Raw genomic sequence first — 57,671 nt, 5'->3', positions numbered from 1 at the left:
CTACGGCAACCGCTACCTCCTCTCGCTCTTCATAGTGACGTTGGTCATCTACCTCGCGATCAACCTCTCGCTCTCGGCGTTCGCCCGCCGTCTCGCGCGCAAACGGGTCTCCCGCTAGCTCCGACCGACGCCTCGGCACATTGGCATTAAGCTTGGGACCCGTGTCAGACCCCACTACGCCGCCGCCTCTGTCGATCTCCGAATCCACTGTCGGCGCCGCTCTCGATGCGGCTCTCACCGCCATCGGCGAAGCCACGGATGTCGCAAGCCTCAAGCGGGTCAAGACCGAGCACCTCGGTGAAGCGTCACCGCTCGCGAAGCTCAACGCCACGTTGCGGGATGTCGCACCCGCCGACAAGGCCGCCTTCGGAAAGCTCGTCGGCCAGGCCCGCGGTCGCGCGAACCAGGCCTTCGCCGCGCGGGAGTCCGAGCTCTTCGCCGCCGAAGAGACCGCGCGCCTCGCGGCGGAGGCAGTGGATGTCACGGCCGTGGCGTCTCGCTGGACACCGGGCGCGCGTCATCCGCTCAACCTGCTTCAGGAGTACATCGCCGATGTCTTCGTCGGCATGGGCTGGGAGGTGGCCGAGGGGCCGGAGCTCGAGAACGAGTGGTTCAACTTCGACGCGCTCAACTTCGACGAGGACCACCCCGCGCGCGCCATGCAGGACACCTTCTTCGTCGATCCGGTCGATTCGCACCTCGTGCTGCGCACCCAGACCAGCCCGGTTCAGATCCGCTCGCTGCTCACGCGGGAACTCCCCGTCTACGTGATCTCGCCCGGCAAGGTGTTCCGCACCGACGAGCTCGACGCGACCCACACCCCGGTGTTCCACCAGGTGGAGGGCATCGCCATCGACAAGGGGCTCACGATGGCGCACCTGCGCGGAACGCTCGAGCACTTCGCCCGCATCATGTTCGGCGACGAGGCGAAGATCCGCCTGCGCCCCAACTACTTCCCGTTCACCGAGCCGAGCGCCGAGATGGATGTCTGGCAGCCGAACGCCAAGGGCGGCGCCCGCTGGGTGGAATGGGGCGGCTGCGGCATGGTGAACCGCAACGTGCTGCGCGCCGCGGGTATCGATCCCGACGAATACCAGGGCTTCGCCTTCGGCATGGGGATCGAGCGCACCCTGCAGTTCCGCAACGATCTCAACGACATGCGCGACATGGTCGAGGGCGACATCCGCTTCTCGCAGCAGTTCGGAATGGTGGTCTGATGCGCGTCCCGATCTCGTGGCTGCGGGAGTTCGTCGACGTCCCGCTCGACGTCACCCCGGAGCAAGTTCACGCCGCACTCGTGAGCGTCGGCTTCGAAGAAGAGACCATCCACGACTTCGGCCTCAGCGGGCCGATCGTCGTCGGCAAGGTGCTCGAGTTCACGCCAGAGCCGCAGTCCAACGGCAAGACGATCAACTGGTGTCAGGTGGATGTGGGAGAGGCCGAACCCCGAGGAATCGTCTGCGGCGCCCACAACTTCATCGTCGGTGACAAGGTCGTCGTCTCCCTGCCCGGGGCGATCCTGCCGGGCCCGTTCCCCATCGCGGCTCGCAAGACCTACGGGCACGTCTCCGACGGCATGATCGCCTCGGCGCGCGAGCTCGGTCTCGGTGAGGAGCACGATGGCATCCTGCGCCTCGCCTCGCTCGGCCTCGATCCGGAGGTGGGGGCGGATGCCACGGCACTGCTCGGCCTCGACGACTGGGCGGTCGAGATCAACGTCACCCCCGACCGTGGCTACGCCTTCTCCATCCGCGGCGTCGCCCGCGAGTACGCGCACGCCACCGGTGCCGCCTTCCGCGACCCCGCCCTCGCCGTGACTCCAGAGACGACCACCGGGTTCGACGTGACTATCGACGACCGCGCGCCGATCCGCGGCCGCATCGGCGCCTCCGTCTTCGTCACCCGCACGGTGCACGGCATCGACGCCGGTCGCCCCACGCCGCCGTGGATGATCGCCAGGCTGGCCCTCGCCGGCATCCGCTCGATCTCGCTGGTGGTCGACATCACCAACTACGTGATGCTCGAACTCGGCCAGCCGATCCACGGCTACGACCTCGACGCGCTCAGAGGCGGCCTCGTCGTGCGACGCGCACAGCCGGGCGAAAAGCTCGAGACCCTCGACGGCCAGGTGCGCACGCTGCATCCCCAAGACCTTCTCATCACCGACGACTCCGGGCCCATCGGGCTCGCCGGGGTCATGGGCGGAGCCAGCACCGAGATCGGCGCGACCACCGAGAACGTGCTCGTGGAGGCGGCGAACTTCGACCCCGTCTCGATCGCCCGCTCTGCGCGCCGTCACAAGCTCCCGAGCGAGGCCTCGCGTCGCTTCGAGCGCGGTGTCGACCCCGAGGTGGCGGATGCCGCGGCGGCCCGCGTCGTGGAACTGCTCGTGCAGCTTGCCGACGGAACCGCCGATCCCGTCGGATCCCGCCTGTTCGACGTCGCCCCGCGCGAGCCGATCGTGCTGCCGGACGGCTACATCGCCGGTCTGGTCGGCGCCGACTACTCGGATGTCGAGATCCTGCGTTCGCTCACGGACATCGGAGGATCGATCGAGCCGATCGACCACGCGCTGTCGGTGACCCCTCCGAGCTGGCGCCCCGATCTCACCGACAAGGCGACACTCGCCGAGGAAGTGGCTCGCATCGTGGGCTACGACCGTATTCCTGCGGTGCTCCCCACGGCTCCTCCGGGGCGCGGGCTCACGCGCGAGCAGCGTCTCCGACGATCCGCCGCGCAGTTGCTCGCCTCCGCGGGTGCCACCGAGGTGCTCTCCTATCCCTTCGTGTCGAAGCGCGCCAACGACACCTTCGGCGCATCCGTCGCTGGAGTGGTTCCCGCCATCCGTCTGGCGAACCCGCTGGATGGCGAGGCGCCGTTCCTTCGCACCTCCCTCCTTCCCGGGCTCATCGAGATCGCCCGCCGCAACCTCTCCCGCGGACTCGTCGACCTCGCGCTCTACGAGATCGGATCGGTGTTCCGACCGGAGGCCGGTGTGCGGTACGGAAGCGGTGACCTGCCCTCCGGAATCATCCGCCCGACGAGCGCGGAGCTCGCAGACCTGCTCGGCAGCATCCCGCCGCAGCCCCTTCGCGTCGCGGCACTGTTCACCGGCGCTGCCGTCTCTAAGCAGCCCGGCCAGCCCGCGATTCCGCATGGCATCGCGGATGCGCTCGACACGGCCCGCCAGGTCGGCCAGGCGCTCGGTGCAACGGTCTCGATCGCCAAGGGCTCGCACCACTCCCTGCACCCGGGGCGCACCGCGGAGCTGTTCTTCGGCGATCGCAGAGTCGGATTCGCCGGCGAGCTCTTGCCGGCCCTCGCCGACGAACTCGACCTTCCCCGGGTCACCGCGGTGCTCGAGCTCGAACTCGGCCTGCTCATCGAACTGGCCGCCGCCGAGGTCTCGCCAAGCACGATCGCCGCCTACCCTGCGGCGACCCAGGACCTCTCGCTCGTGATCGGTGCGGAGGTGCCGGCGGGCGAGGTCCTCTCGGCGATCGTCGAAGGCGCGGGGCCGTTGCTGGAGGTCGCCCACCTCGTGGACGACTACCGTGGGCAGGGCATCCCCGAGGGATCGAAGTCACTCACGTTCGCCCTGCGTTTCCGGGCCGCGGACCGCACTCTCACGGCGCCGGAGGCCACCGAGGCCAAGCTCGCCGGAGCCGCCCTCGCCGCCGAGAGATTCGGCGCGAGCATCCGCGAGTAGTGGGAGGCCGGTGGATGTCCGCTAGGCTCGAACGGTGGACATCCTTCGCCTCACCGGTTCGACCGAACGCCGCACGTCCGTGCGCCGCGGTCTCCGCCTGCGCTCGGACCGTCGCGGACAGCGACTGCAGGCGACGCTCTCCGTCTGATCGACTGCCGAATCCGGCATCATGATCCGACACCAGCGCCGCCGCACCAGGCCTCGTCGATCCACTCTCAATAAGGTGTAACCATGTCCTATTCCGTTGCCGTGGCCGGTGCCAGCGGCTATGCGGGCGGGGAGCTGCTTCGGCTGCTTTCCCAGCATCCCGAGTTCCAGGTGGTCACGGTCACCGCCTTCCAGAACGCGGGCCAGGCGCTGTCCGAAGTCCAGCCGCATCTGCGCTCATCCGGAAAGCTCACGCTCCAGGCGACCACGCCAGAGGTGTTGAGCGGCCACGACCTGGTCTTTCTCGCCCTGCCCCACGGCAAGTCGGGGGAGCTCACCGCCCACCTCGGTGACGACAGCCTCGTCATCGATTGCGGCGCCGATCACCGCCTCTCGGATGCCGCGGACTGGGCCGCGTTCTACGGCGGGGACCACTTCGGCGCCTGGGCGTACGGCGTGCCGGAACTCCCGGTGGGAGCCGGCAAGCAGCGCGCGGCCCTCGTCGGCGCCACCCGCATCGCGGCTCCCGGCTGCAATGCCAGCACGGTCTCGCTCGCTCTCGCGCCGGGTATCTCGGCCGGGGTGATCGAGGAGCGCGACCTCGTCGCGGTGCTCGCGGTCGGACCGTCCGGCGCGGGCAAGAGCCTCAAGCTCGAGAACCTGGCCAGCGAGATCCTCGGCTCGGCCAACCCTTACGCCGTCGGCGGCACCCATCGCCACATCCCCGAGATCCAGCAGTCGTTGCGTGCAGCCGGGGCCACCGCGCCCACCATCTCGTTCACCCCGGTGATCGTGCCGATGGCGCGCGGCATCCTCGCCACCTCGACCGCTCGCATCATTCCGGGCACCTCGGCCTCCGCCATCCGATCGGCCTGGGAGTCCGCCTACGCCGACGAACCTTTCGTGCACCTCCTGCCCGAGGGACGGATGCCCCGAACCGGTGACGTGCTCGGCTCCAACACCGCCCTCATCGGCCTCGCCGTCGATGAGGCCGCCGGTCGCGTCGTCACCGTCACCGCACTCGACAACCTCGTCAAAGGCACAGCGGGCGCCGCCATCCAATCAGCCAACATCGCCCTGGGGCTCGACGAGACCAGCGGCCTTCCGATCGACGGAGTTGCACCATGAGCGTCACCCACCCCAGAGGTTTTGTCGCGGCCGGAGTCGAATCGGGCCTTAAGGGCAAGGGCGGCAAGGATGTCGCGCTCGTCGTCAACCAGGGGCCGAGCCAGGCCGCCGCGGCGGTCTTCACGAGCAACCGCGCAAAGGCGAACCCGGTGATCTGGTCGCAGCAGGTGATCGCTGACGGCATCGTCAACGCCGTCGTGCTCAACTCGGGCGGAGCGAATTGCTACACCGGCGCGCGCGGATTCCAGGTGACCCACGCGACGGCGGAGCACGCGGCATCCCTTCTCGGCAGTTCCGCCACCGACGTCCTGGTCTGCTCCACCGGCCTCATCGGCGACCAGCTCGACCTCCAGAAGGTGAGCTTCGGTGTCACCGCCGCCCACGCGTTCCTGCGTGAAGACGGGGGACTGGATGCCGCGACCGCGATCATGACCACCGACACGCATCCCAAGCAGGCCGTCGCCCGGGGGGAGGGTTGGTCGATCGGCGGCATGGCGAAGGGTGCCGGTATGCTCGCGCCGGGACTCGCGACCATGCTGGTCGTGATCACTACCGATGCCGCGCTCGACTCCGGTCAGCTGGATGCGGCACTCCGCCACGCCACGCGGGTGACCTTCGATCGCCTCGACTCCGACGGCGCGATGTCGACCAACGACACCGTCGCATTGCTCGCCTCCGCCGCATCCGGCATCTCGCCGACGCTCGAGGAGTTCACCTCGGCTCTCACCGCACTCTGCGAAGACCTGGCCACCCAGCTGCAGCAGGATGCCGAGGGGGCGGCCCACGACATCACGATCGAGGTCGTGGGCTCCGCGTCCGAAGACGAGGCCGTCGAGGTGGGCCGGGCCGTCGCCCGCAACAACCTCTTCAAGGCCGCGGTCTTCGGCAACGATCCCAACTGGGGCCGGGTGCTCGCGGCCGTCGGCACCACGCAGGCCGCTTTCGACCCCTACGACATCGACGTGTCGATGAACGGCGTCCGGGTCGCCCACCGGGGCGAGCCCGACCAGCCGCGGGAGAGTGTCGACCTCACCGGCCGCGCCATGCGCCTGCTGATCGACCTGCACGCCGGGTCATCGACCGCCACGGTCTGGACCAACGACCTCACCCACGACTACGTTCACGAGAACAGCGCGTACTCCAGCTGATGGGCGCACACTCGAGGGAAGCATCCGCGAAGGCATCCGCCCTCATCGAATCCCTGCCGTGGTTGCAGCGGTTCCACGGCAAGACCATCGTGGTCAAGTTCGGCGGCAACGCCATGGTGAACGACGAGCTCAAGCATGCTTTCGCGGAAGACATGGTCTTCCTGCGTCAGGTGGGCGTTCGCCCGGTCGTCGTGCACGGCGGCGGACCCCAGATCTCCGCAGAACTCGCCGCCAGGGGCATCCCGAGCGAATTCCGTGGTGGGCTCCGAGTGACCTCCGCAGACGCCATCTCGGTAGTGCGTGAAGTGCTCACCACTCGCGTCGGGCCGGAGATCGCGGCACTCATCGACTCGCACGGCATCGAGGCGCAGGCCCTGTCGGGGGAGACCGACGGGTTGTTCTCCGGGACCCGGCGCGGCACGGTGGTCGACGGCGAGGACGTCGATCTCGGGCTCGTCGGTGACGTCACGGCCGTGGATCCGGCGGTCGTCCACGCCATCCTCGAGGCCGGCCAGATCCCGGTGATCTCCTCCATCGCTCCGGATGCAGAGAAGCCCGGGCAGTCGCTCAACGTCAATGCCGACTCGGCCGCCGCCTCCCTCGCCGTCGCCCTCCAGGCGGAGAAGCTCGTGATCCTCACGGACGTCGCCGGCCTCTATCGCGACTGGCCCGATCGCGACTCCCTCATCTCCACGATCGATACGACGGAGTTGCGTCAGCTCCTCCCGTCCCTCGAATCCGGGATGATCCCCAAGATGACGGCCTGCCTCGACGCGGTCGACGGCGGGGTTCCCAAGGCCGCGATCATCGATGGTCGCGTCTTGCATTCGATCCTGCTCGAGGCGTTCACCGCCGAGGGGATCGGCACCGAAGTGGTCTCCGGAAAGGACCTGTGATGGACACGCACGACTGGCGCGAACGCTTCGGCGACGCGATGATGGGCTCCCTTGCGCCCCCGCTCGCCATGCTCGAACGCGGGGAGGGTGCCCACGTGTGGGACGTCGACGGCAACCGCTACCTCGACTTCCTCGCGGGCATCGCCGTCAACGCGCTCGGTCACGCGCATCCGGTGCTCGTGGAAGCCGTGAGCCGCCAGGTCGCGACGCTCGCGCACGTCTCCAACTACTTCGCCTCCCCGCCCCAGCTCGAGCTCGCCGAACGCCTGCGTCGCATCACGGGCGCGGGCGATGCCGGCCGGGTGTTCTTCGCGAACTCGGGGGCCGAGGCGATCGAGGCGGCGATCAAGCTCGCCCGCCTCAACCGGGGAGACGGCCGGCGCACGCGCATCCTCTCCCTGATCAACTCCTTCCACGGGCGCACCATGGGCTCGCTCTCGCTCACCGGCAAGACCGCGTTGCGTGAGGTCTTCGAACCGCTGCTGCCCGGAGTCGAGCACATCGACACGACCATCGCGGCGCTCGAAGCGGCGATGGATGACACGGTCGCGGCGATCTTCATCGAGCCGATCAAGGGGGAGGCCGGTGTGCTCGACCTGCCGGAGGGCTTCCTCCGCCGGGCCCGTGAGCTCGCCACCGAGAACGGCTCGCTGCTGATCCTCGATGAGATCCAGACCGGAGTCGGCCGCACGGGCACCTGGTTCGCGTTCCAGCAGACCGACGTTGTGCCGGACGCCCTCGCCCTCGCGAAGGGCATCGCCGGCGGCGTGCCGATCGGGGCGCTCGTGACCTTCGGTGCGGCATCCGAGCTGTTCCAGCCGGGCCAGCACGGCAGCACGTTCGGGGGAAACCCGCTGGCGACAGCGGCGGGGAATGCCGTACTCGGCGAGATCGAGCGGGCCGGACTGATCGAGAACGCCTCGGCGATCGGCGCGAAATTGCACGCCATCATCGAAGACATCGGCTCTCCGCTCATTACCGAGATCCGCGGCCAGGGAGCGCTCATCGGCCTCGGTCTCTCCCAGCCTGTCGCCGGGGCACTCTCCGCTGCGGCCTTCGCCAACGGTCTCATCATCAATGCCCCCAACGACTCCAGCATCCGAATCGCCCCACCGCTCATCGTCGGCGATGCCGAATTGAATGAGTTCCGCGAGAAGTTCAGCCTCGCCCTTCAGACCCTCACATTGGACGCGAAATGACCCGACACTTCCTGCGCGACGACGACCTCAGCCAGGCCGAACAGACCGCGATCCTCGACCTCGCGGTCGAGCTCAAAAGGGATCGCTTCGGCACTCGCCCCCTCGCGGGTCCGCAGACGGTCGCCGTGATCTTCGACAAGTCGTCGACCCGAACGCGCGTCTCGTTCGCCGTCGGTATCGCCGAGCTCGGCGGCATCCCCCTCATCATCTCCACCGCCAACAGCCAGCTCGGGGGCAAGGAGACCGCCGCCGACACGGCGCGCGTGCTCGAACGCCAGGTCGCGGCCATCGTCTGGCGCACCTTCGCCCAGTCGGGGCTCGAGGAGATGGCTCTCGGCACCACGGTTCCGGTGATCAACGGGCTGTCGGATGATTTCCACCCCTGCCAGCTGCTGGCTGACCTGCTCACCATCCGCGAACACCGCGGGTCCCTTGCGGGCCTCACCGTCACCTTCCTCGGGGATGGCGCGAGCAACATGGCCCAGTCCTATCTGCTCGCGGGTGCGACGGCCGGCATGCACGTGCGAGTGGCGTCACCGGTGGACTACGCCCCCACCGATTCAGTGGTCGAGGCCGCCGATCTCGCCGCGGCGAAGACCGGCGGATCGGTCACCCTCTACACGGATCCGGTGGAAGCCGTCGCGGGTGCCGACGTTGTCGTGACCGACACCTGGGTGTCGATGGGAAAAGAGGAGGAGAAGGCCGAGCGTCTCACCACGCTCGGTTCCTACCGGGTCGACACCGAGCTGATGGCGCTGGCGAAGCCCGATGCGCTCTTCCTCCACTGCCTTCCCGCCGACCGGGGCTACGAGGTCACCGCCGAGGTCATCGACGGTGCGCAGAGCGTGGTCTGGGATGAGGCGGAGAACCGCCTGCACGCGCAGAAGGCCCTGATGGCCTGGCTGCTGCAGCAGTAGCCACCCCGCTGGTCGAGTGGCTCGCACCAGCGGCCGAATCGAGACCCGGCACCGAACAAACACTGCACCGATAAACTGCGTACGAAAACAAGGAGCACCACACATGGCAGAACGCGTTGTCCTCGCCTATTCCGGCGGCCTCGACACCTCGGTGGGTATCGGCTGGCTGAAGGATGCCACCGGCAAGGAGGTCGTGGCTCTCGCCGTCGACGTCGGCCAGGGCGGCGAAGACATGGAGGACATCCGTCAGCGCGCTCTCGATTGCGGCGCCGTCGAGGCGATAGTCGTCGACGCGAAGGACGAGTTCGCCGACGACTTCCTGATGCCCGCTCTCAAGGCCAACGCGCTCTACCAGAAGCGGTATCCCCTCGTCTCCGCGCTCAGCCGGCCGGTCATCGCCAAGCATCTGGCGATCGTCGCCAAGCAGCTCGGCGCCGACAGCGTCGCCCATGGCTGCACCGGCAAGGGCAATGACCAGGTGCGCTTCGAGGCGGCTGTCGCGGCACTCGCTCCGGAGCTCACGAGCATCGCCCCGGTCCGCGACCTCGCGCTCACCCGCGACAAGGCCATCATCTACGCCAACGAGCACAACCTGCCGATCCGCCAGAGCGCAGCGAGCCCGTACTCGATCGACAAGAACGTCTGGGGTCGTGCCGTCGAGACCGGCTTCCTCGAGGACCCGTGGAACGCGCCGATCGAGGAGCTCTACGAGTACACCCTGGATCCGACCGTGGCCAAGGAGGCCGACGAGGTCACGATCACCTTCGCCTCCGGCATCCCCGTCGCCCTCGACGGCGTGTCGTACAGTGCCCTGCAGATGATCGAGAAGCTCAACGAGCTCGCCGGCAAGCACGGCGTCGGCCGCATCGATGTCGTCGAGGACCGCCTCGTGGGCATCAAGAGCCGCGAGGTCTACGAAGCTCCGGCGGCGATGGCCCTCATCGAAGCGCATGAAGCGCTGGAGAGCCTGACGCTCGAGCGCGACCTCGGCCGCTACAAGCGTGGAGTCGAGGCGGAATGGTCGAACCTGGTCTACGACGGGCTCTGGTTCTCGAGCCTCAAGCGGTCTCTCGATGTGTTCATCGACGACACCCAGCGGTACGTGAGCGGAGACATCCGCCTCAAGCTGCAGGGCGGTCGGGCCACCGTGACCGGCCAGCGCAGCGAGCAGAGCCTCTACGACTTCAACCTCGCGACCTACGACACCGGCGACACCTTCGACCAGTCGCTCTCCAAGGGCTTCATCGAGATCTGGTCCCTGCCGAGCAAGATCTCGGCGCGCCGCGACCTGTCGGGCAAGTAGTCGTGACCACGGGCTCGGGCGGCGATATCGGATCCACGACAGAGGGGGCCCTCTGGGGCGCCCGCTTCGCTTCCGGCCCGTCGCCCGAGCTCGCCCGCCTCAGCAAGTCGACGCAGTTCGACTGGCAGCTCGGCGGCTACGACATCCTGGGATCCCGCGCCCACGCCAAAGCGCTGGCGGCGGCCGGCTACCTCACGGCCGACGAACTGGTCGTGATGGATGCCGCCCTCGAGACCCTGCGCGAGGCCTGGTCCGACGGGAGCTTTCTCGAGCGCGAGTCGGACGAAGACGTGCACGGAGCCCTCGAACGCGGACTGATCGACATCGCCGGCCCTGAGCTCGGCGGCAAGTTGCGCGCCGGGCGCAGCCGCAACGACCAGATCGCGACCCTGGTGCGGCTCTACCTGCTCGATCACGGACGGGCGATCGCCGAACTGCTCACCCACCTCATCAACGCGATCGCGTCCCAGGCGGAGGCGCATCCGGATGCCGCCATGCCCGGTCGCACGCACCTGCAGCATGCGCAGCCGGTGCTCCTCGCCCATCATCTCCTCGCTCATGCCTGGCCTCTGGTGCGCGATCTCGAACGCTTGCGGGACTGGTCGGTGAGGGCGTCCTTCTCGCCCTACGGCTCTGGTGCTCTCGCGGGGAGTTCCCTCGGACTCGACGGGCAGCTGGTCGCGACCGAGCTCGGACTCACCGGCCCGATGGAGAACTCGATCGATGCGACCGCGAGCCGCGACGTCGTGGCAGAGTTCGCCTTCATCCTCTCCCTTGTGGGCATCAATCTCTCTCGGTTCGCCGAGGAGATCATCCTCTGGAACACTCGCGAGTTCGGTTTCGTGACCCTTCACGACTCCTATTCGACCGGGTCGTCGATCATGCCGCAGAAGAAGAATCCCGATATCGCCGAACTCGCCCGGGGAAAATCGGGGCGCCTGATCGGCAACCTCACCGGACTCCTCGCCACTCTCAAGGGCCTGCCGCTCGCCTACAACCGCGACCTCCAGGAAGACAAGGAGCCGGTGTTCGACTCGGTCGAGAACCTCGAGGTGCTTCTTCCCGCCTTCTCGGGAATGGTCGCCACCCTCGTGTTCAACACCGATCGAATGGCGGAACTCGCGCCCCAGGGATACTCGCTCGCGACGGACGTGGCCGAGTGGCTCGTCACCCAGCGTGTTCCGTTCCGGGAGGCCCACGAGATCAGCGGCACGCTGGTGAGTTTCTGTGAGCGACACGGCCTCGAACTCGACGAGCCGACGGATGCCGACTACCTGGAGATCTCCCCGCACCTCACCGCCGGTGTGCGGAGCGTTCTCACGGTCGCCGGATCGATCGGCAGCCGCACCGGCTCCGGCGGCACAGCCCCAGAGCGTGTCGCGGAGCAGCTCGCGGCGCTCACCCGCCGCGTCCGAACCCTCAAGGAGGCCTGGCAATGACTCTCAGCAAAGACAACCGTCCGCAGAAGCCGGAACAGAATCGCACCCAGAAGATCGTGATGTGGAGCGTCTTCGGAGTGGCTGCCGTGCTCTTCGTGATCGCCGCGATCCTCTTCGTCACCAGCGGCGCGAGGCTCTTCTAACCGCCCGGCGATGTTCGACCGGCAGTTCTTCGAGGCGCCATCCATCGAGGTCGCGCCGCTGCTCCTCGGAGCGATCCTGAGCCACACCACGCTCGAGGGCACCGTCGCGGTGCGCCTCACCGAAGTGGAGGCCTACCTGGGAGAGCGCGATCCCGGGTCGCACGCGTATCGCGGCCCGGGCAAGCGCAACGCGGTGATGTATGGCGAACCGGGTCATCTCTACACCTACTTCACCTATGGCATGCACGTCTGTGCCAACGTCACGTGCTCGCCCGCGGGCACGGCGACCGCCGTGCTGATGCGCGGCGGTGACGTGATCAACGGAGTCGACCTGGCCCGAGCGCGGCGCACGACATCGAAGACGGATGCCGACCTGGCGCGCGGGCCGGCCCGACTGGTGGTGGCGCTGGGTATCACCCTCGGCGAAGGGGGAGCGGATCTCGCTTCGCCGCCGTTCGAGTTGAGCCTGCCCCAGCATCCGCTGCCGTTCGCGACCGGTCCGCGCACGGGGGTGTCCGGCGCGGGAGGGTCTGACGACTACCCCTGGCGCTTCTGGCTGCCGGGGGAGCGCAGCGTCTCGCCCTACAAGGCGCATGTGCCGAAGAAGCGCGTGTGACCCGCTAGAGCACGATGAGCAGGGCGCACGCGCCCGCCCAGACCAGGCTGACCAGTGTGCCGATGATGAAGCGCTCGCGGATCTCCGGACTGTCGAGCTCGGAGAACCGGCCGAGCCCCTTCACCGCGATCAGCACCGCCACGATCTCGAGGTGGCCGAGCACGATGGCGGCGATGAGCGCCAACCGTTCGAGGTAGCCGATGATCGTGCCACCCCGCAGCACCTCGGCGCGATGCATTTCCGGCGGGACCCCTTCGTTCACCACGATTCCGCCGTGTTCTCCCGCGACCGCCGGCGCGGATCCCCGGCTGGAGAAGCCGAGCACGGCGATGGTGACCGGGCTCCCGCCGATGATGCCGAGCAAGGCGAGGAGAATTCCCGCGACAACGGCAACGGCGTTGCTCGGTGCAGGCACTCCCGCGCGGAAGGCGAGCCCGACGAGCCCCGCGATCACCGGCACCGCGGCGAGAAGCGCAAGGGACGGCAACCGAAAGCGGATGGCGGCGAGACAGACGGCGAGCGCCGCGGCGATGACGGCGATGGCCAAGACCCACAACACGACCTGCACGATCACGACGTTCTCCCTTCGCCTGCACTGAGGTCTACGGCAGCGAGCCTACGTTCGAGGGGGGACCTCGCCGCGAACTCGACGCGGAGTGCCGCGCTGCGGGCTCGTTTGCTCGCGGCCTGGGGCGTGATCCCGAGCTGTTTGGCCGCTTCGGCTTGGCTGTTGCCGGCAACAAGCAGGTCGCAGATCTCCCAGCCCTCGGTGCTGCGCCGCCCCCGCAGGTTCAGGAGCAGGTCGACGAAGGCCTCGGCATCCGCGGCTTCGGTCGTCGCTGGGCTGCGAAGGGCGAAGCGGGTGTCCCGCTTCTTCGCGTCATTCACCGCCTCCCGGGCCGCGACGAACGCGGCCCCACCGGCTTCGCGCGCGTTTTCCGGCAGGGGGATGGTCACGTCGCCGATCCCGCATCCCACACTCCACTCGCCATCCCGGGTGAGCGCGAGAATCGCGGTGAGGGCGGTGTCGGATGTTTCGAGAAGCAGTTGGATCTCGTCGCCGGCCGTGCGATCCACCGGCAGAACGAGCCCGTCGCCGAGCAGTGCTTCGAGTGCGAGCATCGTCGCAGCGGCGATATCCGGTCGGTGCCGACTATCTACCTGATCCGCGGTGATCGCGAACATCCTCGCCTCCGCACATGCCCGGGGGGTTGATCCGAACAAATCAACCCTAAGCACTTGATATTGATAAATCAACCTCAGAAGGGTGATATGCCGCGGCGCGATTCTGTTCCTCGGCTAGCCTGAACCGATGAGCGCTGAGGGGGATGCGGGCTTCACGCCGGTCGAGCGCTTCATCGACACGCGGGCTCGCGACCTCCTCGCCCGGGCGCCGGACAGCCGGATCTGGCGCGGCATCGTCGAATTCCTCGTGTTCGGGCTCAAACAGGCCTGGGCCTGCATCTTCGGAGCGGCGCTGCTCGCGGTGCTCTTCGCCACCCGGCTCTGGTATCCCGATGGCGCGGTCCTCGCTCGCAACGACTTCGTGACGATCGCGGCCGTGGTCATCCAGGTGCTCATGATCGCCCTCCGGCTCGAAACCGTCCGAGAGCTGCGCGTCATCATCCTGTTCCATCTCGTCGGCACGGGCATGGAGCTGTTCAAGACCAGCGTCGGATCCTGGATCTACGAGGGGCCGGGCGTGCTGCATCTCTACTCCGTGCCGCTCTACAGCGGTTTCATGTACGCCGCCGTCGGCTCCTACATGGTTCGGGTGTTCCGCCTGTTCGACCTGCGGTTCGACCGCTACCCGCGCCGCTGGCTCACGGCAGTGCTCGCGGCTCTCATCTATGCCAACTTCTTCACCCATCACTACATCTGGGACTTCCGCTGGATCCTGCTGATCGCCGTCGGGCTGCTCTTCGGGCGCTGCGTCATGCACTTCCGGGTCTTCCGACTTCGATTGCGGATGCCGACGGTGCTCGCATTCGTGCTCGTGGCTCTCTTCATCTGGATCGCCGAGAACATCGCAACCTGGGCGAACGCATGGTCCTACCCGAACCAGTTGCACGGCTGGCAACCGGTCTCGATCACCAAACTCGTGTCCTGGGTGCTGCTGATGATCATCTCCGTCGTGCTGGTGGCGTGGGTGTACCCGCCCCGTGCGCTCGAGGCGAGCGAGGCGCAAGCCCGGCCCTGATCGGTGGCCCGCTGGTAATCTTGGGCCGTGCCAGCATCCGAAGTCCTGTCCTCCCAGCGCAATGACGAGTCATTCGATACGGTCTGGGACGAGGTGGTCTGGCGTGGGCTCGTCCATGTCTCGACAGACCAGGCCGAACTGAGGTCGCTGTTGTCGGGTGCGCCGATCACCTACTACTGCGGATTCGATCCCACGGCCGCCAGCCTGCACCTCGGCAACCTGGTGCAGCTGCTGTTGATGCGCCGATTCCAGCTCGCCGGGCACAGGCCACTCGGCCTGGTGGGAGGATCCACCGGACTCATCGGTGATCCGCGGCCGACGGCCGAACGCACCCTCAACTCCAAGGAGACGGTGGCCGAGTTCGTCGGCTACCTCCAGGCGCAGGTGTCGAAGTTCCTGAGTTTCGAGGGAGACAACCCGGCCCGGCTCGTCAACAATCTCGACTGGACAGCCCCTCTCAGCGCGATCGATTTCCTTCGGGATGTCGGCAAACACTTCCGGGTCGGCACCATGCTCAAGAAGGATGCCGTCAGCGCGCGCCTCAACAGCGACGTCGGCATCAGCTACACCGAGTTCAGCTACCAGATCCTGCAGGGAATGGACTTCCTCGAACTCTTCCGCAGTTACGACTGTGTGCTCCAGACCGGGGGGAGTGACCAGTGGGGCAATCTCACCAGCGGTACCGACCTGATCCGCAAGGCGGAAGGGGCCTCGGCCCATGCGATCGGCACACCCCTCATCACCAATTCCGATGGAACGAAGTTCGGCAAGAGCGAGGGGAATGCGGTCTGGCTCGATCCCGCGCTCACCAGTCCTTACGCGTTCTACCAGTTCTGGCTCAATACCGATGATGCCGATGTGATCGAACGGCTGAAGATCTTCACCTTCAACACCCGCGCGGAAATCGACAGGCTCGCTGGGCTGGTCGCAACGGAACCGTTCCGCAGGGAGGCCCAGCGTGCCCTCGCGCGAGAAGTGACGAGCCTCGTTCATGGCACGGAGGCGACGGAAGCTGCCATTGCGGCATCCGCGGCCCTCTTCGGCCAGGGCGAGTTGCATGAACTCGATCCCTCCACGCTCGAAGCGGCCCTTCGGGAGCTCCCGAACACCACCACGACCGCGAACACTCCCGTGGCGCAGCTGCTCGTCGACACAGGCCTCGCCAACAGCCTCGGGGAATCGCGCCGAGCGGTCGAGCAGGGCGGGGTCTACCTCAACAACATGAAGGTGGGGGATGCCTCGCTCACCCTCGAAGCGAACTCGCTCCCCGGTGGCATGGCGGTCCTGCGGCGAGGCAAGAAGACTCTCGCCGGCATCTTCATCGAATGAGCGCAGTGTTCAGTGGTCGCCGTGAAGAGCAGGCGCCGCGCCACAGTGTCGGGAAACCCCGTACTTTAGGGCGACACGCCCGGGTTGCGGCCGTAATTTGACCGACCCCCGATAGACACGTAATCTTCTTTCTTGTCACCCCAAAGGTTCGGAAAGCGGAAGAGCTTACCGGCTTCAAGAGGGACACAATCTAAGTCAAATAGCGGTCAACCTCTTGTAGGAGATCGTCTTCAGATCTTATGATGAAGAACCCACCTCGTGAGTATGTCCAGCCGGTTCGTCGCGCGCTTTTCAAGCCGCGAAGGTCGATTTGACAAGTACCGCGAAGGTGGTAAATTAGACAAGTTGCCCGGCGCGAGAGCGAGGGTGACAAACACAAGTTTTACAGCAGTCAAACAGCGTCTTCACGGCGCACTTGCTGCGAATGGTATGGCCCTGGGTAGAAGCCGCGAGGTGAAAACCAGGAGCATCCGATCCTTGAGAACTCAACAGCGTGCACAATGTCAAATGCCAAAAACCCGTATGCGGTGTAGTCGGTTTCTAGCCGTCGAACCGCATCGGATTCCTTTGGAAAAGATATAAAACAACAAAGCAAGTCAGTATTGATTTGTTCTGTCAGTTTCAAACTTGCAACCTGTCCGCCCATTCCGGTGGCTGGTTGCACTAGATGTGCCGTTCGACTTCGGTCGTTCGTGCAATCAAACATTTACGGAGAGTTTGATCCTGGCTCAGGATGAACGCTGGCGGCGTGCTTAACACATGCAAGTCGAACGATGAAAGGGAGCTTGCTCCCTGGATTAGTGGCGAACGGGTGAGTAACACGTGAGTAACCTGCCCTTGACTCTGGGATAAGCACTGGAAACGGTGTCTAATACCGGATACGAACTTCAGCCGCATGGCTAGGAGTTGGAAAGAATTTCGGTCAAGGATGGACTCGCGGCCTATCAGCTAGTTGGTGAGGTAATGGCCCACCAAGGCGACGACGGGTAGCCGGCCTGAGAGGGTGACCGGCCACACTGGGACTGAGACACGGCCCAGACTCCTACGGGAGGCAGCAGTGGGGAATATTGCACAATGGGCGCAAGCCTGATGCAGCAACGCCGCGTGAGGGACGACGGCCTTCGGGTTGTAAACCTCTTTTAGTAGGGAAGAAGCGAAAGTGACGGTACCTGCAGAAAAAGCACCGGCTAACTACGTGCCAGCAGCCGCGGTAATACGTAGGGTGCAAGCGTTATCCGGAATTATTGGGCGTAAAGAGCTCGTAGGCGGTTTGTCGCGTCTGCTGTGAAAACTGGGGGCTCAACCCCCAGCCTGCAGTGGGTACGGGCAGACTAGAGTGCGGTAGGGGAGATTGGAATTCCTGGTGTAGCGGTGGAATGCGCAGATATCAGGAGGAACACCAATGGCGAAGGCAGATCTCTGGGCCGTAACTGACGCTGAGGAGCGAAAGCATGGGGAGCGAACAGGATTAGATACCCTGGTAGTCCATGCCGTAAACGTTGGGAACTAGATGTAGGGTCCATTCCACGGATTCTGTGTCGCAGCTAACGCATTAAGTTCCCCGCCTGGGGAGTACGGCCGCAAGGCTAAAACTCAAAGGAATTGACGGGGGCCCGCACAAGCGGCGGAGCATGCGGATTAATTCGATGCAACGCGAAGAACCTTACCAAGGCTTGACATATACCGGAAACGGCTGGAAACAGTCGCCCCGCAAGGTCGGTATACAGGTGGTGCATGGTTGTCGTCAGCTCGTGTCGTGAGATGTTGGGTTAAGTCCCGCAACGAGCGCAACCCTCGTTCTATGTTGCCAGCACGTAATGGTGGGAACTCATAGGAGACTGCCGGGGTCAACTCGGAGGAAGGTGGGGATGACGTCAAATCATCATGCCCCTTATGTCTTGGGCTTCACGCATGCTACAATGGCCGGTACAAAGGGCTGCAATACCGCAAGGTGGAGCGAATCCCAAAAAGCCGGTCTCAGTTCGGATTGGGGTCTGCAACTCGACCCCATGAAGTCGGAGTCGCTAGTAATCGCAGATCAGCAACGCTGCGGTGAATACGTTCCCGGGCCTTGTACACACCGCCCGTCAAGTCATGAAAGTCGGTAACACCCGAAGCCAGTGGCCTAACCGCAAGGAAGGAGCTGTCGAAGGTGGGATCGGTAATTAGGACTAAGTCGTAACAAGGTAGCCGTACCGGAAGGTGCGGCTGGATCACCTCCTTTCTAAGGAGCACGTGCAGTCCAACTGAAGACGCCCTGTTTACAGGCATCCGCTCGTTGGAACTAACTGCCAAGTTATTTCGGAGGCATACGTTCTCCGGTGACGCTCATGGGTGGAACATTGACATTGTGACCAGGACGAAGATTCGTCAAGCCAGTACAACCCCTGTTTACAGGGGTTAGGAAAACTTCGAATCATCGGCCTGGTCTTTTGCACGCTGTTGGGTCCTGAGGGACCGGGCCGGCCTTCCCTTTACGGGGTGGGTCGGATACCGACCTCTGGACCCGCTGGAGATTGCCCTTCGGGGGAGTCACCACGGACCTCGGACTTCGATCCCTGGCGAACTACCGGCCCATGATTACTCATGACACGGCAAGCACAGGTAAGACGAAGTACCGCCCGTACTTTGAGAACTACACAGTGGACGCGAGCATCTTAGAGACTGCCCGTCAAAATGGTTGCCGGCTTCGGTGGGTTTCCGCCTTGACGGGTTGATCTCTTCAATAAAGATCTAGCAAGCAGCGTTGTTTATTCAACGCGATTGCTGTTCTTTGTGTAATTTTGTCATCAAGTTTCTAAGTGCAAACGGTGAATGCCTTGGCTTCTGGAGCCGAAGAAGGACGTATAAATCTGCGATAAGCCTCGGGGAGCTGATAATAGAGCTTTGATCCGAGGATCTCCGAATGGGGAAACCCCGCCAGGCGTAGCAATACGACCTGGTGACTTCCGCCTGAATATATAGGGCGGATAGAGGGAACGTGGGGAAGTGAAACATCTCAGTACCCACAGGAAGAGAAAGCAAAAGCGATTCCGTAAGTAGTGGCGAGCGAAACCGGAAGAGGCCAAACCGATCATGTGTGATAGCCGGCAGGCGTTGCATGGTCGGGGTTGCGGGACTTTTTAGCAGTTACTGCCGTACTGCAACAGTTACAACGCGATATAGACGAATGGCATTGAAAGGCCAGTCACAGAGGGTGCCAACCCCGTAGTCGAAATGTCGCAATGGCTGAAGAAGTATCCCAAGTATCACGGGGCCCGAGAAATCCCGTGTGAATCTGTCAGGACCACCTGATAAGCCTAAATACTCCCAGAAGACCGATAGCGGACAAGTACCGTGAGGGAAAGGTGAAAAGTACCCCGGGAGGGGAGTGAAATAGTACCTGAAACCGTTTGCATACAAACCGTTGGAGCCTCCTTAGTAGGGGTGACAGCGTGCCTTTTGAAGAATGAGCCTGCGAGTTAGTGCTCAGTGGCGAGGTTAACCCGAGTGGGGTAGCCGTAGCGAAAGCGAGTCTGAATAGGGCGAAATAGTCGCTGGGTCTAGACCCGAAGCGAAGTGATCTATCCATGGCCAGGTTGAAGCGACGGTAAGACGTCGTGGAGGACCGAACCCACTTCAGTTGAAAATGGAGGGGATGAGCTGTGGATAGGGGTGAAAGGCCAATCAAACTTCGTGATAGCTGGTTCTCTCCGAAATGCATTTAGGTGCAGCGTTGCGTGTTTCTTGCCGGAGGTAGAGCTACTGGATAGCTGATGGGCCCCAAAAGGTTACTGACGTTAGCCAAACTCCGAATGCCGGTAAGTGAGAGCGCAGCAGTGAGACGGTGGGGGATAAGCTTCATCGTCGAGAGGGAAACAACCCAGACTACCAACTAAGGTCCCAAAGCGTGTGCTAAGTGGGAAAGGATGTGGAGTTGCATAGACAACCAGGAGGTTGGCTTAGAAGCAGCCACCCTTGAAAGAGTGCGTAATAGCTCACTGGTCAAGTGATTCCGCGCCGACAATGTAACGGGGCTCAAGCACACCACCGAAGTTGTAGATTTCGTATAGTAGCCCGGCCCACTTGTGGGTCCAGGCGTACGGAGTGGTAGGAGAGCGTCGTGTGGCGAGCGAAGCGGCGGTGTAAACCAGCCGTGGACGCCACACGAGTGAGAATGCAGGCATGAGTAGCGAAAGACGGGTGAGAAACCCGTCCTCCGAAAGAACAAGGGTTCCAGGGCCAGGCTAATCCGCCCTGGGTAAGTCGGGACCTAAGGCGAGGCCGACAGGCGTAGTCGATGGACAACGGGTTGATATTCCCGTACTGACGAAGAACCGCCCAAGATAATCCAGTAATGCTAAGCATCTGAATCCCCTAGATGGATCCCTTCGGGGTGAAGCGTGGGGCCTAGCGTGCGACCCTATGCTGGTGCGTTTAGCGTATTAACAGGTGTGACGCAGGAAGGTAGCTGAGCCGGGCGATGGTTGTCCCGGTCTAAGGATGTAGGGCGGACGATAGGCAAATCCGTCGTTCACATAGCCTGAGACCCGATGGGTAGTCCTCACGGACGAAATCAGTGATCCTATGCTGCCAAGAAAAGCATCGACGCGAGGTTCAAGTCACCCGTACCCCAAACCGACTCAGGTGTTCAGGTAGAGAATACCAAGGAGATCGAGAGAATCGTGGTTAAGGAACTCGGCAAAATGCCCCCGTAACTTCGGGAGAAGGGGGGCCCGCGGTGTGAAAGGACTTGCTCCTGGAGCACCATACGGCCGCAGAGACCAGTGGGAAGCGACTGTTTACTAAAAACACAGGTCCGTGCCAAGTCGCAAGACGATGTATACGGACTGACGCCTGCCCGGTGCTGGAAGGTTAAGAGGAACGGTTAGCCGCAAGGCGAAGCTGAGAATTTAAGCCCCAGTAAACGGCGGTGGTAACTATAACCATCCTAAGGTAGCGAAATTCCTTGTCGGGTAAGTTCCGACCTGCACGAATGGCGTAACGACTTCCCAGCTGTCTCAACCGCGAACTCGGCGAAATTGCACTACGAGTAAAGATGCTCGTTACGCGCAGAAGGACGGAAAGACCCCGTGACCTTTACTACAGCTTGGTATTGGTGTTCGGAGTGGCTTGTGTAGGATAGGTGGGAGACTTTGAAGCTTGGACGCTAGTTCAGGTGGAGTCATTGTTGAAATACCACTCTGGTCACTTTGGATATCTAACTACGAACCGTAATCCGGTTCTGGGACAGTGCCTGGTGGGTAGTTTAACTGGGGCGGTTGCCTCCTAAAAAGTAACGGAGGCGCCCAAAGGTTCCCTCAATCTGGTTGGCAATCAGATGTCGAGTGTAAGTGCACAAGGGAGCTTGACTGTAAGACTGACAAGTCGAGCAGGGACGAAAGTCGGGACTAGTGATCCGGCAGTGGCTTGTGGAAGCGCTGTCGCTCAACGGATAAAAGGTACCTCGGGGATAACAGGCTGATCTTGCCCAAGAGTCCATATCGACGGCATGGTTTGGCACCTCGATGTCGGCTCGTCGCATCCTGGGGCTGGAGTAGGTCCCAAGGGTTGGGCTGTTCGCCCATTAAAGCGGTACGCGAGCTGGGTTTAGAACGTCGTGAGACAGTTCGGTCCCTATCCTCTGCGCGCGCAGGAAATTTGAGAAGATCTATCCCTAGTACGAGAGGACCGGGATGGACGAACCTCTGGTGTGTCAGTTGTTCCGCCAGGAGCACCGCTGATTAGCTACGTTCGGAATGGATAACCGCTGAAAGCATCTAAGCGGGAAGCCAGCTTCAAGATGAGATTTCCATGACTTAGGTCGAGAGGCTCGCAGCTAGACTACTGCGTTGATAGGCGGGATGTGGAAGTGGGGACTAAAGACCCATGGAGCTGACCCGTACTAATAAGCCGATAACTTGATAACACTTTTCTTCCCATCCTGGGCCCGTAAGGGTACCGGTGGGAATGAGATGCTCTGCGTCCACTGAGTGGTTCCCGATGTACGGTCGGGAATCAGCACAACACCAGTTGTGATGGTCTCTTTCGAGAGGCTTGATCCGCTGAGCTGTTGGCTAATTCGAAACCTATATCCATAGTGTTTCGGCGGCCATAGCGAGAGGGAAACGCCCGGTCACATTCCGAACCCGGAAGCTAAGACTCTCTGCGCCGATGGTACTGCAAGGGGGACCTTGTGGGAGAGTAGGACACCGCCGGACTTCTTTGTAAGATGGCCACCCAGCAATGGGTGGCCATTTTGCTTTAAGAGGCACGTTTTGAACACGTGCTCCGATTCCACAACTTCACCAGTGACGACAGATCCAGGGGTAATTCGTGTCCGAATTCCAAGATCGCTCCCAGAGGCCGGGCGACCGTCCCGCCGCCTCGCGAGGGTCCGACGGCCGTCCCCAGCGTGGCGCTCCGGCGTCGGGCAGGCCGCCACGTCCCGCCGGCCAGGGGGATCGACCGCAGCGCGGCCGTCCCGATGCAGACCTGTCGAAGAATCCGCGTGAGCGTCGGCCCGGCACCGGATACCAGGGACGTTCCGCCCAGGAGATCGAGGACCGCGATCCCTTCGGCACGAAGTCGGTGCGTTCGCGTCACGACGACCCGGTCATCCCGGACGACGTACAGCCCAAGGATCTCGATCGCGTTGCCAGGGCGCAGCTGAAGACCCTGAGCAAAGAGAATGCCGACGGCGTAGCCCAGCACCTGGCGATGGTGGCGCGGTTGATCGACACCGACCCCGTTCTGGCCCATGCGCATGCGGTATCCGCCGCACGCCGGGCCGGACGGATAGCGGTGGTGCGAGAGACTCTGGCGATCACGGCGTATTCCATCGGCGACTTCGCGCTTGCCCTGCGTGAACTGCGAACCTATCGCCGGATCTCCGGTCGTGACGACCAGCTGCCGCTCATGGTCGACAGCGAGCGCGGCCTTGGGCGACCGGATCGTGCGCTCGAGCTCGGTCGTTCCGTGCCGAGGGCCTCCCTCGCGGTCGAGGTGCAGGTGTTGCTCGCGATCGCGATGTCCGGGGCCCGCCTCGACCTGGGCCAGACGGATGCGGCCCTCGACGAACTGCAGATCCCGCAGCTCGATCCGAACACCGCTTTCTCGTGGAGCCCTGCTCTCTTCGACGCCTACGCAGCCGTGCTCGAGGATCTGGGCCGCGAAGCCGAGGCGGAGGAATGGTGGCAGCGGTCCGAGCGGGCGTCCGATGCCATCGAGGCCGGCGACCGTGAGCCGGAAGACGACGTGATCGAGATCGTGGAGGAAGGCCAAGACGGTGTTGTTCTCGAAGAAGACGAGCAGGAGACCGCGGTTGACTGAGGGCATGACCGGACGCACACCCCTTGACGGTGTCGACCTCGTGCTCGCCGACCTCGACGGAGTGGTCTACAAGGGCGATGCCGCCATCGCACACGCGGTCGAGAGTCTGAATGCTGCCAGCGGCAGCACCGACGGGCAGACCCGGCGCATCGGGTACCTGACGAACAATGCGTCCCGTACCGCCGCATCCGTCGCCGAACACCTGGCGAGCCTCGGGCTGACCGCGGTGGAGGACGACGTCGTGACCTCCCCGCAGGCCGCCGTCCGGCTGCTCGCCGAGCTCGTTCCCTCGGGCGCCACAGTGCTGGTCGTGGGTGGAGAAGGACTCACGTCGGTCGTCGAGCAGGCGGGCTTCGTGGTGACCCGGTCGGCGCTGGATCAGCCTGCTGCCGTCATCCAGGGGTTCGCTCCCGATGTGGGCTGGAAGGACCTGGCGGAGGCCTCGTTCGCACTCAACGACGACCCCGAACGACCGTGGGTGGCCACCAACACCGACTGGACGATTCCGGTCGCGCGCGGCATCGCCCCCGGCAACGGCACCCTCGTTGGTGCGGTTCACAATGCCGTCGGCCGCCTGCCTGTGGTTGCCGGAAAGCCGGAGATCGCCATCTTCGAGGAGGCGGTACGCCGCTTCGGAGGCGCGAAGGCCTTGTTCATCGGGGATCGCTTGGACACCGACATCCTCGGGGCCAATCGTGCCGGGATGGAGTCGGTGCTCGTGCTCACGGGCATCGACGGGCGAAAGCAGGCCCTCGCTGCCAATGCCAAGTCCCGCCCCACCTACATTCTCAGCGATCTCCGCGAGCTGGCGGAGGAGTACCCGCGAGCCGTGAGCACTACGGACCCGCGAACGGGCGACACTGTCGTCACCGTGGGGGGCGCCGCGGTGCGTCTCGCCAAGACCACTGTGACGATCGATCGCGCCGGCGAACGGCCGATCGATCTGCTACGCGCGGCGACGGCTCTCATCTGGGGATCCGGACTGCCGATCTACGGACTCGACGTCGCACCGGAGCTGTATTCGTGACGGTACCGTTGGACTATGACTCCTGAGTCGATCGACGATGCCTCGGCCGCAGCCCCCAACGCTTCTGCCGACGATGCGAGCGCGTTGCTGCCGCGCCTGCGCGTGATCGAGGACCAACCGCTCGAATCCCGGGCTGCCGCCTTCGTGCAGATCCACGACCGGTTGCAGGCAACTCTCGAGGGATCGGTTCGAGACGGGGGCGTCGACACGTCGAACTCGCATGGCTGAGGCGCGACTGGATGCCGCCCTGGCGGAACGGGGGATCGCACGGTCCCGTACCCATGCCGCTCGACTGATAGCCGACGGATGGGTCACCGTCGACGGCCGCACCGTGATCAAGCCCTCAGCCCGCGTGGGGGACGACCAGGTGCTCGCGCTGACGGCGATCGACCACTACGTCAGTCGCGCCGCCCACAAACTCCTCGCGGCGCTGGATGCCTTCGCGGTGCCAGTGACCGGCCGCGACGCCCTCGATGTCGGGGCATCCACCGGCGGATTCACCCAGGTGTTGCTCGAGCGCGGTGCTCACTCGGTCGTCGCCCTCGATGTGGGCCACGGTCAGCTGGATCCGTTCATCGGCAACAATCCGGCCGTCACGGTGATCGAAGGGTTCAACGCCCGCGAGCTCACCGTGCCGACGCTCGATGCCGCGGCCGGCCACGCCGTGCGAGTGAGCATCGTGGTGGCGGACCTGTCATTCATCTCCCTGACCACCGTGCTGCCGGCCCTGGTGGCCACCGTCGGCACCGACGCGGACTATCTCCTGCTGATCAAGCCCCAGTTCGAAGTGGGCCGCACCGGCGTGAAAGAGGGCATCGTGCACGATCCGGGGCTTCGTGCCGACGCGATCAGCGACGTGCTCTGGGCGGCCTGGGACCTGGGGCTTCCGACGGCGGGACTCATCTCCTCACCAATCCTCGGCGCCGCCGGAAACCATGAGTATCTGGTCTGGTTCAGCGCGCTCACGGGCAGCAATCCGACAGAATGGAGAGAGCGGGTCCTCGAACTCTCTCGACCCAACCCCACCTGAGTCGCTGATGTGCGGCGGGGACTATCCGCACAGTGAACATCCGCACAGTGAACATCCGCGCAGTGAACATCCCCGCAGTGAACGTCTCGATAGAGAGTGACCCCGACAGTGATCCCCAGCCGGTGATCGCCCGAGAAGCACAAGGAGAACCGGTGTCCGAACGCTTCATGCTCGTGGTCGCCCATACGGGGCGCCAGGACTCCCTCGATGCGGCCGTGACGGTCTCCCGGCAGCTTCTCGCCGCCGGAGTCACGCCCGTCATGAAAAAGGACGAGCACGACGATGTTCTCGACAACGCGCCGGAGCTGAGCGCGATTGCGGTGCTCGGCGACAGTGTGACTGTCGCGGACGTCGAGCTGGCCATCGTGCTGGGCGGTGACGGCACCATTCTGCGGGCGGCGGAGCTCACGCGGGGCTGCACCGCTCCACTGCTCGGGGTCAACCTCGGACACGTCGGCTTCCTGGCCGAGAGCGAGCGTGACAACCTCACGGACACGGTGCGCCGCGCTCTGAACCGCGACTATGAGGTCGAAGAGCGCATGACTCTTGCCGTGCGCGTCAAGGTCGACGCCGAGGTGATCTACGAGACCTGGGCGCTCAACGAGGCGACGGTCGAGAAGGCCAGCCGTGAGCGGATGCTCGAGGTCGTGATCGAGGTCGATGGCCGACCGCTCTCCTCCTTCGGCTGCGACGGAGTGGTGATGTCGACGCCCACAGGATCCACGGCCTATTCATTCTCGGCAGGGGGACCGATCGTCTGGCCGGAGCTCGAGGCGATGCTGCTCGTGCCGCTCAGCCCGCATGCGCTGTTCGCCCGCCCGCTCGTAGTCGGGCCGGAGTCGGTCTTCGCGGTGGAGGTTCTCGCGCGCACGCAGGGCACCGGGGTGCTCTGGTGCGACGGACGACGCACCCACGACCTGCCGCCCGGCGCCCGGGTGATCGTGCGCCGCTCACCGGTGCCGGTGCGCCTCGCGCGATTGCACCGGGGGCCGTTCACCGACCGGCTGGTGAACAAATTCCACCTTCCGACCAGCGGATGGCGTGGTCCGGGCGACGGCGCGATCGCATGATCGAGGAGATCTTCATCCGCGACCTCGGAGTGATCGGCGAAGCTCGACTTCCCCTCGGTCCCGGGTTCACGGCCATCACCGGCGAGACCGGTGCGGGAAAGACCATGGTGGTCACCGCTCTCGGACTTCTCCTTGGGGATCGCTCGGACAGTTCGGTGCTCCGCCAAGGGAGCGGCTCGGCTGTCGTCGAAGGGCGCTGGCTGGTCGATCCGGAGGGCGCCGTCGCGGAACGTGTGCGGGATGCCGGTGGCGACCTCGACGAGGGGGAACTGATCCTCGCCCGGTCGGTCTCGCAGGAGGGACGCAGCCGCGCCACCGTCGGCGGCCGCACTACGCCGGTGAGCGTGCTCGCAGAGCTCGGCGAACAATTGGTCGTCGTGCACGGTCAATCCGACCAGGTGCGCTTGCGCTCGGCGACAGCGCAGCGTGAGGCACTCGATCGCTTCGCCGGAGCCGCGCTGTCGACAGTGCTCGACGACTACCAGGCCACCTATCGGCGCTGGCAGGCGAACCAGGGCGAACTCGACGTGATCGTGGCCGAGCAGGAGTCACGCCAGAGCGAAGCCGCCGAACTCCGCCGAGCGATGGCGGAGATCGAGTCCGTGGCGCCCCAGGCCGGTGAGGATGTCGAGCTCGCCGAACGGGCCGACCGGTTGACGAACCTCGAGGACCTGCGGCTCGCGGCTTCCGAGGCGCACGAGCTCGTGTCATCCGACGACCTGGTGGAGCCGCGGGACGCGCTCGGGCTGCTGGATTCGGCTCGTCGCCAGCTCGAACGGGTGTCGGGCCACGATTCGACCCTCGCCCCGATCGTGGAAGCACTGGCGAGCGCCAGCTATCTCGTCGCCGACGTGTCCGCGCAGCTGTCGAGCTACCTCGGTGGCCTCGACGGCGACAGCGCCCGCGAACTGGAGACCGTGCAGAACCGACGCTCGGAGCTGGGGGAGGTCAGCCGCAAGTACGGCCCCTCCCTCGACGACGCGATCCGCTATCTCGACAGCGGCAGCTCGAGGCTGCTCGAACTCGATCAGGACTCCGACCGTATCGACAGCCTTCGCGCGGAGGTCGAGTCCGATCGCGCACGGGTGATCGAGCTCGCCGGCGAACTCGGGAGGGTGCGGCGCGACTTCGCGGTCCGGCTCGGCGAGAGGGTGAGCGAGGAGCTCGTTGCGCTCGCGATGCCCAACGCGCGGTTGACGGTCGAGGTCACAGAGCGACAGGACTACGGGCTCAGCGGACGGGACGTCGTGGCGATCCTGCTCGCACCGCATCCTGGCGCGGAGCCGCGTCCTCTCGGCCGCGGGGCTTCCGGCGGAGAGCTCTCGCGGGTGATGTTGGCGATCGAGGTGGTGATCGCCGGAAATGATCCCGTGCCCACCTTCATCTTCGATGAGGTCGACGCCGGCGTCGGGGGTGCCTCTGCCATCGAGATCGGCCGCCGACTGGCCAGGCTCTCGCACTCCGCCCAGGTGATCGTGGTGACCCATCTCGCCCAGGTGGCCGCCTTCTCCACCAACCATCTGCGCGTCGTGAAAGACAGCGACGGAGCGGTGACCGCCTCGAGCGTGCAACAGCTCGAGGGGGAAGAGCGGATCGAGGAGATGGCGCGGCTGCTCTCCGGTCTGAGTGGATCGGAGAGCGGACTTCAGCATGCCCGCGAACTCATCGAGACCGCGCGCGGACTCGACAGCGAGTCGCGGTAGCCGCGGGTTCGCCTAACCGCCCAGTTCGACGCGGACGCCGCGCGGAGTGTCGGCAAGGATGCCGCTGCCCTCGAAGGCGGCCTCGAGTTGGGGTCGCGTGTGGCTGAAGTGGGTCCAGTCTTCGGTGTGGAGGCCCACCACGAGCCGTGCCCCCAGCGATTGGGCCGCGGTGGCGGCATCCGTCGAGTTGAGGGTGAGGTCGGCATCGATCTCGTCGACGCGGGCCGCTCCGGCGAACAGCAGCGCGATATCCACCGGGGCGAACCGATCCGCGATCTGGCGCACGAGCGGCAGGGACGCGTTGTCGCCGCTCACATACACCGTCGGCTCACCCTCGGCTTCGAGCATGAACCCGATGACCGGGCCGACCATCGGTTCCGACCCGGGCGGCCCGTGCAGGGCGGGCATCGCGGTGATCGTCACGACGCCGAAATCGTAGCTCTCCCAGTTGTCGAGGCCGATGACGCTGCCTCCGAAAAGGTCGTCGGCGGCCTGCCGTGTGCTCAGGGTCGGGATGCCCTGCGCGATGAGTTCGAGACCCTCCCAGTCGAGATTGTCCTTGTGGCCGTGGTGCGAGAGCAGCACGAGGTCCACCGGGCCGAGATCCGTCCGGGCGATGGCCGGACCGGCAGTCTTCTCCAGGGTGGTCTCGTCCGGATCTTCATAGACCTGGGGAGCGTCGAAGGTGGGATCGGTGACGATCCGCAGGCCGGCGTACTCGAGAAGTGCGGTGGGGCCGCCGATAACAGTGATGGCTGTCGTAGACACAGTGCGAGCCTACGCTGGAGACATGGCCGATCGACTCGCGGATGCTGTGAGCCCCTATCTGCGCTCCCACGTGGCGAATCCCGTTGACTGGTTCCCCTGGGGAGACGAGCCCTTTGCCGAGGCGCGGCGACGGGATGTGCCGGTGCTGGTTTCGATCGGGTACTCGACCTGCCACTGGTGTCATGTGATGTCGCGGGAGACCTTCAGCGATCCCGTGATCGCCTCCCGCCTTGCCGCGGACTTCGTGGCGGTGAAAGTGGATCGGGAGGAGCATCCCGATGTGGACGCGAGTTACCTCGCCGCGGCCGGAGCCTTCACCGGCAACCTGGGGTGGCCTCTCAACGTCTTCGTCACGCCAGAGGGCAAGGCCTTCTACGCGGGGACCTACTGGCCGCCGACGGCGGTGGGCGACATCCCGTCGTTCGGGCAGGTGCTCGATGCGGTGGCGGATGCCTGGACCGCCCGACGCCCCCAGGTGGAATCTACGGCGGCCGCAATCGCGGACGCGCTGCGACAGCCGGCTGATGGACACACCGCCGACTCGGGCGAGGCCGGCACGGGGCCTCTCGATTCGGCGGTCGCCGAACTGCTCGCCTACGAAGACTCCGAATTCGGGGGCTTCGGCGGCGCCCCCAAATTCCCGGTCGCGCCGGTGCTGCTCTTCCTGCTCGAGCGGGGTGCCGATGCCCCACCGGCCCTGGCGCTCGCCTCCCGCGCGCTCGCCGCGCTCTCCGGTCGGCACGCCGCCCCCGGCCAGCCGACCGCCGCGCTGAGGGACCGCCTGGAGGGCGGATTCTTCCGGTACGCCACGAAACGGGACTGGACCGATCCCCACTTCGAGCGGATGCTCTACGACAACGCCCAGCTGCTCACCGCGTTCACGAGGCTCGCCCAGCTCGATGCCGAGGCGCGGGACTGGGCCGTCGAGGTCGCGGAGGGCATCTCCGCGTTTCTCATCGGGGTCATGCAGCAGCCGGTCGGGGGATTCGCCTCGGCGCAGGACAGCGAAAGCACCATCGACGGCGTGCGGCGGGAAGGGGCGTACTTCGCCCTCGGGGCAGCGGCGCGTGCTGCGCAGGAACCTCCGCCGATCGATGCCAAGATCCTCACCGGCTGGAATGGGCTGGCAATCGGAGCGTTGGCGACCGCCGGTTTCGCGCTCGCACGTGAAGAGTGGATCGTGGCCGCCCGACGGGCAGCCGACGCGGTGATCGAAGGGCACCTGCGCGCCGACGGGACGCTGGTGAGAGCATCCATCGGCGGACGGATGTCGTCGGCTCACGCCACCCTCGAAGACTACGGAATGCTCGCCTCCGGGCTGCTCGACCTCGCGACGGCGACCGGAGACGTGCACTACGCCTCGGTGGCCCGATCGCTGATCGATCTGACTCTCGGCGCGGCGGGTTCCGGCGTCTTCGGCGTGCCGGGAGGTGCGGACCCCGTGCTGGTGGCGCAGGGCACTGCCATCGAGAACGACCCCTCGGAAGGTGCCTACCCCTCCGGGCTGAGCTCGATGGCGAGAGCCTCTGTCTCGCTGCATCTGCTCGGGGGCGACCCGCGGTATCGGGAAGCCGCCGACCGAGTGGTCCGGCACCTGTTGCCCCTTGCCGTGCCGCGCCCGGTGTCGTTCGGTGCGACCCTCGCGGTGGCATCCGCACTCTCCCGGCCGATCGCGCAGCTCGTCGTGGTGAGCGAGGACCCGAAGTCGGATCTGGCCGACCTGGCCCGGTCCCGCTTCGGCAGCGGTCTGCTCAGCATCGTGGTGACCCCGGCGCAGACCGCGAGCTTCGCGAAGGCCGGCTTCGAACTGTTCGAGGGACGGGATCGCGAAGCGGCCTACCTGTGCAGGGACTTCGTCTGCCGCCTTCCCGTCGTCGAACCTCGGGAACTGGCCGAGGCCCTCGATCTGTTGGGCTGAGCCTTCGGTGCGCCGACCCTCAGTCGGTCCGAACCGCGACGTTCTCCACGCGCTCGACGAGAGGTTCACGGTCGCGCGCGGGCCGTTCGATCACTACACAGAGCCACAGCCAGCCGAGTGCGAGGCAGAGCTGGCCGATCACCCCGACGGGGAAGTAGATGTGGTCCTGCAGGAAGAGCACCGCGCCCACGACCACGAGCACCGAACCAGGCAGGGCGACCAAGCGGAATCGCGCGATGGCCGTCGCCGCCGCGATCGCGCTGGCCGCGATGAATGACACGCTGCCGACCTCTCCGATGTGGTTGCCGAGACCGAATACCGTGCCCGTCGCCATGCCCATGCCGTCGAGCTTGAGTCCGCCCGCGCCGATCCCCGCGAGCACATCGAGCGCCGTGTAGAAGGCGGCATAGACAAAGCCGAGGGCGCCGACGATCCAGGCCAAGAGGGCGCCCGCACCCCGCGCCACCAGCCACGGAGCGAAGGCGAGAAGAGGGAAAATCGGCAGGATCGCGATGTGCAGGTTCCGCCAGTATTCCGCCGACGTCGCGGTGAGATGCATCGGGTGGGTGACCCCGATAGCGGCGAGTGCGAGGGGTGGCAGGGCGACGGTGACGTAGGCGAGAACGGAACGCGCGGACATGAAGTCATGCTACGGGACGGTCCTGTGCGGCCCCGCAGCGGATCAGCGCCAGCCGGGAAGCCAGTAATGGAGTCGCGCGAAGATCTCCGGTACCTGCAGGCCCGTCCAGACCGGGTAGAAGAACGCGCTGACCAGCACGACGAAGAACAGGAACACGGCAACGATGCCGATGCCGCGGGTTCGGCGATAGGTGGAGTCGTCCGGTCGGCCGAGGATCAGTCCGATCACGAACACCAGTCCGAGGATCATGTACGGCTCGAAGACGGTCGCGTAGAACTGGAAGATGGTGCGGGTGGAGTAGAGCAACCAGGGAAGGTAGCCGGCGACCATTCCCATCAGGATGAGGCCGACCCGCCACTCCCGGTGACGCACGAGCCGGTAGAGGAGGTAGAACAGGGCGGCCGTTGCCGCCCACCAGAGAATGGGGTTGGCGATGGAGGTGACGTATTCCGCGCAACTCGAGACGGTGCATCCGCCCTGCCCCGAGGTCTGCCCGACGTAGTAGAACGCGGTCGGACGCACGAGGAAGAGCCAGGTGAAGGGATTTGCCGAGTAGGGGTGGACGGTGTGTTCGTTGACATTGAAGTCGTAGACGCTCGCTTGGTAGTGCAGAAAGCTCTGCACCGAGTGGGGCACCCAGGCGAAAAGCCCCGTGGCGGCGTTCCCGGGCACTTCCGCCCAGTTGCGGAAATAGCCGTCCTTCGTGATGAACCATCCGGTCCAGCTGGCGAGATAGGTCGCCACCGCAAGCGGGATGGTGAGCAGGAAGGTGACCGGGCCCTGCTTGAAGATCGTGCCGCTGATGAAGAAAGGGATGCCCGCAGCACGCCGGGCCAGCGCATCGACCACCAGCGTGTAGACGGCGAAGGCGGCGAGGAAGTAGAGCCCACTCCACTTGACGGCGGTGGCCGCTCCGAAGAGGATGCCCGCGCTGAGCAGCCAGGGGCGCCACCAGATCGCTGGCCCCCAGTCGATGCCGCGGCCGGCCTCCGCCCGGCGTGCGAGCCACAGTGACAGGCGGGCAGAGCTCTGGGTGCGATCGAGCAGGATGGCCCCGAATCCCAGCAGCGTGAAGATCATGACGAAGTTGTCGAGGAGCGCGGTTCGCGACATCACGATCGCGTGCCCGTCGATCGCGAACAGGCCGCCGGCGATGGTGGCGAGCAGGGTGGAGTTGAGGAGCTTGCGGGCGACGATCACCAGGAGGAACACCGCGAGGATGCCAACGAGAGCGGTGCTGATGCGCCAGCCGACGGTGTTCTCCGCGCCGAAGACGCGCAGGCCGAGGGCGATCATCCACTTGCCGAGGGGTGGATGGGCGACATAGGATCCATAGGTTGTAAAGATGTTGACATCGCCGGCATTGAAGGCCTGGTCGGCATTATTGGGCCAGGACCCCTCATAGCCGAGGTGCAGGAGCGTCCAGGCATCCTTCACATAGAAGGTCTCGTCGAACACGAGCGACCGCGGATCACCCAGGCGCACGAGACGGAGCACGGCCGCAAGCAGGGTGACGGCGATCGGGCCGCCCCAATACCAGAGCCGCTGGGCTCCCGGCAGGACGAGAAGCCGACCCCACCATGCGTCGAGCCGGGTGCCGCTCGGTTCGGCCGGATGCGACGACGGCCCAGACGGACGCGGCGCGCCGACCACGGCATCGAAGTCGGCTCTGGTCACAGGTGCAATGGTAACGAGGGTTCGCTGCAAGGATGGGCAGGTGATCATCCTCGCAGCGACTCCGATCGGCAATCTCGGCGATGCCTCGCGGCGGCTGGTGGAGGCTCTGACCAATGCCGAGGTCATCGCCTCGGAAGACACGCGCGTCACCATCCACCTCATGCGCGCCCTCGGCATCGAGAACCGTCCGCGACTGATCGCCCTGCACGAACACAACGAGGTCGAGAAGGCCGCCGAGATCGCCGAACTCGCGCGCGACACCGATGTGCTCGTGCTCACCGATGCCGGCATGCCGGCGATCAGCGACCCCGGGTTCTCCATCGTGACGGCGGCCGCGGCTGCCGGCGTCACCGTCACCGCGCTGCCCGGCCCTTCGGCCGTGATCACCGCTCTTGCGCTGTCAGGGCTGCCCACCGATCGATTCACCTTCGAGGGCTTCCTGCCGCGCAAAGGGCGTCTCGCCTCCCTTCGGCAGCTCGCCAGGGAACCCCGCACCATGGTGTTCTTCGAGTCGCCCAACCGCCTGGCCGATGCCCTCGGGGACATCGCAACGGCCTTCGGGCCCGATCGTCGGGTCGCGGTCTGCCGCGAGCTGACCAAACTCTACGAGGAAGTGCGTCGGGGCACCGCCGCAGAACTCTCCGAGTGGGCCGCTTTGGGCGTCAGGGGCGAGATCTGCATCGTGGTCGAGGGTGGGGCTGCGCAGGAGGTCGATCTCGACGCCGGGATCGCGCAGGTGCAGTCGCTCGTCGCGGCCGGATCGAAGCTCAAGGACGCGGCATCCGAAGTGGCGGATGCCACCGGACTCGGCAAGCGGGATCTCTACGAGGGAGCGCTCAAGGCGCGCTGAGTCTCGCCAGCTGTTCGGAGCTCAGCGCCAGTTCCGCGGCGCCGGCGGAGTCGGTGATCGTCTCGGGGCGGCTGGCCCCCGGGATCGGGATGACGCAGTGGCCGAGCGAGAGTTCCCAGGCGAGCGCGACGCGCTGCGGGCTCACCCCGAGCTCGGCCGCGACCTCGCTGAATGCGCTGCCCTCGTCGAAGACATCGGAACCCCGTCCGATGCCACCGAGCGGACTCCAGGGCAGGAAGGCGATCTCATGGGCGACGCAGTAGTCGAGCTCGCCGAGGCTCGACCGGTAGGCCGGTGAGAACTGGTTCTGCACCGAGACGAGCCGGCCGCCGAGCACATGGTCGGCCAGGGCGATCTGAGTCACTGTGGCGTTGGAAATGCCCGCAAGGCGGATGACACCCTCATCGAGGAGTTCACGAAGCGCTCCGATGGATTCCTCATACGGCACCGAGGGGTCCGGCCGGTGGAACTGGTAGAGGCCGATCGCGTCGACGCCGAGGCGAGCGCAGGATTCCCGTGCGGCCGCCTTGAGGTGTGCCGGTGTGCCATTGCGATCCCACGGTCCGCCGTCGCGAAAGAGCAGGCCGCCCTTCGTGGCGACGAGCACCTCCTCGGTGCGGCCGCGCAAAGCCTCCGCGACCAGGAGTTCGTTGTGGCCCTGGCCGTCGGCATCCGTCGTGTACGCATCGGCGGTGTCGATGAGGGTGACGCCCGCGTCGAGGGCGGCATGGATGGTCTCGATCGCCCGGTCCCGATCGGGCCGGCCCGGAAGGGACAGCGGCATCGCGCCCAGCCCGATCGAGCTGACGGCGACATCGCCGATTCTGCGGTATTTCATGCGCCCAGCCTAGGTCGAGCGCCTGAATCCGAGCGCTCGCGCACAATTTTTGCGCTGAATGTAAAATTCCTGTTAACCCCCCTTGTCGGGGTGATCGAGCGGGGTTATCGTCGCGATTGCGCCCTTTTCCGGCGCGGTCATTCTTCATTGGGGAAGGTTTCAATACGTGGACAATCGCGCACGCCGGAGGGTGTTCTCTCGCAGGACATTCGGCATCGTGGCTACGGCCACCACCGTCATCGCACTTTCACTCACCGGCGTCTCGACAGCCTCCGCTGCCGATCGCGCGTCGTTCGCCGGGGCGGTACCCCGCTGGGCGACCGCGGCGAACGACGCCGGGGTGACCGCCGCCGACGAGACCGTCGAGGGGGAGATCTACCTGCCGCTGCGAGACCAGGCCGGGGCCGAGGCCCTCGCCACCGCAGCATCCACTCCCGGGGCCCGCGGATACCGCCAGTTCCTCTCACCGCAGACGTGGATCCAGCGCTTCGCACCGACGAAGGCGGATTCGGATGCCGTCGTCGCCTCCCTCACCGCGCAGGGACTGACGATCAGCGCAGTGCCGGCCAGCCGCCAGTACGTGGTCTTCCGCGGAACGGCCGCCCAGATCGGATCGTTGTTCGCCACGACCCTGCACGACTACAACTACTCCGGACACGTCCTCGCGGCACCGTCGAGTGCCCCCTCGTTGCCTTCGGCTCTCGCCGGCAAGGTCTCGGGACTCAGCATCGACCAGGCGAAGTTGCTCACCCACACCGACTCGATCAAGCAGGGTGACCTGCCGGCCGGGGCGAACGCCCTCAGCCGCCAGGCTCCGACCCCCTCGGCCATCGCCGCCCAGTGCTCCACCTATACCGGTGAGCACACCGTGACGGCCCCGGCCGCCTACGGGCAGACCACCTTCGACACCTTCAACTGCGGCTATGTCCCCTCGCAGTTGCGCTCCGCGTACGGGCTCGACTCGCTCGCGAAGTCGGGAGTGAACGGCGCGGGCCAGACCGTGGCGATCATCGATGCCTACGCCTCGCCGTCCATCGTGAACGACGTGAACACCTACTCGGCGGCACTCGGTGAGCCTGGCCTCACGGCGGCGAACTACTCGCAGATCGTGCCGACCCCCGCCCAGTTCGTGGACCAGGAGGCCTGCGGCTTCCCGAGCGGATGGCAGGGAGAGCAGACCCTCGACGTCGAAGCCGTGCACGGCATCGCGACCGGCGCGAAGATCCTCTACGTCGGAGGCTTCAACTGCGGTGGCGGACTGGACGTCGCGCTCTCGAAGATCCTCGACAACAAGCTCGCCAACATCGTGAGCAACAGCTACGGCAACCTCGGCGAGGCGATCCCGGATGACGCGCTGAAGGGCGCGCAGAACCTGCACATCCAGGCGGCGGGCGAGGGGATCGGGCTCTACTTCTCCAGTGGAGACAGCGGTGACGAGGTGGCCAACCTCGGCTACGCGTCCCCCGACTTCCCCGCATCCTCCCCGTATGTCACGTCCGTGGGAGGCACCAGCCTCGGCATCACCAAGGCCGGCAAGATCGCCTATGAGACCGGATGGGGCACCGCGGGAGACAAGATCGACCCGACCGGCACCAGCTACCTCTCACCCCTTCCCGGAGCCTTCTTCGGGGGAGCGGGCGGAGGCACCAGCGCCGTGTTCGCGGCCCCGGCCTACCAGCGGGGAGTCGTTCCGGCGTCGCTCTCGCACGGTTTCCGGGTCTCGCCGGACATCGCGGCCCTCGCCGATCCGTACACCGGATTCTCTGTCGGAATCCGTCCGATCATCGATGACAGCACCCTTGCGGTGGGGGACTTCGAACGGGACACCTACGGCGGTACCTCGCTGGCCTCACCGTTGACCGCCGCCCAGATCGCGATCGTGCAGCAGGCGACCCACACGGCCATCGGGTTCGCGAACCCGACGCTGTACGGGCTCGACCGCATCCTGCCGTTCTCGTTCCGCGACGTGCAGCCGCAGAATCCGACCAAGGCCCTCGTCTACACGAGCGCGACCAGTGGCAACAGCTACCTGATCAGTCTCGACCAGGACACCTCGCTGAAGACCACCCGCCGGTACGACACGGTGACCGGCATCGGCGGTGTGACCTTCGGGCTGCTGTCGCTGCTGGCGGCCGGGCGGCACTGATCGCACCGTCATGAATGAACGGCCCCGGCGAGCGATCGCCGGGGCCGTTCGTCGGTGATCGACTGCGGGTATGCGGCCACCGCGTAACGGGGACCCCGTAGCATCCGCCGCCAATTAGGATGATCGAATGCCCGCCGCTGACTCTTTTTACATCGCGACCCCGATCTTCTATGTGAACGATGTGCCGCACATCGGTCACGCGTACACCGAGGTCGCCGCCGACGTTCTGGCCCGCTGGCATCGCCAGGCCGGCGACGACACCTGGCTGCTCACCGGAACGGACGAGCACGGCCAGAAGATCCTGCGAACGGCCGTGGCGAATGACACCACCCCGAAGCAGTGGGCCGATACCCTCGTCGCGGATGCCTGGTTGCCGCTGCTGAAGACCATCAACATCGCCAACGACGACTTCATCCGCACCACCGACGAGCGCCACGAGAAGGCCGTCACGATCTTCCTGCAGAAGCTCTACGACGACGGTTTCATCTACTCCGGCGAATACGAGGGCTATTACTGCGTGGGCTGCGAGGAGTACAAGCAGCTCGACGACCTCATGGAGACCGCGGACGGCGACTTCGCCGGCACGCTGGTGTGCAAGATCCACGGGCGTCCGGTGGAGATCCTCAAGGAGAAGAACTACTTCTTCCGTATGAGTGACTTCCAGCAGAAGCTGCTCGATCTTTACGAGTCGCAGCCCGATTTCATCCAGCCGGAGAGCGTGCGCAACGAGATCATCTCGTTCGTGAAGCAGGGGCTCGACGACCTCTCGATCTCGCGGTCGAGTTTCGACTGGGGCATCCAGATCCCGTGGGACCACAGCCACGTCGTCTACGTCTGGTTCGATGCGCTGCTCAACTACATCTCCGCGATCGGCTACGGCACCGACACCGAGAACTTCGAACGGCGCTGGCCGGCAGTGCAGCTGGTCGGAAAGGACATCGCCCGCTTCCACGCGGTCATCTGGCCCGCGATGCTGATGGCGGCGGGACTCCCCGTGCCCCGCCGGGTGTTCGGCCACGGGTGGCTGCTCGTCGGCGGCGAGAAGATGTCCAAGTCCAAGCTCACCGGTATCGCGCCCTCCGAGATCACCGATACCTTCGGCGTCGACGCCTTCCGGTATTACTTCATGCGCGCCATCAGCTTCGGCCAGGACGGCTCATTCAGCTGGGAGGATCTCTCCGCGCGCTACCAGTCGGAGCTGGCCAACGGCTTCGGCAACCTCGCCTCGCGAGTGATCGCGATGGTCACGCGCTACCGCGCCGGAGTCATCCCGACCGGGGTCGTTCTCACCGAGGCAGACCAGGCCATCTTCGCCACCGGCCTCCGCGTGACGGCCGAGGCGGATGCCGCCATCGACAGACTGGCCATCCACGAGGCGCTCGCCTCCATCTGGACTCTCGTCGACGAGCTGAACGGCTACATCACCATTCAGGAACCGTGGGCGCTGTCGAAGGACCCGGCGAACGCCGAGCGGCTGGATGCCGTGCTCTTCACGATCGTGCGCGGCCTCGGCACCCTGGCGGTGTTGCTCTCCCCGGTGATCCCGGACGCCGCGGCCACGCTCTGGACGGCGCTCGGCGGCACCGGAGACGTGGCCGACCAGGACGTGCGATCCGCCTCCGAGTGGGAGGGCGGACCCTCGGTCTCCCCGCTTCCCGCGTCCCTCTTTCCCCGCATCGAACAGCCGGACACCGCCGTCACGACCTGACCCCAAGGAGCACAGCATGCCGAAAGCCGTGAAGTTCAGCAGGTACGGCGGTTCCGAGGTGCTCGAGGTCGTCGAGGTGGATGCCCGGCCGCCGGGCCGGCGCGAGGTGCAGGTCGCGGTCGTTGCCGCCGCGATCAACCCGGGGGAGATCCAGATCCGGGAGGGCCGGATGCATGAGGCCTTCCCCGCCCACTTCCCCGAGGGACAGGGCAGCGACTTCGCCGGCGTGGTCACGGCGGTGGGCGAGGGGGTCGACTTCCCCCGGGTCGGTGACGAGGTCATCGGCTTCTCGGACGGGCGCGACGCGCAGGCCGAAGTCGTGACGATCGACGCGAGCCGGGTCATCCCGAAGCCTCACGCGGTCGGCTGGAACGAGGCCGCGAGCCTCTTCGTCGCCGGCACCACGGCGCGGGCCTGCATCGTCGCAGTGGATGTGCGATCCGGCGACACGGTGGTCGTGGCCGGGGCAGCGGGAGGGGTCGGAATCATCGCGACCCAACTCGCCGTGCTCGCCGGAGCCGCGGTCGTGGCTACCGCGAGTGAGGAGAACCATGCGTTCCTCCGCAGTCTCGGTGCCATCCCGGTGGCCTACGGCAAGGGGCTGGCCGACCGCATCCGGAAGATCGTGCCGGACGGGGTCGACGCCTTCATCGATGCGCATGGCGACGGAAATGTGCAGGTCGCGGTCGACCTCGGTGTCGCAAAGGACCGCATCAACACGATCATCGACTTCGCGGCGAAGAAGAAGTTCCGGGTGAAGACCGACGGCATGTCGACGGTCGAGCCGCGGGAGGTGCTGACCGAGCTTGCCCGCTTGGTCGCGAACGGCGAGTTGAAAGTCCCGGTCTATGCGAGCTATCCGCTCGAGCGGGTGCGCGCGGCGTACGAGCGTCTCGGAGCGAGACACGGCCTCGGCAAGATCGTTCTCGAGGTGCGGCCCGCCGACTCGGTGTGACCGGTCGCGCTCTTGTCGCCAGCTGGACGAGGGCACGCCGGGTAGAATTCGGGGATGTCCGCGCTCGAGGAATCCCACGGCCCGATCCGGCAGCGCGACAGCTCGTCGGAGCAGGGCAAGACCCGCGACCTGAGCTATCCGCCGCTGCCGTCGGCGCTCACGGTGGGGGTCTACGACAATCACACCCACCTCGAGATCGGTGATGGCGAGGAGGCGCTCGACTACCGCGAGCAACTCGACCGCGCGTCCAGCGTCGGCGTGCGCGGCGTCGTGCAGGTGGGCGGAGACCTCGAGACCTCGCGCTGGTCTGCCGAGATGGCAGCGCGCGAACCGCGGATGCTCGCCGCCGTGGCCATCCATCCCAACGAGGCTCCCCGGTATGAGGCCGCGGGGGAGCTCGATGCGGCTCTCGCCGAGATCGACGAACTCGCCGGCCGGCCGCGGGTGCGCGCCGTAGGGGAGACCGGACTCGACTTCTTCCGCACGGAGGAGAGCGGGCGCAGCGCGCAGTATCGCTCGTTCGAGGCGCACATCGCCATAGCCAAGAAGCACGAGCTGGCCATGCAGATCCACGACCGGGATGCCCATGCCGAGGTGATCGCGACCCTGCGGAGCAACGGAGCGCCCGAGAAGACGGTATTCCACTGCTTCTCGGGGGACGCCGACATGGCACGGCTCTGCGCCGACAACGGCTGGTATCTCTCCTTCGCCGGCACCGTGACGTTCAAGAACGCCGGCAATCTGCGCGATGCGCTCAGTGCCATCCCGCGCAGTCAGATCCTCATCGAGACTGACGCTCCCTTCCTCACCCCGGTGCCCTACCGCGGGCGCCCCAACGCTCCGTACCTGATCCCCACCACCCTGCGTTTCATGGCCGACCATCTCGGCACGGATGTCGCGCTGCTCGCCGCCCAGATCACCTCCAACACGGAGCTGGTCTACGGCACCTGGGATGCCGAACCGGTCACCCAGGATCTCGGCTCGCCCTACGACGAGGCCATCGACTCGTCCGACCTCGCGTGAGCCTGCTCGGGCCCGCGGAGATCCGCGACCTCGCCGAGCTGCTCGGCATCCAGCCGACGAAGAAGCTCGGCCAGAACTTCGTCATCGACGCCAACACCGTTCGCCGCATCGTCAAGGCGGCGGGAATCGTCTCCGGCCAGAGCGTGGTGGAGGTCGGCCCGGGGCTCGGCTCGCTCACCCTCGGACTGCTGGAGACCGGGGCATCCGTCGTGGCCGTCGAAATCGACACACGTCTGGCGACGCAACTCCCGATCACCGTGGAGCAGTTGCAGCCCGGCGCTCCACTGACGGTGATCACCCAAGATGCGATGACGATCACCGAGCTGCCCGGTCGCCCGACGAGCCTCGTCGCCAACCTGCCGTACAACATCTCCGTGCCGGTGCTCCTGCACTTTCTCGAACACTTTTCTCACCTGCAGACCGGGCTCGTGATGGTGCAGGCCGAGGTCGGCCAGCGGATCGCCGCGGACCCGGGCTCGAAGATCTACGGCAGCCCCAGCATCAAGGCCGCCTGGTACGGAAAGTGGCGCACCGCCGGCCAGGTGAGCCGCCAGGTGTTCTGGCCGGTGCCCAACGTGGACTCGATCCTCGTGCGATTCGACCGCGGTGAGCTGCCCGGCACGGAAGCGGAGCGGCTCGCGACCTTCGCCCTTGTGGATGCCGCGTTCCAGCAGCGACGCAAGATGCTGCGGCAGTCGCTCTCGGTCGTGCTGGGGGACAGCTCCGCGGCATCGGCCCGGCTTGAAGCCGCGGGGGTGGCGCCGACCGCACGCGGGGAAGAGCTGACGGTGGCCGACTTCCTCGCCGTGGCACGCGACGGTGTTGCCGCCGGAGCGTAAAGAGGGCTCCGAGGGTTCGGCTAGGTTGGAGTTATGACCTCCGCGGCCGCTCCGAAGGTGGTGCACGCACGGGCACCGGGCAAGATCAACGTGTTCCTCAAGGTCGGTGCCCTGCTCGATGACGGGTACCACGACGTCGCGACGGCCTATCAGGCCGTGTCGCTCTACGAAGACATCCGCGCCACCGTCGCCGACGACTTCTCGGTCTCGTTCACGGGGCCGATCGACACGTCCGGCCTCGCCACTGACGGGTCCAACCTGGCGATCAAGGCAGCGACACTGCTCGCGCACCGCGCCGGCTATCGAGGAGGCGTGCATCTCGAGATCGAGAAGCATGTGCCGATCGCCGGAGGCATGGGCGGCGGATCGGCGGATGCCGCGGCCACGCTCCTCGCCTGCGACAGCCTGTGGGGCACCGATCTCACCCGGGAAGACCTGCTCGAGCTCGCGGCCCAGCTCGGCTCCGACGTGCCGTTCGCGTTCACCGGAGGCACCGCGATCGGAACGGGTCGGGGCGACCAGCTGAGCCCGGCGCTGGCCAAGGGCAGCTTCCAGTGGGTGTTGGCGCTCGCCGACTTCGGCATGAGCACCCCGCTCGTCTACAGCGAACTCGATCGTCACCGCGATCGGCATGCGCAGGACATCTTCCCCGCCTCGACCCAACCGCAGGTGGACGCCAACGTGCTCCAGGCCTTGCGCGCCGGGGATCCGCACATGCTGGCGGAGGTGCTGCACAATGACCTTCAGGCGCCCGCCCTCCATCTCGAGCCCCGGCTGGGCGCGGTCATCGAGCTCGGCGAGGAGAATGGCGCGCTCGCCGGGATGATCTCCGGATCGGGCCCGACCGTCGCCTTCCTCGCCGCCAACCTCGATGCGGCACTCGAACTGCAGATCGCCCTCAGCGCCGCCCGCTTGACGGTGGTGCGGGCGACCGGGCCGGTGCACGGCGCCCGGCTCATCGGCTCCTGAACGGGTCTCGCTAGCGCTCGAAGCGCAGCACGTTCACGCCGGTGAACGCGTGTTCGTCGGCCAGGGAATAGCCCAGGTCCGCGAGCTTCGCGGTGACGCTCGGCCGCCAGTCCTGCTTGTCGCTGGTCACGAGCCAGACGGTGTTCACCCCGGTGAATCGATCGGTGACCTGATCGAGTGGGTACCGGGTCTCCCACAGTTGCCCGCTCTCGGCCGCGGGGGTCTTGAGCTTCACGTCGATCAGCCCGGAGAAGGCCTCGGGGTAGGAGTAGGCGATCACGCGGGTGGTCGCGGCCTTGTGCTGGCGCACTGGCCCGTAGATCACGGCCTGGGGAACATCGGCATCGGGTGATCGCTGGGAGGCGATGAAGCCGGCCACCTCACTCCAGGAGGAATTCTGCTTGGCTTCTGGCGTCCGCTGGTGAAGGTATTGCGGAGCGGCGAGCGCCGCGCTGAGAACGAGGACGGCGGCGACCAGGCGGCGTCTGCGGAGGGTCGAGATCGCAATCGAGATCAGAACGGCGGCGGCGGGAGCGGAGAAGGTGAGGTAGCGCGGTGAGTAGAGGGGCGACACCGTTACCGAGGCCAGCAGCAGTCCGACCGTTGGCACGATCAGCCAGGGCAGGAACACGGATGCCGCCGTCGGTCCCGGCCGGGCCGACTCGGCGCCGATCCCGCCACCGCGCCGATGCCGCCACAGCGAGAAACAGGAGACCAGGATCAGCGCCCAGCCGAGAACGGCCAGGAGTGGACTGCCGAGGAACCACTGCGTGACGAAGACGGCGTGGAAGGTTCCGGCATCGATCGGGGCGATCCAGTCGACCTGTGCCGACTGCCGGGAGGCCGCGGACGCGAGCGGCGCGACCACGAGAGCGGATGCCCCCGCAGAGACGGCCCAGCCGATGAGGGAGCGCTGTGCCGGCCGTCCCGCGGCCAGGCGCGTCCAGACGGCCGTGAACCCGTGTGCCGCCACGACGAAGACGAGATAGAGGAAGGTGGTGCTTGCGAGGACGGCGAGCAGCCCGTACGCGGCCCACCATGCGATCCGCGCAGCAATCGGAGCGGATCCGCGGCGCCAGGCCGAGACGAACACCAGGGTGAGTGCGACCGCGAGTGCGGCGGTGGCCGCGTAGGAGCGACCCTCGGTACCCGCCCAGGTGATGCGGGGCAGGAGTGCGAAGACCGCTCCCGAGATGACGGCGACCCGGGTCGAGGCGAAGCGCCGCACGAGAACGACGACCAGCGCGGCTGCGGCTCCGACGGCAAGCGCACTGGGCAGCCGAAGAGTGACAGGCGAATAGCCGACCAGGTCGAACCAGAGGTGCATCAGCACGTAGTAGAGGCCGTGAACGGCGTCGACGTGCGTGAGCATCCGCCACAGCTCGGGCCAGCCGCGCTGTGTCGCGGAAACGGTGGCCGCTTCGTCGAACCAGACCGAGGGTACCCAGGAGAAGGCGACCGACAGCAGAAAGGCGAACCCGCCGATCGCTGCCGGGGCGAGGGCGGGATGCCGGCGCAGGAGGCGTCCGGTGCGATGGGTCGCGGTGTCGCGCGCGAGAATCGTCATGGGGAGGCCTCCTCTGGAGTGGTCGGGGTGCAGGAGCACCGAGTGTGCAACATACGCCGAATGGCCCGCTGCGCGATGCGCAGCGGGCCATTCTTCAGGAGATCGTAATTACTTGGCGATGACCGTGATGGTCGCGATACCGACGAGCAGCTGCGACTTGACGGCGTCCGTGTTGAACGTCTTGTTCAGCAGGCCGGCGGCGTCAGCGGAGACGTGAACCGTGGTGCCGGTGAGGATGGCGTTGTTGCCGTCCATCTGGAGCGGCTTGAGGGTTCCACCGTAGAGGTCGAACAGGTCGACCTGGGTCGCGGCGGAGGTGCCGTTGACCGAGACGTCACCGTACAGGATGGACTTGCCCGGGTCGATGGTGAAGTTGGTCAGCTCGACCTTGGTGTCACCAGCGGTCAGCGAGAAGCCGGATCCCTCGTGCTTGATGGTGCCCTGGACGTACGGGCGAAGCTTCTTCGCCGGGTCGTAGTAGTCCACGTTTCCACCGGTGATGGGGAAGTGCAGGCTGCCGTCGGTGAGCGTCGCGGTTCCGACGGTTCCGGGGGTGAGGCCGAGGGTGGTGAGCGCCGAAGCGAAGCCCGCGTCGAGGAGCACCGCGGTGTCGACACCGGTGAGGCTCGGGATGGAAGCAAGCGGCTTCTGCACGGCGGGAGCCGAGGAGGCCTTCGGGCTGGAGGACGTGTCGCTGCTCGTGGTGCTCGAGCAGGCGGCGAGGCCTGCGACGAGAAGTCCGGCGGTGATGATTCCGACTGTTGCCTTCTGGAATTTACGCATGATGTGATCCTTAGGTTTTCGCTTGCCCTTGGTGACAAGCGGTTCTGGGTATTGGTTCGGCCCCCCTCGCCAAAGGGTTTGGAATTGACCCATGCTGTTATCTTTCCGTTACATTTCCCAGCAAACGTCCAGCGAAAAACCCCGGAATTCCGGGGTTTTTGCGAAATCCCACCGAGACACGGCTCCCGATCATCGGCGGTGGAACGCTCTTCCCGAGCTCGCATCCGCCGTCTCGAGGCACCGAGCTCGCGCCAGCTGCTACGAGCGGGATGCCCCGCGCAGCAGGCTGAGGGGGTGCCGCAGCCGCGCACGCCCCTGGGGGCCGGTGCGGTAGAGAGCCATCACGACGATCACGATGATGGCGGTGGCGATCGCCACCTGGGAGACCCCGTGGTTCGGGATCAGCAGCCGCACGGTGAGAGCGAGGGGCACGGCGAACCATTCCCAGCGGCCGCTCAGTGCGATGAACGGCACGAGCAAGAGGGCATACCAGGGATACCGCGGCGACACGATGAGCAGTGTGGTGCCGATCATGATGAGCTGTCCGAGCCACGGGGCATCCGGATCGGTCTTCCACCACACCAGCACCGCGGTGATCAGCAGCAGCACGGCCGCGACGGCGAGGGAGGCCGTCTTCGGCACGAAGAGGGTGAGCAGGGTGAAGCGGCTGCCGTTGTTGTAGCCCTCCTCGGAGAGGTAGCCCGGCAGGTAGCCGAGCACCGCTATGCCGGTGGAGAGGACGTAGGGGATGTAGAGCACCGCGAAGGTGACGATGGAGGCGACGATCACCTTCCACGGCTGCCGGCGCAGCAACGCGGGTGCGGCGATCACCGGGATGAGTTTGACGGCGATGGCGGCCCCGAGCGCGATTCCCCCGCGGAAGCGCAGGCCGCGGGCGACCAGCAGGGTGGCGACGAGTGCGAGGAGGGCGCCGAGGATGTCGATGTGCGAGTTCGTGATCGCCTCCGTCGCGACGATCGGGCTCCATCCCCAGAGCGCCGCCCACCGGGGGTCGAGGTTGCGTCGACGCAGCGCCACGATGAGCATCGCCGTGATTGCGATGCTCATGAGCAGGCCGGTGAGCTGCAACGGCCAGTATTCGGCCGAGGGTCCGGTGACGAAGCGCACGCCGGCGAAGAACATCTCGGCGGCGGCCGGATAGATGGTGGGCACTTTTGAGCGGTTGAGCGCGGTGCAGAGGGGGATCCCACTCGGCCTTGAGGACGTCTTGTAGGTGCGCGGTTCGACGCAGCGATGGGTGCCGTCCGCGTTCTCGAGCGGGGTCGGGAACAACCATTGCGGGCGCAGGCTGCCGAGTGCATCATCCACCGGCACGTAGCGGTAGGGGGAGATGCCGGCGTTCTGCACGATGCCATCCCAGGCGTACCGTGCCGAGTCGGTGCTCGTGTTCGGCGGGCCGGTCATCGCCGCCCCACCGATGAGCGCCGAGCCGATGAGCACGATCGCGATCGCCGGCCGGGTCGGCACGCGGCGAAGCGCGAGGATCGCCAGGGTGAAGAGCACCCAGAGGCCCACCGTGCAGAGCAGCAGCGCGGTGGGGTGGTCGCTGTCGAAGTATCCGAGAGCGGTCACCGAATACGCCGTCAGCCCCGCCAGTGCCGCGGCGGCGACGCAAGTCAGCACGGTAGAGACGGGGGCAGAGCGGAGAGGGGCGGCGATCTTCATCGCCACTCATCCTGCCCGAACCGGGCTCCGGATCCACGTGGCCCGGCCGGTGCCGTTTCAGAACCGTAAGGTTTGATCGGCGCGGCGGACGGCATCCGGATGCTCAAATAAAGGCATGCGCCGTCTTCTGCTCGAGCTCCGGCGGGTTCTCTCGACGCCGTCGAGGAACCCGCGCATGGCCGTCGTGCTCGGACGCCTGCTCGGAATCGCCTTCCTCGTCTGTTTCGGCACGGGGCTCTACAGCCACTTTCTGCAGGAGCCGCTGCCGTGGATGGTCTTTCCCACGCGGCCCCAGACGCTCTACCAGTTGAGCCAGGGCATCCACATCACCGCTGGGATCGCCTGCTTCCCGCTCATCCTCGCCAAGCTCTACGTCGTCTTCCCTGAGCTGTTCCAGACGCCGCCGATCAAGAACTTCGTCGGGTTCCTCGAGCGGGCGTCGATTGCGATCTTCGTGGCATCGTCCCTGGTGCAGATCGTGACCGGGTTGCTCAACACCTATCAGTGGTACCCGTTCCCGTTCCCCTTCAAACAGACCCACTTCGCCCTCTCGTTCGTGATCATCGGCTCGCTCGCCATCCATATCGCGGTGAAACTGCCGGTGATCTCCCGGTACTGGACGCGCTCCCGCAGCTTCGATGCCGACGGGAACCTGCTGCTCGACGACGAGGACCTTCCACTCACGACCGCGGATGTCGCTGCCGAACTCGCCGAGACGACCGCGGAACCCGTCGGTCCGATCTCGCGCCGCGTCGACGGTCTCACCGGCCGGCTCTTCGACTGGATCGACAGCGCACCTCCCCGAATCGAGACCCCGAAGCAGGCAAAGGTCTCCCGCCGCGGATTCGTCGCGACCGTCGGCGTGGCCACCGCTGCGGTCGTCGCGCTGACGGCTGGCCAGTCGTTCCGCGTTCTCGACGCGATCAACGTCTTCGGTCCGCGAAAGAACTTCGTCGGCCCGAACGACCTGCCCATCAACCGCACCGCCAAGGCGGCCAAGGTGACGGATGCCGACACCGGCGCCGACTGGGCGCTCTCGGTGAGTCGCGGCGCGGTAGTCAAGACCTACACCCGCGCGGATCTCGAGTCAATGACGCTGCACAGCGTCGACCTTCCGATCGCCTGCGTCGAGGGCTGGAGCCAAATGGCATCCTGGCGCGGAGTGCGCCTCCGCGATCTGCTCGATGCCGTCGGCGCGCATCCCGATGAAGACCTGCGGCTCACCAGCCTCGAGAAGTCGGGCGGATACCGGGTCACCGAGATGGGTCACGAATTTGCGCAGGACGAGCTCACCCTCGTAGCGCTCGAGCTCAACGGGGACCCCCTGAACATGGACCACGGCTTTCCTGCCCGCATGATCGCCCCCGGTCGCCCCGGGGTGCTGCAGACCAAGTGGCTGTCGAAACTCGAGGTGATCTGATGCGGGAAGATGTGGCGCCAACCGGTTCGATGAAGGCCTGGCGAACGGGGCTTGTGGTGCTCGGCGTGCTGCTGCTGCTGCTCGGCGCCTACGTGTTGATCGACACCGTGAAGCCGGTGAAGATCGCCGGTGTCGCCCTGTGGTTCGTTCTCGCTCTGATCGTGCACGACGGAATCATCGCGTTCGTGACCTTCGGGGTCGCGTTCCTGCTGCGCAAGGCCGGTCGGGCACTACCGATCGCCGCGCTCGCGATGGTTCAGGCCGGTCTCGTGGTCTGCTCGGTCTTCGCGATCATCGTGCTGCCGGCGGCGTATAAGAAGTCCATCGGCTCGAAGAACCCCACGGTGCTGCCGCTCGACTACGGACCATCGCTCGTGATCCTCTGGGCGGTCATCGTGGTGCTCACGGCTCTCGCCGTGATCGGCTATACCGCGTTGGCGAGACGGCAGAAGAACCGGCCGTCGGTCTCCCAGGCCTGATCGAGGCGCAGCCCGATCCGCAGGGCACGCTGCACCAGCGCGGTCACGCCGATCTCTGCCCACGGGAATGCATCACTCTGGTGGCCGCTGATGTCGACGACGGTGCCGTCGTACATGTGGTCGCGCGTCGGCTCGGCGTGCACCTCGACAACGATCACGCCGTCCGCGGAGATCAGCTCTGCACAGCGTTCGAGCAGGGCGGAGGGATCACCGCCGATGCCGATGTTGCCGTCCACGAGCAGAGCGGCACCCCACATCCCCTCCCGGGGGAGTCGCTCGAACACCGAGCGGTTGAGCACCATCAGACCGGATTCGCGGGCGATCTCCACCGCGGTCTCCGAGACGTCGATGCCGAGAGCGGTGAGTCCCTGGTGCATGGCGGCGCGCACCATGCGGCCCGGTCCGCAGCCGATATCGAGCACGGCACCGCGGATACCGTCGAGGAGGCCGAGGTCAGCGGCATCCGCTGCGTCGTTCCAGCGCGACACGTCCATGGCCCGCGAGGGGGTGAGCGAGTCGGAGTCGACGTCGCGGAGATAGAGCACCTGGTCGTCCAGGCGGAGGGCTCGAGCGTAAGGCTCGGCGCCGCCGGATCCGAAGGTCGCGAAGGCCGCGTCGCTCATCGCACCGCTCCCGTCTCTGTGGTGCTGTTCTCGAAGGAGGCCAGCGTGCGGGCGAATTCGGTGTGCGGGGCGAGGCCGGCCACGAGGCGGGCATCGTCGATGGTGTCGACGTCGACGAGCTCCGGCAGCATCCGCACCCGCAGTCCCGCCTGCGTGAGACGGTCGTGCTGCAGCTGGCCGGTGTCGTCGCGCGACATCGGGACGCCCCGGATGAGCGAGCCGTCCGGGTCGGCCATGGCGATGGTCCAGTAGCCGCCGTCGTTGGCGAACCCGAGGTAGGCGTCGGTATCGGCGGGCCATTCGCCGAACAGCGGCTCGAGCATCGAGGCATCCAGCTGGGGGGTGTCCATGCCGACGAGCACCGTTGGGCCCTCGCATTCGTCGAAAATCGCTCCGAGACGCATATCCAGATCCCCGCTCACTTGGTGTATCACGTCGTATGGTTCGGAGCCGAGGGGAAATAGGTTGCCATCGAAGAGCAGAATTCGTCGGGAGGCATCCAGGGCGCTCACCGCCCGAAAGGTGTCAGCCAGGCTCGCTGAGGCGAGGGTTGCGGCCTGTTCGAGGCTGAGAGGGGGGTGCAGACGTGTTTTCACCCGGCCCGGAATGCACTCCTTCGCGATGATGATCAGTGTTGTCAACGGTTGTTCGTCCTCAGCAGTCGGGACATGTCGGTGATGGCCACGACGGTGCCGCGGATGGTACCGGTGACTTTAGAGCGCCCGATGCGCGGGGAATAGGGGGTTGCTTTCTCGACGATCGTCCATCCCGCGCGCGAGGCCTTCAGCACCATCTCGAGCGGATAGCCGCTGCGACGGTCGATGAGATCGAGGGCGAGCAACGCCTCCCGGTTGGCCGCCCGCATCGGGCCGAGGTCGTGCAGCGGCACCCCGGTGGCCCGACGCATCAGCCAGGCGAGGGCGAGATTGGCGAAACGCGCGTGAATCGGCCAGGCTCCGCGGGTGGTCGGACGGCGGCGACCGAGGGCGAGATCGGCGGCGCCGCTGGTGACCAGGGCGACAAGGGGTTCGAGATCACGGGGATCCATCGAGGCATCCGAATCGCAGAAGGTGACGATCGGAGCCGTAGCGGCGAGCAGACCGGCGTGGGCCGCCGACCCGAATCCGCGGCGCGGTTCGTGAATGACAAGGGCTCCGGCCGCTTCGGCGATCTCGGCCGAACGGTCGGTCGACCCGTTGTCGACCACGATCGCGCGGTATCCCTCCGGCAGGTGGGAGAGCACCCACGGCAGGGCGCCCTCTTCGTTCAGGCAGGGCAGAACGATGTCGACGAGCGGAGTGGTCACACTGGCAAGCGTAAGAGGCGCGGCTGGGCTCACCGGTCGCAAAGCCTTACGAAATGCTGACCGATGTGCCTCCTGCCCCCGCCGGGCACGGGATTCCCGGGTTGCCGACTTATTCTGAATGGGTGAGCACGTCATCCACAGCAGACCCCGCCACGGTGGGGACGTCCGGCCTGCTCACGCCCCCGGACCAACTGCGCGATCGCCTCATCCTGGTGGTGGATGACGATGCCACAGTCTCCGAGGTCGTCTGCAGCTACCTGCGCTCGGCCGGTTTCCAGGTCGAGAGCGTCGCCGATGGGGGGACCGCCGTCGAGACGGCCGCACGCATCCGACCGGATCTCGTCGTGCTCGACCGTATGCTGCCCGGAATCGACGGGGTCGAGGTGTGCCGCCGCATCCGTGCGGAACGGGCGGTGCCGGTGATCATGCTCACCGCACTCCGCGAGGAGGAGGATCGCATCGACGGCCTCGAAGCCGGTGCCGATGACTACCTCGCCAAGCCGTTTTCGCCCCGCGAGCTCGTGCTGCGGGTGAAGTCCGTGCTGCGCCGCAGCCTCACCGAGTTCTCACCGGAGGCGCCCATCGACGCGGGGGACTTCCACCTGGATGTGTCCTCCCGCCAATTGACCCTGCGCGGGGAAGCGGTCTCGCTCACCATCCGCGAGTTCGACCTGATCGCCTTCCTGCTGCGACATCCCCGGCAGGTATTCGGTCGGGAGGAGTTGCTGCGTGCGGTCTGGGGCTGGGAGTTCGGAGACCTCTCCACAGTCACCGTGCACGTACGCCGGCTGCGGGAGAAGATCGAGCGGGATGCCGCGCATCCCACCGTTCTCAACACGGTGTGGGGCGTGGGCTACCGCTTCGACGTCGAACCGGCGGTGACCGAATGAGCATGAACGACCTGTTGGTCGTTTCTCTGCTCGCCCTCGGCTGCGCCGTGGTGGTGGGGGTGGTGTCCCTCGTGGTGCTGCGCTTCATGACCCGCTCCTCGCTGGTCTTGCAGCTCTGTGTCGTGGCGCTCGCCGCGGTGCTGTCGATCGCCGGAGGGGTGTGGCTCGCCGCATCCGTGATGCTGGTGACCCCGCACGACCTCACGGTGTTGCTCTCCGTGGCCGCGATCGCCGGTGTCGTCTCCCTCGCGCTCGCCGCGCTGCTCGGCCGCTCCCTGGTGCGCAACAGCCGCCAGCTGATCGCCGCGACCCGGCGCATCGGCACTGAAGAGGCGATGGGCGAGCAGGTTCGGCACTCGAGCAACGAGTTCGCGGCCCTCGCACTCGAACTGACAGCCACCAACAGCCGGCTTGCCGAGTCCCGCGCCCGCGAGGCGCTCGCCGAGAATTCGCGCCGGGAACTCGTGGCGTGGATCTCTCACGACCTCCGCACTCCTCTCGCCGGCATCCGCGCGATGGCCGAAGCTCTCGAAGACGGGATGGTCGACGAGCCGGAGCGGTATTACGTGAAGGTGCGCAGCCAGGTCGACCGGATGAGCGGAATGGTCGACGATCTCAATGAGCTGTCCCGCATCCACTCCGGGTCGCTGCGGCTGTCGATGCAGAAGGTGTCGCTCTACGACCTGATCAGCGATGTGGTGGCCGAACTCGGTCCCTTCGCCGAGTCCCGCTCGATCTCACTCATCGGCGATGGTGCTCGCGAGCTCACGATCCTCGCCGACCCCCGCGAGATCTCCCGGGTGGTCGGCAACCTGGTCATGAACTCGATCCAGCATTCGCCGGCCGGTAGCCCCATCACCGTGAGTGCGCGCCAGAGCGACGACGGACTCGCGGTGATCTCGGTCATCGATGCCGCTGGCGGTATCCCGGAGAAGGACCTCGGGCGTGTCTTCGAAGCCGGATGGCGCGCGAGCAACTCCCGCACCCCGGAGACCGCGACGACCCGGTCCGGCGGCGCGGGGCTCGGGCTCGCGATCGTGCAGGGGATCGTGCAGGCCCACCGCGGCCGCGTGGTCGTGCAGAATGTGCCCGGCGGATGCCGCTTCGACGTGTTCCTCCCGCCGAGCCCCGCTGACGGCTCGCCCTCGCTCGCCGGGGCGACCGCGTGAGCGTCGCCACCCGGCCAGCGACCGGACTCAGCCGCAGGGCAGCCACGGCCTTGGCGGCATTCGCCGGCGTCGTGTCGGCCGCTGTCGTGCTGGGCGTCGCCGAAGTCGTCTCGCTGTTCGTCGGCGCCGCGGGCAGCCCGCTCTTCGCGGTCGGATCCCTCGTGATCGACCTGGCGCCCGCCGGCGTCAAGGAGTTCATGATCGCGGTCTTCGGCACCGGCGACAAGGCAGCGCTCCTGGCGCTGATGGGCACCCTCATCGTCGTGATCTCGGCGGCGGCCGGAGTGCTCGAACTCCGCCGCCCGCCATTCGGGGTGATCCTGCTCGGCATCGGCGGAGTCGTCGCGGTCGTCGCCGTGGTGACCCGCGCGGGAGCCACCGGGTTCAACGGCATCGCCGCGGTGGTGGGCGGTGTCACCGGCGTGGTGGTGCTGCGCATCGCCATCGAAAGACTCGGCCTCTGGCAGCGGGCGACCGAGCGAAGCGCCACCGCAGCCCGCGTGCCGGGACGCACTCCGGCCGGCCCGCAGTTCGAGCGGCGGAGATTCCTCACGCTCGCAGTCGTCGCGGGTGCGGCATCGGTCGTCGCGGGCACCGGCGCCCGGCTCATGAACGCGACGTCGACGAAGGTCGCCGCCCTCCGCACCAAGCTCACCCTGCCGAAGGCCGCCGTGCCCGCGGAGCCGGTGCCGGCCGCGGCCATGATCGACGTGGAGGGCATCTCGCCGTTCGTCACGCCGACCGCCGACTTCTACCGCATCGACACGGCGCTGCAGGTGCCGTCGATCGACCCGGACAAGTGGATGCTCACCGTCACCGGCATGGTCGAGAACGAGGTGACCCTGAGCTTCGCCGAGCTGCTCAAGCTGCCTCTCGAGGAGCATCTCGCCACGCTCACCTGCGTGTCGAACGATGTGGGCGGCGACCTCATCGGCAACGCGCTCTGGCTGGGGTACCCGATCCGCGCCCTGCTGGCCCAGGCGAAGCCGAAGGCGGGAGCGGACATGGTGTTGTCCACCAGCATCGACGGATTCACCGCCGGTACGCCCCTGTCGGTGCTTCAGGACGACGGCACGAATGCCCTGCTCGCTGTGGGTATGAACGGCACGCCGCTGCCGCTCGAACACGGCTTCCCGGTGCGGATGGTCGTGCCCGGCCTCTACGGCTACGTCTCGGCCACTAAGTGGGTCGTCGAGCTCAAGGTGACGAAGTTCTCGGAGGACCAGGGCTACTGGACCCCGCGCGGCTGGGACGCGAAAGGCCCCATCAAGCTGGCCTCCCGTATCGACACACCGCTCGCCGGAGCCGCGATCTCGGCGGGTACCGTCGCCATCGCCGGGGTTGCCTGGGAGCAGCACGTCGGCGTGAAATCCGTCGAGGTTCAGGTCGACGATGGACCGTGGGTCGAGGCCACGCTCGCCGACTCGCTCTCCGCGGACACCTGGCGCCAGTGGGTCTACCGCTGGCCGGCCTCAGCGGGCTCGCACCGCATCCAGGTGCGGGCGACGGATGCCGCCGGCAAGACCCAGGGCCAGACCTACCAGTCGCCCGCCCCGAATGGTTCAGAGGGCTGGCACTCGATCACGGTCAGCGTCAGCTGACGGCCGCCCGCAGCGGCGCGTTCGCGAATTCGGCCATACCCTCGTCGAAGCTCACGCCGGGCCTCCAGCCCAGTTCCGACTTCAGGCGCTCGGATGACGCGGTGATGTGCCGCACGTCACCGAGGCGGTACTCACCGGTCGTCACCGGCTCCGGTCCGCCGGAATAGCGGCTGAGGGCGGAGGCGAGGTCCCCGATCGTGTGCACGATTCCGCTTCCGACATTGAACGCGCGAAACTGTTCACCCGGTGCGGCGAGCGATTCGATCGCGGCGAGGTTGGCGGATGCCACATCGCGCACATGCACGAAGTCCCGCCGCTGCGCGCCGTCCTCGAACACACGGGGTGCTTCACCGCGCTCGAGCGCCGAGCGGAAGAGCGAGGCGACCCCGGCATAGGGCGTGTTCTGCGGCATCCCCGGTCCGTAGGCGTTGTGGTACCTCAGAGCGACGGCGCGGCCGCCGGTGGACCGAGCCCAGGCCGCGGCCAGGTGTTCCTGCGCGAGCTTCGAGGCAGCGTAGACGTTGCGCGGGTCGAGAGGGGCATCCTCGGAGATGAGCTCGGGCAGCAGCGGGCCGCCGCGCTCATCCAGCGGATCGAAGTGCCCGGCATCGAGATCCTCGACCCTTCGGGCTGCTGGCCGGGTCGATCGCCCGGAGCTGTCACGGTAATTTCCCTCGCCGTAGACCACCATGGAGGATGCCACCACCAGGCGGTCCACCCCGGACTGCGCCATCGCGGCGAGCAGCACCGCCGTGCCGAGGTCGTTGCTGCCGATGTAGTCGGGCGCGTCGTCGAAGGACACTCCGAGGCCGACCTTCGCGGCCTGGTGGCAGACGACATCCACTCCGAAGAGAGCAACGGCCAGGGCATCGGTGTCGCGCACATCGGCCCGCACGAATTCGACCCTGGGGTCCGGGTGGTAGTCGCCTCCGTGCACGTCCGGGCGGAGGGAATCCAGAACTCGAACGCGCCACCCCTTCTCGAGAGCTGCCTCGACGATCGCGGAGCCGATGAATCCGGCGCCGCCCGTGATCAATACCGTGGTCATCGTGCCTCTCCCGCCTCGCGTACCGGCCGGGCCAGCACCGCCTCGACCTCGGCCGGATCGATGCTCTGCCGGGGACTGTAGCCCTCGGGAAGCGCGCGGATGATCGTCTCGATCGCCGCGACGATACGGGGCTGGGCCGCGGCGAGGCGCTTCAGAACGAGTTCGTGGCTCACGGCATCCGGATCCACCTCGCCGGGTCGAGGCGAAAGTCCCGCGTCGCTGTCGGTGACGTAAGACAGGTTGACCGTGTCGATGTTGAGTTCGGCGGCGAGCGGCACCTCCGGGTACATCGTCATGTTGACCGTGTGCGCTCCGGCCGCGGCGAACCAGAGAGACTCTGCGCGGGTCGAGAAGCGTGGGCCCTGGATCACGACGACGGTTCCGGAGGTGGCGATCGTCTCACCGGCCAGCGCTTGCACAGCGATCTCGTGAAGTTCGGGTGCGAAGGGATCCGCCGCTGCCAGGTGCTGCACGGAGCCCTGATCGTAGAAGGTGTCGGGTCGCCCGCTGGTGCGGTCGATGAACTGGTCGGTGAGCACGAGCGTTCCCGGCGGATAGTCGGCGGTCACGCCCCCGACGGCGGAGGACGAGAGGATGACGCGCACCCCGAGACTCGCGAGCGCCCAGATGTTCGCCCGGTAATTGATGAGGTGTGGGGCCACCGAATGGTGCACTCCATGCCGGGTGAGGAAGGCCGCGCGCCGCCCGCCGAGCTCGCCGAGGGTGACCTCGGTGGGGCCGTAGGGTGTCTCGATGCGGCGCTTCTCGCTCTCGGCCGGGTCGAACAGAGAGTAGAGGCCGGAACCTCCGATGACGGCGACGGTGACCTCGTGCGGGAGTGGGGGAGTCATCCCCCCATTCTTCCAGCGTTCCGGGTTTCGAGCTGTCGCGAGCTTTCTCGAACTGTCTCGCGGTGGGATGCGGTGGGTTGCGGTGGGTTGCGGCTGGCGGTGCCGCATCCGCGCCCCGTTGATTTCGCTTTGCGTGTGATTCGACTCGGGGGAAGATGCGACTTCACGCGTCGCAGAGTCGCAACGACCCCCGACTCGAATCGTGGGCGGTGGGACCGACCGCCGCGAGATTCGACCGTGAACCGGCGAGCTGAGCGACCCCCACATTGCGCCGAGAGCGAGACCGAACCCCGGGCGACGCTCTACCGGCTACAGTCATTCAGTGGCACATCTCCTGGGCGCCGAGTCCCTTCACCTCGAATATCCCACCCGTGTCATCTTCGACAAGGTCACGATCGGCCTCGATGAGGGCAATCGCATCGGCGTCGTCGGACGCAACGGAGACGGCAAGTCGACCCTCCTGCGCCTGCTGAGCGGACGCATCGAACCGGATGCCGGCCGCGTCACGCGCCGCAACGGCGTCACGCTCGGGATGCTGGACCAGGCCGACCTCCTGCCGGAGGACCTGGTGGTCAAAGACGCCATCGTCGGCGACAAGGACGAGTACGAGTGGGCCGGGGACGCCCGCATCCGCGACGTGATCGACGGCCTGCTGCTGGACGTGCCGTGGGAAGCCACGATCGGGGCCCTGAGCGGCGGTCAAAGAAGGCGCGTCGCTCTCGCCAAACTGCTCGTGGGTGACTGGGACGTCATCTTCCTCGACGAGCCCACCAACCACCTCGACGTCGAGGGCATCGCCTGGCTCGCCGGGCACCTCAACAAGCGCTGGTCGCCCAACCAGGGCGGGCTCATCGTCGTGACCCACGATCGGTGGTTCCTCGACGAGGTCTCCACCGACACGTGGGAGGTCCACGACCAGATCATCGAGCCGTTCGAGGGCGGATACGCGGCGTACATCCTGCAGCGTGTCGAGCGCGACGAGCTCGCCGCGACCATGGAGTCGAAGCGCCAGAACCTCGCGCGCAAGGAGCTCGCCTGGCTGCGCCGCGGCGCCCCGGCCCGCAGCACCAAGCCCAAGTTCCGGATGGATGCCGCGTACGAGTTGATCTCGAACGAACCTCCTCCCCGCGACACCGTCGCCCTCAGTCAGCTCGCCACCGCGCGCCTCGGCAAGGACGTCGTCGACCTGCTCGACGTCGGAGTCACCTACGGCGGAACGACGGATGCCGACGGCAAGACCACCGGCGGCGCCGAGATCCTTAAGGACATCGAGTGGCGGGTCGCTCCGGGTGAGCGCACCGGCATCCTCGGGGTGAACGGCGCGGGCAAGTCCACTCTGCTCAGCCTGATCGCCGGCACGCTGCTCCCCACGAGCGGCCGGGTCAAGCGCGGCAAGACGATCCGGGTCGCCATCCTGAGCCAGCAGCTCGGAGAGCTCGCCGACATCCTCGAAGACCGGGTGATGGATGTCATCGCCCGCCAGAAGAGCTCCTACGTCACCGGCGGCAAGGAACTCACCCCCGGCCAGCTGCTCGAGCGCATGGGGTTCATGTCCGCCCAGCTGAGCACCAAGGTGAAGGACCTGTCCGGTGGTCAGCGCCG

General features: G+C 66.3%; 48 protein-coding genes and 3 rRNA genes (2 of these 51 only partly in view). 37 read left to right on the top strand and 14 right to left on the bottom strand.

Annotation, left to right across the window (positions count from 1 at the left end):
* The 12 genes from VLI63_RS12545 to VLI63_RS12490 form a co-directional block, all read left to right on the top strand.
* Positions 1–118: the end of an amino acid ABC transporter permease gene (locus VLI63_RS12545; RefSeq protein WP_409157163.1), read on the top strand. 716 nt of this gene lie to the left of the window's left edge; 118 of the gene's 834 nt are visible here — the last part of the coding sequence; its start codon lies beyond the left edge, outside the window; it ends in the stop codon at positions 116–118.
* 43 nt (positions 119–161) lie between these two features.
* The gene (gene pheS / locus VLI63_RS12540) at positions 162–1,217 is read left to right on the top strand and encodes a phenylalanine--tRNA ligase subunit alpha (protein ID WP_409157162.1); all 1,056 of its coding nucleotides are present in this window, start codon (positions 162–164) and stop codon (positions 1,215–1,217) included.
* Entirely contained in the window at positions 1,217–3,709 is a 2,493-nt protein-coding gene (gene pheT / locus VLI63_RS12535; RefSeq protein ID WP_409157161.1) for a phenylalanine--tRNA ligase subunit beta, read from the top strand. The genes pheS and pheT overlap by 1 nt, the downstream gene beginning before the upstream one ends.
* A gap of 231 nt (positions 3,710–3,940) precedes the next feature.
* Positions 3,941–4,984 (top strand): N-acetyl-gamma-glutamyl-phosphate reductase, encoded by a 1,044-nt coding sequence (gene argC, locus VLI63_RS12530; RefSeq protein ID WP_409157160.1) that lies wholly within the window; start codon positions 3,941–3,943, stop codon positions 4,982–4,984.
* Positions 4,981–6,132, top strand: coding sequence for a bifunctional glutamate N-acetyltransferase/amino-acid acetyltransferase ArgJ (gene argJ / locus VLI63_RS12525; RefSeq protein WP_409157159.1), 1,152 nt, complete (start codon positions 4,981–4,983; stop codon positions 6,130–6,132). The genes argC and argJ overlap by 4 nt, the downstream gene beginning before the upstream one ends.
* Positions 6,132–7,028, top strand: coding sequence for an acetylglutamate kinase (argB, locus tag VLI63_RS12520; protein WP_409157158.1), 897 nt, complete (start codon positions 6,132–6,134; stop codon positions 7,026–7,028). The genes argJ and argB overlap by 1 nt, the downstream gene beginning before the upstream one ends.
* Positions 7,028–8,227, top strand: coding sequence for an acetylornithine transaminase (locus VLI63_RS12515; protein WP_409157157.1), 1,200 nt, complete (start codon positions 7,028–7,030; stop codon positions 8,225–8,227). Before argB ends, VLI63_RS12515 begins: the two co-directional genes overlap by 1 nt.
* Positions 8,224–9,144, top strand: a complete 921-nt coding sequence (gene argF, locus VLI63_RS12510) for an ornithine carbamoyltransferase (protein WP_409157156.1) — start codon at positions 8,224–8,226, stop codon at positions 9,142–9,144. Before VLI63_RS12515 ends, argF begins: the two co-directional genes overlap by 4 nt.
* Before the next feature lie 103 nt (positions 9,145–9,247).
* Positions 9,248–10,447, top strand: a complete 1,200-nt coding sequence (locus VLI63_RS12505) for an argininosuccinate synthase (RefSeq protein ID WP_409157155.1) — start codon at positions 9,248–9,250, stop codon at positions 10,445–10,447.
* A gap of 2 nt (positions 10,448–10,449) precedes the next feature.
* On the top strand, positions 10,450–11,886 hold the full coding sequence (gene argH / locus VLI63_RS12500) for an argininosuccinate lyase (protein WP_409157154.1): 1,437 nt from the start codon (positions 10,450–10,452) through the stop codon (positions 11,884–11,886).
* A complete protein-coding gene (locus VLI63_RS12495) occupies positions 11,883–12,029 on the top strand; it encodes a hypothetical protein (RefSeq protein ID WP_354576044.1) in 147 nt (48 codons plus the stop codon). Before argH ends, VLI63_RS12495 begins: the two co-directional genes overlap by 4 nt.
* A 10-nt stretch (positions 12,030–12,039) precedes the next feature.
* Positions 12,040–12,645, top strand: coding sequence for a DNA-3-methyladenine glycosylase (locus VLI63_RS12490; protein ID WP_409157153.1), 606 nt, complete (start codon positions 12,040–12,042; stop codon positions 12,643–12,645).
* A gap of 4 nt (positions 12,646–12,649) precedes the next feature.
* On the opposite strand, the gene VLI63_RS12485 is transcribed toward VLI63_RS12490, so the two are convergent.
* Positions 12,650–13,219 (bottom strand): hypothetical protein, encoded by a 570-nt coding sequence (locus VLI63_RS12485; protein WP_354576046.1) that lies wholly within the window; start codon positions 13,217–13,219, stop codon positions 12,650–12,652.
* The gene (locus tag VLI63_RS12480) at positions 13,216–13,830 is read right to left on the bottom strand and encodes a DNA-binding protein (protein ID WP_409157152.1); all 615 of its coding nucleotides are present in this window, start codon (positions 13,828–13,830) and stop codon (positions 13,216–13,218) included. The genes VLI63_RS12485 and VLI63_RS12480 overlap by 4 nt, the downstream gene beginning before the upstream one ends.
* Positions 13,831–13,957: 127 nt before the next feature.
* Between VLI63_RS12480 and VLI63_RS12475 the strand changes: the two genes are divergently transcribed.
* The 11 genes from VLI63_RS12475 (at position 13,958) to recN (ending at position 28,315) form a co-directional block, all read left to right on the top strand.
* The gene (locus tag VLI63_RS12475; RefSeq protein WP_409157151.1) at positions 13,958–14,845 is read left to right on the top strand and encodes a DUF817 domain-containing protein; all 888 of its coding nucleotides are present in this window, start codon (positions 13,958–13,960) and stop codon (positions 14,843–14,845) included.
* 27 nt (positions 14,846–14,872) lie between these two features.
* On the top strand, positions 14,873–16,174 hold the full coding sequence (gene tyrS / locus VLI63_RS12470) for a tyrosine--tRNA ligase (RefSeq protein WP_409157150.1): 1,302 nt from the start codon (positions 14,873–14,875) through the stop codon (positions 16,172–16,174).
* Positions 16,175–16,879: 705 nt separating this feature from the next.
* Positions 16,880–18,398: ribosomal RNA gene (locus VLI63_RS12465) — 16S ribosomal RNA — on the top strand.
* Positions 18,399–18,961: 563 nt separating this feature from the next.
* Positions 18,962–22,082, top strand: a 23S ribosomal RNA gene (locus tag VLI63_RS12460).
* Between the two features lie 175 nt (positions 22,083–22,257).
* Positions 22,258–22,374: ribosomal RNA gene (rrf, locus tag VLI63_RS12455) — 5S ribosomal RNA — on the top strand.
* Together the 16S, 23S and 5S rRNA genes form the textbook arrangement of a ribosomal RNA operon.
* Before the next feature lie 115 nt (positions 22,375–22,489).
* Complete coding sequence (locus VLI63_RS12450) at positions 22,490–23,485, top strand: hypothetical protein (RefSeq protein ID WP_409157149.1); 996 nt, start codon at positions 22,490–22,492, stop codon at positions 23,483–23,485.
* Between the two features lie 4 nt (positions 23,486–23,489).
* Complete coding sequence (locus tag VLI63_RS12445; RefSeq protein ID WP_409157148.1) at positions 23,490–24,512, top strand: HAD-IIA family hydrolase; 1,023 nt, start codon at positions 23,490–23,492, stop codon at positions 24,510–24,512.
* A gap of 15 nt (positions 24,513–24,527) precedes the next feature.
* Positions 24,528–24,740 (top strand): hypothetical protein, encoded by a 213-nt coding sequence (locus VLI63_RS12440; RefSeq protein WP_409157147.1) that lies wholly within the window; start codon positions 24,528–24,530, stop codon positions 24,738–24,740.
* On the top strand, positions 24,733–25,542 hold the full coding sequence (locus tag VLI63_RS12435; protein WP_409157146.1) for a TlyA family RNA methyltransferase: 810 nt from the start codon (positions 24,733–24,735) through the stop codon (positions 25,540–25,542). Before VLI63_RS12440 ends, VLI63_RS12435 begins: the two co-directional genes overlap by 8 nt.
* Positions 25,543–25,709: 167 nt before the next feature.
* Positions 25,710–26,612 (top strand): NAD kinase, encoded by a 903-nt coding sequence (locus VLI63_RS12430; RefSeq protein ID WP_409157249.1) that lies wholly within the window; start codon positions 25,710–25,712, stop codon positions 26,610–26,612.
* Complete coding sequence (recN, locus tag VLI63_RS12425; RefSeq protein ID WP_409157145.1) at positions 26,609–28,315, top strand: DNA repair protein RecN; 1,707 nt, start codon at positions 26,609–26,611, stop codon at positions 28,313–28,315. Before VLI63_RS12430 ends, recN begins: the two co-directional genes overlap by 4 nt.
* Before the next feature lie 12 nt (positions 28,316–28,327).
* On the opposite strand, the gene VLI63_RS12420 is transcribed toward recN, so the two are convergent.
* Positions 28,328–29,083 carry an MBL fold metallo-hydrolase gene (locus VLI63_RS12420; RefSeq protein WP_409157144.1) on the bottom strand — a complete coding sequence of 252 codons (756 nt, stop codon included), beginning with the start codon at positions 29,081–29,083 and terminating at the stop codon, positions 28,328–28,330.
* A 22-nt stretch (positions 29,084–29,105) separates the two neighbouring features.
* On the opposite strand from VLI63_RS12420, the gene VLI63_RS12415 reads away from it, so the two are divergent.
* The gene (locus VLI63_RS12415) at positions 29,106–31,001 is read left to right on the top strand and encodes a thioredoxin domain-containing protein (protein ID WP_409157143.1); all 1,896 of its coding nucleotides are present in this window, start codon (positions 29,106–29,108) and stop codon (positions 30,999–31,001) included.
* Positions 31,002–31,020: 19 nt separating this feature from the next.
* Here VLI63_RS12415 and VLI63_RS12410 read toward each other — a convergent pair whose 3' ends face one another.
* The gene (locus VLI63_RS12410; RefSeq protein ID WP_409157142.1) at positions 31,021–31,641 is read right to left on the bottom strand and encodes a hypothetical protein; all 621 of its coding nucleotides are present in this window, start codon (positions 31,639–31,641) and stop codon (positions 31,021–31,023) included.
* A gap of 42 nt (positions 31,642–31,683) precedes the next feature.
* Positions 31,684–33,318: a dolichyl-phosphate-mannose--protein mannosyltransferase gene (locus VLI63_RS12405; RefSeq protein ID WP_409157141.1), complete on the bottom strand. Its 1,635-nt coding sequence runs from the start codon at positions 33,316–33,318 to the stop codon at positions 31,684–31,686.
* 40 nt (positions 33,319–33,358) lie between these two features.
* Between VLI63_RS12405 and rsmI the strand changes: the two genes are divergently transcribed.
* On the top strand, positions 33,359–34,168 hold the full coding sequence (gene rsmI / locus VLI63_RS12400; RefSeq protein WP_409157140.1) for a 16S rRNA (cytidine(1402)-2'-O)-methyltransferase: 810 nt from the start codon (positions 33,359–33,361) through the stop codon (positions 34,166–34,168).
* Here the strand turns inward: rsmI and VLI63_RS12395 are convergent.
* On the bottom strand, positions 34,155–35,006 hold the full coding sequence (locus VLI63_RS12395; RefSeq protein WP_409157139.1) for an aldo/keto reductase: 852 nt from the start codon (positions 35,004–35,006) through the stop codon (positions 34,155–34,157). The genes rsmI and VLI63_RS12395 overlap by 14 nt on opposite strands.
* A 217-nt stretch (positions 35,007–35,223) precedes the next feature.
* On the opposite strand from VLI63_RS12395, the gene VLI63_RS12390 reads away from it, so the two are divergent.
* The 6 genes from VLI63_RS12390 to VLI63_RS12365 all read left to right on the top strand — a co-directional run bounded on the left by VLI63_RS12390 (position 35,224) and on the right by VLI63_RS12365 (position 42,646).
* Positions 35,224–37,152: a protease pro-enzyme activation domain-containing protein gene (locus tag VLI63_RS12390; RefSeq protein WP_409157138.1), complete on the top strand. Its 1,929-nt coding sequence runs from the start codon at positions 35,224–35,226 to the stop codon at positions 37,150–37,152.
* A 127-nt stretch (positions 37,153–37,279) separates the two neighbouring features.
* The gene (metG, locus tag VLI63_RS12385; protein ID WP_409157137.1) at positions 37,280–38,860 is read left to right on the top strand and encodes a methionine--tRNA ligase; all 1,581 of its coding nucleotides are present in this window, start codon (positions 37,280–37,282) and stop codon (positions 38,858–38,860) included.
* A gap of 16 nt (positions 38,861–38,876) precedes the next feature.
* On the top strand, positions 38,877–39,815 hold the full coding sequence (locus VLI63_RS12380) for a zinc-binding dehydrogenase (RefSeq protein ID WP_409157136.1): 939 nt from the start codon (positions 38,877–38,879) through the stop codon (positions 39,813–39,815).
* 54 nt (positions 39,816–39,869) lie between these two features.
* A complete protein-coding gene (locus tag VLI63_RS12375; RefSeq protein ID WP_409157135.1) occupies positions 39,870–40,838 on the top strand; it encodes a TatD family hydrolase in 969 nt (322 codons plus the stop codon).
* Entirely contained in the window at positions 40,835–41,677 is an 843-nt protein-coding gene (gene rsmA / locus VLI63_RS12370) for a 16S rRNA (adenine(1518)-N(6)/adenine(1519)-N(6))-dimethyltransferase RsmA (RefSeq protein WP_409157134.1), read from the top strand. Before VLI63_RS12375 ends, rsmA begins: the two co-directional genes overlap by 4 nt.
* A 33-nt stretch (positions 41,678–41,710) precedes the next feature.
* Positions 41,711–42,646, top strand: a complete 936-nt coding sequence (locus VLI63_RS12365) for a 4-(cytidine 5'-diphospho)-2-C-methyl-D-erythritol kinase (protein WP_409157133.1) — start codon at positions 41,711–41,713, stop codon at positions 42,644–42,646.
* 10 nt (positions 42,647–42,656) lie between these two features.
* On the opposite strand, the gene VLI63_RS12360 is transcribed toward VLI63_RS12365, so the two are convergent.
* The 3 genes from VLI63_RS12360 to VLI63_RS12350 all read right to left on the bottom strand — a co-directional run bounded on the left by VLI63_RS12360 (position 42,657) and on the right by VLI63_RS12350 (position 46,682).
* A complete protein-coding gene (locus VLI63_RS12360; protein ID WP_409157132.1) occupies positions 42,657–44,213 on the bottom strand; it encodes a hypothetical protein in 1,557 nt (518 codons plus the stop codon).
* 108 nt (positions 44,214–44,321) lie between these two features.
* The gene (locus VLI63_RS12355) at positions 44,322–44,996 is read right to left on the bottom strand and encodes a hypothetical protein (RefSeq protein ID WP_409157131.1); all 675 of its coding nucleotides are present in this window, start codon (positions 44,994–44,996) and stop codon (positions 44,322–44,324) included.
* Positions 44,997–45,254: 258 nt separating this feature from the next.
* Positions 45,255–46,682 (bottom strand): glycosyltransferase family 87 protein, encoded by a 1,428-nt coding sequence (locus VLI63_RS12350; RefSeq protein WP_409157130.1) that lies wholly within the window; start codon positions 46,680–46,682, stop codon positions 45,255–45,257.
* A 115-nt stretch (positions 46,683–46,797) separates the two neighbouring features.
* Between VLI63_RS12350 and VLI63_RS12345 the strand changes: the two genes are divergently transcribed.
* Both VLI63_RS12345 and VLI63_RS12340 read left to right on the top strand, forming a co-directional pair.
* Entirely contained in the window at positions 46,798–48,102 is a 1,305-nt protein-coding gene (locus tag VLI63_RS12345; RefSeq protein ID WP_409157129.1) for a molybdopterin-dependent oxidoreductase, read from the top strand.
* Positions 48,102–48,581, top strand: coding sequence for a hypothetical protein (locus VLI63_RS12340; protein WP_409157128.1), 480 nt, complete (start codon positions 48,102–48,104; stop codon positions 48,579–48,581). The genes VLI63_RS12345 and VLI63_RS12340 overlap by 1 nt, the downstream gene beginning before the upstream one ends.
* Here the strand turns inward: VLI63_RS12340 and VLI63_RS12335 are convergent.
* The 3 genes from VLI63_RS12335 to VLI63_RS12325 are packed head-to-tail and all read right to left on the bottom strand — an operon-like array spanning position 48,527 to position 50,510.
* On the bottom strand, positions 48,527–49,204 hold the full coding sequence (locus tag VLI63_RS12335) for a class I SAM-dependent methyltransferase (protein ID WP_409157127.1): 678 nt from the start codon (positions 49,202–49,204) through the stop codon (positions 48,527–48,529). The two genes, VLI63_RS12340 and VLI63_RS12335, sit on opposite strands and share 55 nt — an antisense overlap.
* A complete protein-coding gene (locus VLI63_RS12330) occupies positions 49,201–49,845 on the bottom strand; it encodes a DUF2064 domain-containing protein (protein WP_409157126.1) in 645 nt (214 codons plus the stop codon). Before VLI63_RS12330 ends, VLI63_RS12335 begins: the two co-directional genes overlap by 4 nt.
* Complete coding sequence (locus VLI63_RS12325; RefSeq protein ID WP_409157125.1) at positions 49,842–50,510, bottom strand: glycosyltransferase family 2 protein; 669 nt, start codon at positions 50,508–50,510, stop codon at positions 49,842–49,844. The genes VLI63_RS12330 and VLI63_RS12325 overlap by 4 nt, the downstream gene beginning before the upstream one ends.
* 122 nt (positions 50,511–50,632) lie before the next feature.
* On the opposite strand from VLI63_RS12325, the gene VLI63_RS12320 reads away from it, so the two are divergent.
* From VLI63_RS12320 to VLI63_RS12310, 3 genes are read left to right on the top strand one after another with little or no spacing between them, the layout of a single operon-like run.
* Positions 50,633–51,400 carry a response regulator gene (locus VLI63_RS12320; RefSeq protein ID WP_409157124.1) on the top strand — a complete coding sequence of 256 codons (768 nt, stop codon included), beginning with the start codon at positions 50,633–50,635 and terminating at the stop codon, positions 51,398–51,400.
* Complete coding sequence (locus VLI63_RS12315) at positions 51,397–52,569, top strand: sensor histidine kinase (protein WP_409157123.1); 1,173 nt, start codon at positions 51,397–51,399, stop codon at positions 52,567–52,569. The genes VLI63_RS12320 and VLI63_RS12315 overlap by 4 nt, the downstream gene beginning before the upstream one ends.
* The gene (locus tag VLI63_RS12310; protein WP_409157122.1) at positions 52,566–54,170 is read left to right on the top strand and encodes a molybdopterin-dependent oxidoreductase; all 1,605 of its coding nucleotides are present in this window, start codon (positions 52,566–52,568) and stop codon (positions 54,168–54,170) included. Before VLI63_RS12315 ends, VLI63_RS12310 begins: the two co-directional genes overlap by 4 nt.
* On the opposite strand, the gene VLI63_RS12305 is transcribed toward VLI63_RS12310, so the two are convergent.
* Positions 54,163–55,218, bottom strand: coding sequence for an NAD-dependent epimerase/dehydratase family protein (locus tag VLI63_RS12305; protein ID WP_409157121.1), 1,056 nt, complete (start codon positions 55,216–55,218; stop codon positions 54,163–54,165). The two genes, VLI63_RS12310 and VLI63_RS12305, sit on opposite strands and share 8 nt — an antisense overlap.
* Entirely contained in the window at positions 55,215–56,069 is an 855-nt protein-coding gene (locus VLI63_RS12300; protein WP_409157120.1) for an MTAP family purine nucleoside phosphorylase, read from the bottom strand. Before VLI63_RS12300 ends, VLI63_RS12305 begins: the two co-directional genes overlap by 4 nt.
* Positions 56,070–56,391: 322 nt before the next feature.
* On the opposite strand from VLI63_RS12300, the gene VLI63_RS12295 reads away from it, so the two are divergent.
* A protein-coding gene (locus tag VLI63_RS12295; RefSeq protein ID WP_409157119.1) for an ABC-F family ATP-binding cassette domain-containing protein crosses the window boundary here: on the top strand, positions 56,392–57,671 show its 5' portion. 577 nt of this gene lie beyond the right edge of the window; 1,280 of the gene's 1,857 nt are visible here — the first part of the coding sequence; the start codon lies at positions 56,392–56,394; its stop codon lies beyond the right edge, outside the window.

Origin of the sequence: Lacisediminihabitans sp. H27-G8 (assembly GCF_046156175.1) — a bacterium.
Classification (GTDB): domain Bacteria; phylum Actinomycetota; class Actinomycetes; order Actinomycetales; family Microbacteriaceae; genus Lacisediminihabitans.
Note: the sequence above shows the minus strand (reverse complement) of the source record. Positions and strands in the feature narration are given on the sequence as shown.

Excerpts from the sequence above, each read along its gene's own strand:
- pheT (WP_409157161.1), top strand. The coding sequence starts at position 1,217 with ATGCGCGTCCCGATCTCGTGGCTGCGGGAGTTCGTCGACGTCCCGCTC.
- argC (WP_409157160.1), top strand. The coding sequence starts at position 3,941 with ATGTCCTATTCCGTTGCCGTGGCCGGTGCCAGCGGCTATGCGGGCGGG.
- argJ (WP_409157159.1), top strand. The coding sequence starts at position 4,981 with ATGAGCGTCACCCACCCCAGAGGTTTTGTCGCGGCCGGAGTCGAATCG.
- argB (WP_409157158.1), top strand. The coding sequence starts at position 6,132 with ATGGGCGCACACTCGAGGGAAGCATCCGCGAAGGCATCCGCCCTCATC.
- VLI63_RS12515 (WP_409157157.1), top strand. The coding sequence starts at position 7,028 with ATGGACACGCACGACTGGCGCGAACGCTTCGGCGACGCGATGATGGGC.
- argF (WP_409157156.1), top strand. The coding sequence starts at position 8,224 with ATGACCCGACACTTCCTGCGCGACGACGACCTCAGCCAGGCCGAACAG.
- VLI63_RS12505 (WP_409157155.1), top strand. The coding sequence starts at position 9,248 with ATGGCAGAACGCGTTGTCCTCGCCTATTCCGGCGGCCTCGACACCTCG.
- VLI63_RS12495 (WP_354576044.1), top strand. The coding sequence starts at position 11,883 with ATGACTCTCAGCAAAGACAACCGTCCGCAGAAGCCGGAACAGAATCGC.
- VLI63_RS12490 (WP_409157153.1), top strand. The coding sequence starts at position 12,040 with ATGTTCGACCGGCAGTTCTTCGAGGCGCCATCCATCGAGGTCGCGCCG.
- VLI63_RS12480 (WP_409157152.1), bottom strand. The coding sequence starts at position 13,830 with ATGTTCGCGATCACCGCGGATCAGGTAGATAGTCGGCACCGACCGGAT.
- VLI63_RS12475 (WP_409157151.1), top strand. The coding sequence starts at position 13,958 with ATGAGCGCTGAGGGGGATGCGGGCTTCACGCCGGTCGAGCGCTTCATC.
- VLI63_RS12445 (WP_409157148.1), top strand. The coding sequence starts at position 23,490 with ATGACCGGACGCACACCCCTTGACGGTGTCGACCTCGTGCTCGCCGAC.
- VLI63_RS12440 (WP_409157147.1), top strand. The coding sequence starts at position 24,528 with ATGACTCCTGAGTCGATCGACGATGCCTCGGCCGCAGCCCCCAACGCT.
- VLI63_RS12435 (WP_409157146.1), top strand. The coding sequence starts at position 24,733 with ATGGCTGAGGCGCGACTGGATGCCGCCCTGGCGGAACGGGGGATCGCA.
- VLI63_RS12430 (WP_409157249.1), top strand. The coding sequence starts at position 25,710 with ATGCTCGTGGTCGCCCATACGGGGCGCCAGGACTCCCTCGATGCGGCC.
- recN (WP_409157145.1), top strand. The coding sequence starts at position 26,609 with ATGATCGAGGAGATCTTCATCCGCGACCTCGGAGTGATCGGCGAAGCT.
- VLI63_RS12415 (WP_409157143.1), top strand. The coding sequence starts at position 29,106 with ATGGCCGATCGACTCGCGGATGCTGTGAGCCCCTATCTGCGCTCCCAC.
- VLI63_RS12410 (WP_409157142.1), bottom strand. The coding sequence starts at position 31,641 with ATGTCCGCGCGTTCCGTTCTCGCCTACGTCACCGTCGCCCTGCCACCC.
- VLI63_RS12395 (WP_409157139.1), bottom strand. The coding sequence starts at position 35,006 with ATGAAATACCGCAGAATCGGCGATGTCGCCGTCAGCTCGATCGGGCTG.
- metG (WP_409157137.1), top strand. The coding sequence starts at position 37,280 with ATGCCCGCCGCTGACTCTTTTTACATCGCGACCCCGATCTTCTATGTG.
- VLI63_RS12380 (WP_409157136.1), top strand. The coding sequence starts at position 38,877 with ATGCCGAAAGCCGTGAAGTTCAGCAGGTACGGCGGTTCCGAGGTGCTC.
- VLI63_RS12375 (WP_409157135.1), top strand. The coding sequence starts at position 39,870 with ATGTCCGCGCTCGAGGAATCCCACGGCCCGATCCGGCAGCGCGACAGC.
- VLI63_RS12365 (WP_409157133.1), top strand. The coding sequence starts at position 41,711 with ATGACCTCCGCGGCCGCTCCGAAGGTGGTGCACGCACGGGCACCGGGC.
- VLI63_RS12360 (WP_409157132.1), bottom strand. The coding sequence starts at position 44,213 with ATGACGATTCTCGCGCGCGACACCGCGACCCATCGCACCGGACGCCTC.
- VLI63_RS12355 (WP_409157131.1), bottom strand. The coding sequence starts at position 44,996 with ATGCGTAAATTCCAGAAGGCAACAGTCGGAATCATCACCGCCGGACTT.
- VLI63_RS12350 (WP_409157130.1), bottom strand. The coding sequence starts at position 46,682 with ATGAAGATCGCCGCCCCTCTCCGCTCTGCCCCCGTCTCTACCGTGCTG.
- VLI63_RS12345 (WP_409157129.1), top strand. The coding sequence starts at position 46,798 with ATGCGCCGTCTTCTGCTCGAGCTCCGGCGGGTTCTCTCGACGCCGTCG.
- VLI63_RS12340 (WP_409157128.1), top strand. The coding sequence starts at position 48,102 with ATGCGGGAAGATGTGGCGCCAACCGGTTCGATGAAGGCCTGGCGAACG.
- VLI63_RS12335 (WP_409157127.1), bottom strand. The coding sequence starts at position 49,204 with ATGAGCGACGCGGCCTTCGCGACCTTCGGATCCGGCGGCGCCGAGCCT.
- VLI63_RS12315 (WP_409157123.1), top strand. The coding sequence starts at position 51,397 with ATGAGCATGAACGACCTGTTGGTCGTTTCTCTGCTCGCCCTCGGCTGC.
- VLI63_RS12305 (WP_409157121.1), bottom strand. The coding sequence starts at position 55,218 with ATGACCACGGTATTGATCACGGGCGGCGCCGGATTCATCGGCTCCGCG.
- VLI63_RS12300 (WP_409157120.1), bottom strand. The coding sequence starts at position 56,069 with ATGACTCCCCCACTCCCGCACGAGGTCACCGTCGCCGTCATCGGAGGT.